Genomic DNA, 57,671 nt, shown 5'->3' with positions numbered 1-57,671 from the left:
TGACGATATCGTTGGCAGCCATGGTGCTGATACTCTTCGCCTTTATGAAATGTTCATGGGACCGCTTGATGCATCCATTGCTTGGTCGACAAATGGGCTGGATGGTTCCCGCCGCTTCTTAGATCGGATTTGGCGTTTATTGGTTGAAGAAAACGGGGAATTAAATCCAAAGATACAAGCAAATGAAGAAGCCTCTAATTTAGAAAAAGTGTATCATCAAACGGTGAAGAAAGTGACAGAGGATTATGAGGGCTTAAGATTTAACACAGCGATTTCACAAATGATGGTATTTATTAATGAAGCCTATAAAGCTACGGTTTTACCAAAAGAGTATATCGAAGGATTCGTTAAATTGATTGCTCCTGTTTGCCCGCATATCGCTGAGGAGCTTTGGGAAAAGTTAGGTCACAGTGAAACCATTTCTTACGAAGCATGGCCTGCCTATGATGAGGCAAAACTAGTGGATGATGAAGTTGAAATTGTCGTCCAGGTTAATGGGAAAGTAAAAGCAAAACTAATGGTACCTACAGATGCAAGTAAAGAGTCACTTGAAGGAATCGCAATGGAAGATGCCCAAATTAAGGAACAAATTGAAGGAAAAACAATTCGCAAAGTTATTACCGTTCCTGGGAAACTTGTAAATATCGTCGCAAATTAATTAAAAGAGCTGCCCCTTTTCTGGGGCTGTTTTTCCTAAAGGGGATGGATTTGATGGAAGAAATTCAAACGATTACACCAGAAGAATTACAAAAAAAGCTTGAGGCAGGGGAAAAACTTGAGCTGGTTGATGTAAGGGAAGATCATGAGGTTGTATTTGGGATGGTCCCAGGGGCAAAGCATATCCGTATGGGTGACATTCCTGATCAACTCGACTATTTTGACAAGGAAAAAGAGTATATCTTTATCTGCCGCTCCAGTGCACGAAGCGGAAATGTCTGCCATTATTTGCAGGATCAGGGATATAAGGTCCGTAATATGGTTGGCGGAATGCTGGCATGGACTGGAGAGACGGAATACACAGAATAACTGATTCCTCGGGTTCCAAACAAAAATAAAGGGGAGGAAGACCACTGGAAAAGCCGGTAGAGTCTGTCCTCCCTTCTTTTATTAACGGATTAAGCGAAAACACGCTTGTACAAGGTGATGCAAAATCTACCTCTATCTTCTGCACCTGAAACAACTCCAAAGACAGCTGGGTTATTAAACGACAATGAAACAGTGTTTCCTGCTGGCACGGTTTGGACAGTGGCATTAACCGAAAAATCAAATGGTGAATTTCCAGTGTTAGTCACTGTGAAAGTACCTTGAAAATAGTCGCTTGGTGTAGGTGCTGTCCACAATGCCTGGCTAAGCGCTCATTCAATGATACCACAAATTTCTTCAGTAAATATCTGTGCTTCTGGACAGCAGAATGATGTTTTATTTTTATGTGTTCCACACATGTAAATCACTCCTTCCTTTTTAAATAATTGACTTAACTCTACTAATAAAGGAAGCTTGTCCTGTGTGCTACACACCAAATACGGATTTTTGTAATATATTCATATGGAAAATAGAATAGCCCTAGTAGTGTACTACTAGGGATACTTCAATTATTATCGTATGTTCAGATAGTATGATGGATTAAGCGAAAACACGCTTGTACAAAGTGATGCAAAATCTGCCTCTATCTTCTGGCCCTAAAGTAACTATCAAGCTAACTGGATTATTCGCCGATAATGATACAGTGCTCCCTGGTGGTACAGTTAAGACAACGCCATTTACCGAAAAAATAAATGGTGAATTTCCAGTGTTAGTCACTGTGAAAGTACCTTGGAAATAGTCGCTTGGTGTAGGTGCTGTCCACACAGCCTGGTCAATCGGTCCCTCAAGGTTGCCACAAATTTCTTCTGTAAAAATCTCTGCCTCCGGGCAGCAAAATGATGTTTTATTATGAGATCCACACATATAAATCCTTCCTTTCGTTCTTTTAAATTATTTTTAACTTCTGTATATTAAATGCTGCTTGTCCGGAAGGTGCTATATTACAAATGCGGATTTTTGTCATTTATTCAACGGGAAAATAGAGTCACCCCAGAAGCGGTAGCCTCAGGGGAATGCTGTATTACAACCTAAAGAAAGTCTCATCTCATAAAAAAAACCGATTCCCTGTAAGTTAAGGAATCGACTTTAGATGGTATATGGTTATTTAAAGGTATACATCAGGTACCACCAGTAGTTGTATCAAAGCCGCCGTGTTGTCCCATTCCAGGACCGCCATCATTTGAGAATTGCCCTTGTTGATTGCTAATTCCATAGAGTGGATCAGTAGTTGTTGAAGACTGATCATTGTTATTAAAATTATTGGTCGATCCATCAGTTTGCGATGAGCCTCCACTCGTGGATTGATCAAAACCATGCCCGTGCCCATAGCGTTCTTGTGGAGAAAAGCCATCCTGCGATTGCTGCGGCGGCTGAATGGAATTATTATTTGCTGTTTGCCCTTGATTAAGCGCTATTTGATTGTTATTAGGTATTCCAAAATATGAGACCAATCCGGCTGCTAGAGCTAAACTTCCAAAACTAACGCCCCATGAGATTCGTTGTTTTTTATCCATGTATATACTCCTTTCAAAATAAAACCGTCTTTCTAAAAGGAAGTTTACAAGCTCAAACTTAAAATAAACTTAACTTTTATTAAAGATTGAATTTTTAAAATTCAGAAAAGTGGTAAGAATAGTAGTAAAAAAGAGAGGGAGAGAACATTGATACAGGTGAAGTTGTTTGATCGGGAGCATGAGAAGGATTTGGAAAAGGAAATGAATCGTTTTTTAAAAGGGCTGGACGAAACAAGTCTGCTTGATATTAAATATAATGTGGCCGCAATGGCAGAGGAAGAAGAAGAGGAGCAGATTTATTGTTTTTCAGCGATGATTATTTACAAGGCCTGACAATTTGTCAGACCTTTTTATTTTTCGCATATAAGGCCGCATTGGTTCCAGCTAATCTTCCAGTTACAAGTGCAGAGGTAATATTATAACCCCCGGTGTACCCATGGATATCTATGATTTCACCGCAAAAATATAAGCCATTCATTAGTTTCGAGCTCATCGTTTGAGGCTCAATTTCTTTAACTGACACACCACCGCCCGTGACAAATGCTTTTTCAAGAGGCAGGGTGCCATTGACTTTAATAGGAAAGTGCTTGCAGCTTTTTGTAAAACTACGAATTTTTTCATTTGAAATAGTGCTGCCTTGTTCAGATGGGTCCATCCCGTTATGCTCTAATAGAAATAGGAGATAACGTTCAGGGACGAGCCCTTTGAGCGTATTTTTAATGCTTTTCTTAGGCTCACTTTTTACAAGTGATAGAATTTCTTGAAAAACTTCTTCTTCTTTCTTATCAGGTAAGACATCAAGGCTCATAGTTACTTCTGTTAACTTCCACTTTTTCAATGCTTTCACCACGAACTGGCTGCAGCGGAGGACGGCTGGACCGCTTAGCCCAAAATGGGTAAAAATCATATCCATTCGGTGCGAGATGAGGGGCTTCCCTTTTGGGTTCAAGACACTTAAGTCGATATCTCTTAACGACAACCCTTGAAGGACTTTGTTTTTTATAAATGGTTCATTTGAGGTCACTGGAACCTCGGTTGGAAAAAGTTCAGTAATGGTATGGCCCGCTTTTTCAGCCCAAGCATAGCCATCACCTGTAGAACCTGTGTGAGGGACAGACTTTCCCCCGACAGCAATCACGACGGATTGAGCGGATATGGTTTGTCCGTCTTTAAGCACCACAGCCGAAACCCGCTCATCCTCATAAATGAGTTCGCGGACAGGGCTATTTTTAAAGACTCGTACATTAAGTTTTTCTAATTGATTAAGTAATGCGTCCACAACGGACTGTGCTTTATTAGAGACTGGAAACATCCGGCCGTGATCTTCTTCCTTTAAGGCGATTCCTAATTTCTCAAAGAATTTAATAATATCTTCATTACTAAAGATAGAAAAGGCACTATATAAAAATTTTCCGTTTCCCGGCAAGTGCTTGATAATTTCCTCAATCGGCAGGCGATTGGTCACGTTACAACGTCCGCCGCCAGATATAGCTAGTTTTCTGCCTAGTTTGTCACCTTTATCTATTAAAAGAACTTTTGCGCCTTTTTCACCAGCAGCAATGGCAGCCATTAACCCTGATGGGCCGCCGCCGATGACAATTACATCATATTCCATATATACACCAACTTTTTATTAATCCATCACTCCATTATAAACATTTATCATTAAAATAAAACGAATGTGCCTATATTTTCATAAATTTCACTTGGTTGTTAGTAGCGTCCGGGGGCAAGAAGTTGTAAACTACTATAGTGTGCAAAAAAAGTAGTTTTCATATTTGTGAAAAGGCGCACGTATTTCTTCGGGTAGGAAGGGATTTTATGCAGTCTAAGCTATTAAGAGGAACATTTATATTAACGCTAGGAACGATACTTTCAAAGGTTATCGGCTTAATTTATGTTATACCTTTCTTTCAAATTGTCGGTCGGGAAGGGACTACACTTTATCAGTTTTCCTATGTGCCGTATACGATTTTTATTAGCATTGCAACAGCTGGTGTGCCCCTCGCTGTATCGAAATTTATTTCAAAGTATAATGCTCTTGAGGAATATGCAGTTGGCAGGAAGCTTTTTAAATCGGGTTTGGTCATTATGTTGTTAACTGGGGGAATGGCTTTTTTAGTGATGTATCTTGCGGCACCAACGTTAGCTGAAATGAGTGTTGGTGATAAAAAGGCAAATTTAGATAATGTCACAACGGTCATGCGAGCTGTAAGTTTTGCGTTGATAGTTGTCCCATTTATGAGCCTCATTAGAGGATTCTTTCAAGGACACCAATCGATGGGCCCCTCTGCACTTTCGCAAGTTGTGGAGCAAATTGTCAGGATTGCGTTTACCCTTCTAGGGGCCTTCGCCGTCTTGCATATTTTTAATGGCACAATGGTAACAGCCGTAAGTGTGGCGACATTTGCTGCCTTTATTGGCGCAATTGGCGGTTTATTCGTTTTATTTTGGTATTGGTATAAACGAAAACCGCATTTAGACGAACTTCTTTCACATGATAAGGGCACAATTGATATCTCTCTTAAGGATATCTATAAGGAAATTCTTATTTATGCTTTTCCGTTCGTATTAGTGGGGATTGCCAACCCTTTATTTCAGGCGATTGATCAATTCACCTTTAGTCAGGCAATGGCAGAAATCGGGAAAGCGAAATTTGCAGAATCCTTTTTCTCTATTTTGAACTTTGAATCCCATAAAATTGTCATTATTCCAGTTTCTCTGGCAACGGGATTTTCGTTAACACTTGTCCCAAGTATAACGAGGGCCTTCGTTGAAGGGGAAGGAGCAAGCCTAAACCAACAGTTAAATCAGACCTTTCAGGTCCTGTTATTTTTAACGTTACCTGCAGCGATCGGTCTTTCGTTATTGGCAGAACCAGTATATACAGCGTTTTATCAGCATGATGTAATTGGTACGGAAGTATTAAGGGCATACGCACCTGTGGCCATTCTATTTTCCTTATATTCTGTTACTGCTGCCATATTACAAGGGATCAACGAACAAAGATTTACGGTGTTAAGTTTACTTGTAGGATTATTAATTAAACTGTCGCTAAATATCCCGCTAATAAAAATGATGGAAACAAGAGGGGCAGTATTGGCAACAACACTTGGATATGTTGCTGCCATCCTGATCAATTTGATTGTTATTAAGGCATATGCGCGTTATCCATTCCGGCTTGTTTGGAGAAGAAGCTTGTTAATTGTCATCTTTGCTGGATTTATGTGGGTGGGCACAGAATTAATGTACAAACTATTATTGTTATTTCTTTCTCCGGCATCAAAAATTCAATCTGTTATAATGATCGTTATTTGTGCGGCAGTGGGAGCTGGAATTTATTTTTATCTTGGCTTAAAATCAGGACTTGCCAGCCGTTTATTTGGAGATAAACTTGATCGGATCATGAACAAATTAAAATTACCTGGGAGGAAGAGAAGCGTTGAGAATTGATAAAATGCTTGCAAACCTCGGCTATGGAAGCAGAAAAGAAGTTAAGCAGCTGTTAAAAAGCAGTGCGGTTAAAGTGGATGATGTGGTTGTAAAAGATGCAAAACAGCATGTGGATCCATCCACCCAAACCGTGACACTAAACGGAGAAATTATCGAATACAGAGAATTTATATATTTGATGATGAATAAGCCCCAAGGAGTGCTATCAGCCACAGAAGATAGTTCTACCGAAACAGTCATCGATTTACTAGAACTCGAGGACCAAGTCTATGAACCGTTTCCCGTTGGTAGATTGGATAAGGATACAGAAGGGTTGCTGCTAATCACCAATGATGGTCAATTAGCACACCGCTTGCTTTCACCGAAAAAGCATGTTCCGAAGACGTATTTTGCGGTCATTGATAGTGAAGTGACTAACGACGATATTGAGGCGTTTGCTAATGGCGTTATCTTGGATGATGGTTATGAAACCAAGCCAGGTGAATTGAAAATTTTAAAATCTGGCATCCGGTCCGACATAGAATTAACGATCACGGAAGGGAAATTTCATCAGGTCAAAAGAATGTTTGAATCCGTTGGGAAAAGAGTTGTCTATCTCCAACGGATTTCGATGGGCCCGTTGCCGCTAGATGAGACACTCGAATTAGGTGAATATCGAGAACTAACGGATGAAGAAGTGGAGTTACTCCGAAATTATCAAGTAAAATAGCCTTATATATGAAAAGCAGCCTAATTGGAGCTGCTTTTTCTCATTTTAGAGTACCAGGTATGGCTTTTTTCTTGAGTATTTATTCTTATTGTTGAATTTTAAGGTTCAATCAGCGAATTTTTTGCATTCAATCGACGAATTTCAAGGTTCAATCAGCGAATTTTTGCATTCAATCAGCGAATTTCAAGGTCCAATAAGCGAATTTCCTAATTCCATCAGCGAATCTCGAATTTCTACATAGAAAAAATGATCATCATCATGATCGTGAATATCTTCATTATGTTCCTCCCCTCATGTGTTAATAATAGCAAAGTCATTCATGGATGGAAAAAAATCAATTTACCACACGAAAAAAGGACAAGGTATAAGCCTTGTCCTCAATATTAAGCTTGTAAAAAAGATTGTAACATCCAGTTATGTTTCTTAAGTTTTCCAATTAAGCCTAAAAACATATCGCTAGTGACTTCGTCATTATTTTGCTCGGCGACTTCCATCCCAACTTTTAACTCATCAATGATTAAAGAAAAGTCATGGACGATTGCTTGTACCATTTCCTCGGCTGTTAGTGTTTCGTTCGTTTCTTCAATTGTTGCATGTTGAAGATACTCTTTAAGAGTAGAAACAGGACGGCCTCCAATTGTTAATAATTGTTCTGCAAATTCATCAATTGTAGCGGCTGCTTCTTCATATAATACTTCAAATTTTCCGTGCAAGGTAAAGAAGTGAGGACCTTTCACATACCAGTGAAAACGATGTAATTTAGTATAAAGTACATTCCAGTTTGCAATTTGTTGGTTGATCATTTGTTCGATTGTCATTTAGCATTCCTCCTAATTTCTTATCTGAATTAATTATAACACATATTAGTTAAAAGTAAATATTAAATTATAATTATTATAAATAAGATAAAAAACAATTAAATAAGTAACAAGCTTCATCTCTGGGTATCTTAATAATATTTACTTGAAAAGGATACCTTAATATTAAGGGGGAACTGTCATGAAACTTACACACGAGCAGGCAATTGAGTTACACGGCTTTAATAACTTGACGAAATCGTTAAGTTTTAATATGTATGACATCTGTTTTACGAGAACAAGGGAAGAGCGTGAAGCTTATTTAAAGTATATTGATGAACAATACAGTGCGGACAGGCTCCAAAAAATATTAAAGCATGTTTCAGATATCATTGGTGCCCATGTATTAAATGTTGCGAGTCAGGACTTTGAACCGGCTGGGGCGAGTGTGACCCTGTTGGTTTCTGAAGGACCGGTTGCGAATGCGCCAGATGAATCATTTGAAGAATCACCAGGCCCATTGCCAGAATCTGTAGTTATGCAGTTAGACAAAAGCCATATCACGGTTCATACATACCCTGAATTTCACCCGGATGAAGGAATCAGTACATTTAGAGCGGATATTGATGTATCCACATGTGGAGAAATTTCACCGCTAAAGGCGCTTCATTATTTGATTCGCTCGTTTGAAACGGATGTTATGACGATTGATTACCGCGTGCGCGGGTTTACAAGGGATAAATCGGGGCACAAGCTCTTTATTGATCATGAAATCAATTCCATACAGAATTATATCCCTGAGGATGTTAGTGAATTATTCGATATGATTGACGTAAATGTTTATCAGGAGCATATTTTTCACACGAAATGCAAACTGCGTGAATTCGATTTAAATAATTATTTATTTGGATATACCAAAGACACTTTAACCCCTGATGAACATATTGAAATCACTGAGCGGTTAAAGATTGAGATGGATGAAATCTTTTATGGGAAAAATATTGTTCAGTAACACAGAATTAGAATCAAGAATAGGGTCACGTAGAAGGGGTCTACGTGACTTAAACAATGTCAAAATCAAGATCTTAAAGTCATGTAGATGCAAAGCCTAAAAAAAAATCCGCTTGACGTGCAACCATATGGTGTTATATAGTTTTTATATGAAACCAAATGGTTTCGTAATTTTAAAAATATCGCAGCAAAATTCGAGGAGGCAATTATTTTGAGTAACGCGTCACAGGCAACATTAGAGGATATAAAGTATACCTTAGTTTATAATGCTCCGATTGCAAAAGTATGGGATGCAGTGGCTACAGCAGAGGGTCTAAGTGCTTGGTTCATGCCGAATGATCTTCAGGCAGTTGAAGGTCATGAGTTTCATTTAAATGCAGCACAATTTGGTATGTCGCCATGTAAGGTAACACATGTTGATCCTCCAAACCGTCTATCTTTTAATTGGGGGAAAGATTGGACACTCACATTCGAACTAAAAGAACTAGATGATAAAACGGAGTTAACATTAATTCATGGAGGTTGGGATGCGAATAAAGTCACTGAATTTGGTCAACCGCATACTCCAATCCGTGAACATATGAATCAGGGCTGGGCAGGTCTTGTGAAAAAATTACAGGGATATGTTGAGGCATAAATGGCAGCTTCCTCGGCAAAGCATGATGTCTTTCAAGCCATCGCTGATCCAACAAGAAGAAAGCTGTTAAAACTACTTAGCAAAGAAGAGATGCCTGTAACGGCAATAAGTGAGCATTTCCCGATAAGCCGTACTGCTGTCTCAAAGCATCTCCGTGTATTAGCGGAGGCGGGGCTGGTTAATGAACGGAAAGCAGGCAGGGAAACAAGGTACAAACTTGAGCCGGAACCTTTATTTGAATTAAAAGATTGGCTCCAATATTTTGAACTATTTTGGGAAAATAAATTGTCGGCACTTAGGCTATTTGTCGAGACAGATGTAACCGAAGTCGAACATCTTCATCCAGCGAAGGAAAAGCCTGAGGACAAATAGCATAAAAAAAGTGATACCCATGTAATGTTTGGTATCACTTTTTTAGTCCCTAATGAGAAGCCTCCACAGAAGGTTTGGAATGTTGAAGGTGACTTGTCACCCATCCAATTCCTCCAGCTATTACTAGATATAAAAGTAAGATTAGTATTTGCTGTTGAAGCCTTGCCCAATCTCCTAGCGAGATCACCTCTTGGAAGCTCCGTAATGAATGAGCCATTGGTAAAATGCTGCCGATTTTGCTAAGGGCAGGGTTACTCAATTCACCTGGGAATGTTCCGCCACATGTTGCTAATTGTAAAACTAACAGTGTGACAGCCATAAATTTCCCTGCAACTCCAAACACGGTCACTAACATAAGGATGAACGTCATGAAGGTTAGGGATACAATGACGCTTGATAAAATAAACATTGGAATACTTGCCACATGTACTTTAAATCCAAAAAGTACGACCAAATCTACAAATAAGACCTGAATTAATGCAATCAAGTACTTCAACCCGAGTTTATTTATAAAATGCTGCGTTCCATTAACCATTAAGTCTTGTCTGCGTCCTAATGGAAGGATGTTCGCAGCCATAATTCCCCCTACATAAAATGCCAAGGACAGAAAATAGGGTGTAATTCCCGTACCATAATTCGGAACCTCAGATAAATCTGATTCTACTAATTTAACCGGTTCTGAAAACATGGAAGTTATTTGATCATTATTATGGATACTCGACGTTTGGTTCGCTGCATCATTTAATTTAGTGGCTAACTCATCTGAACCAACTGTCAATTGATCTAAACCATCTACTAACTGATTGGTGCCGTTGTCCAGTTTACTTCCGCCATTTGCTAAAGAAAATATTCCATCGTTTAATGAAGCAAAACCATTTTTCCATTGAGAGAAACCATTGGAAAATTGTACAGTTCCCTCAGACAATTTTTTTGCCCCTTTCGAAGCATCCTCCATTTTATTACCAAACTGCTTCATTCCATCTTGGACTTTTGCTTGTCCTTGAACTAATTGCTTTGCACCTTGCGCAAGTTGGGCTTGACCACTGCTCAATGAATCAGCTGCTTTTGATAGACCAGTTGACATGGCAGTAATTCGTTGGAAGGTCGGATCATTTCTCATCTCAGGGTGATTTTGCAAAAATTGCTCCACGGCTTTCGTTAAATCATCTGTCGTGTTTTTCATCCTTGCTTGCCCTTGGGATAACTTTTCACCACTCTGAGCTAGAGATTGCATACCTTCCGTTAATTGTTCCATCCCAGTTTCTAAATTTGCGTGACCGTCAGAAAGCTTTTCCATGCCAGTTGAAAGTGATTGTGAGCCCTCTTTTAAGCCATCAAGCCCCTGAGTTAATTTTTGTTGACCTTTTGAAAGCAGTTGACTTCCATCCTCTAGTTTTTCTGCACCATCATTTAAGCGGTGGACACCATCTGAAAGCTGAACCATTCCCGTTTTGACATGGATTGTACCTTGATTAATTTTTGACGCCCCGTCACCGGCAGCACGTAACCCGTCTGCTAATTCAACAAAATTTGAAAATACACCATCTGCGTAGGATTTTGTAATGCTCGCTGCTATTTTTGCTCTCATTTTTTCCGTTGCAGTAGTACTAATTTGTGAAGCAACGAAGTTTTTCCCTGGATTTATTTTATACTTCAGTTTTGCCTGTTCTGGATGCTCATCCATTAATGTACTGACTTTTTGTGAAAAATCTTTTGGAATTGTCAGCACCATATAAAATTTCCCGTCTTTTAACCCTTGATTTGCGGTCTTTTCAGAGAGGAAAGAGAAATCGAGATCCTTGTTTTCTTTTAAGTTTTTGACAAATTCTTTACCTGCATCAATCGACTTGTTATCCATCTTCGATCCTTGATCTAGATTAACAACAGCGACAGGTAGTTGATCTAACCGTCCATAGGGATTCCAATAGCCCGCAAGAAAGAAACCGGAATATATTAACGGAACGATCAATAGAAACACTAAGGCAATCCTTCCATGTTTATGATGCCACATCATCTTTAAATCTCTAAATATCAAATTAATACCCTTCATAGTTACCCCTTTAAATGTGAATTTTGAACATAAACACTATGATAAATAATTTTTTATATATTGTATAATATATAATTAGTTATCAATTAGTAGCTTTTAAGCTATTGAAGGGGGCGTAATCCATGGAGCTTTTACAATTAAAATACTTTCAGACCGTTGCCAGACTTGAGCATATGACCAAAGCAGCAGAAGAACTTCAAATTGCCCAACCCTCCTTAAGTAAAACCATAGCCAGACTAGAGGATGATTTGGGGGTTCCTTTATTTGATCGAAAAAATCGTCAGCTTCGGCTAAACGACTACGGAATGCTGTTTTTAGATCGAGTTAATAGGATATTTTTAGAATTAAATGAAGGGAAAAGAGAACTTGTGGAAAGGGCTCATCAGGGGCAAACGCAAATTACTTTAGCTGTTAGTATTCCAAGAGTCCTTCCTGAGTTATTAAGTTCTTTTTTAAAGTATTATCCCGATGTGAAATTTCAACAAGTCCTAGAGTCAACTTCCTCCATGAAAAGCCAACTTGAAAAGGCTGAGATAGACTTTTGTATATCATCCGTACCAATTGAAGGGGAAGATATTGTCTGGGAACCTCTAATGACAGAAGAGATTTACTTAATTGTTCCCCCGGAACACAAGCTTGCGTGGAAAGAGCAAATATTTCTCCAGGAAGTAAAGAACGAGCCTTTTATCGGTATGAATTCAGGTTTCGGGTTTAGAAATCTAACAGATGAATTTTGTCGACAGGCAGGATTTGTTCCAAATATTGCTTTTGAAGGGGATGAACCGGGGGTAATAGGGGATTTGGTTAAACAAGGATTAGGGATTGCTTTCATTCCCGAAATTTCTTGGATTCATCGTTTGAACCCCTTTCCAAATAAACTGAGAATTATTGAACCCAAATGCAAACGAACCATTGGGTTGGGCTGGTCAAAGAGGCGTTATTTATCTGAGGCAAGTCAACAATTTCGTCAATATGTGATCGAATACTTTTCGAAGATAACTGTGTGAAACAGGAAAAGGCTAGCAAATAAAAATTGCTGGCCTTTTCTGTATCTATTAAACGGGAATTTTATTCTGCCCATTTTTTCTAACAAGAAAGGAGAGAATGATCAGCAAGCCAATTGTCGCTAAGCTTACCGCTGTACCAATAATATTATTTTCATTAAACACAAATCCAATAAAGATAATACTTAAAGATAAAATCGCAAAAATCGTCGTATAGGGGAACCAATTTACTTTGAAAGCCGGTTTATTCCTGTAAAGTGGTCTTAGTTTTAATTGTGCAGCACAAATACTTATCCAGAGTACCATTACTGTAAATCCTGGAATAGTCATGAGATAGCCGATTACCTGACTAGGTGTTAAATAGGCTAAATAGACACCTGCTAGTATGCATACACTTGTTAGCATGATACCTGTTAATGGGATTCCCTTTGCAGAGAGTTTTGCTAACATTTTAGGTGCAACACCACTTTGTGCCATTGAAAATAGTGTTCTTGAAGTCGCATAAATTCCTGAATTTGCAGCAGATAGTACAGCTGTTAAAAGGACAAAGTTCATAATATGTGCAGCTCCAGGTAACCCGGTTGCGCTAAAAACTTGAACGAAGGGACTGTCTGCACCAGTAACTTTATCCCAAGGCATGAGTCCGCAAATAATAATAATTGGTAAGATATAAAAAATAATTACACGCCATACCGCGCCTTTAATAATTTTAGGCATTACTCGCCCGGCATCTTTTGTTTCGGTAACAGCAACCCCGATTAATTCCGCACCACCATAAGAAAACATGACGACTAAAAAAGCACTGAACGTTCCGCCTATTCCGTGCGGGAAGAATCCGCCATGTGCTGTATAGTTTGAGAGTGGATCCTGAACCGAGCTAGGAATGATACCAAAGAGGAGTGAAAAGCCTAAGATAATAAAGGCCACTAGTGCAATGATTTTAATTCCTGCAAACCAAAATTCAAACTCCCCATAGTATTTTACTTGAGTTAAATTGATTCCTACGATTACAACTGCACAAAGGAAACTTAACAGCCATAAAGGTATCGTAGGAAACCAAAATTGTAGAAAACTTCCCGCTGCTAATAATTCAACAACAGTTACAAGAGTCCAATTAATCCAGTACAGCCATCCCACGATATAAGAAACTTGGAATCCAAATGCTTTGTTTACTAAGTGCTGTACATTTAAATTTGGAAAAGCAAGCGTCATTTCCCCTAGGGCAGCCATTATGATAAATAGTAATAGACCGCCGATTAAATAGGCAACTACAACACTAGGTCCAGCAATGGCTAATGTATCGGAACTGCCTTTGAATATCCCCGTCCCAATCATACCAGCCAAAGCAATAAACTGGACATGCCTTGGTAATAATCCTTTTTGTAAGTTCTGATGATTTTTTTTCATATCTTCTCCCACTATTCTTTTTTACTTAGACGCTTTTAAGCGCTAAAGTATTTTTTTATAATAATATATTAGCATACTATTAAAAACTGTCAAATGGAGTCATAGACTGAGCAGATAAGTGATTCATTTAGAACTTTGTCACAGGTTAAAAAATTAACCAAAAGAATTTTTTTTGGTTAAAGGAAACTTTGTTTGAAGTGGCGAATATAAATAAAGTAAATTAGGAGGATGATTCATATGTTCTTAACCCCTCGATTGCAGCGGAGAATTTTCATGTATTCATATGTTTTTAGAAAGCTCGGCATCTTAAGTGAACAAGAATATAATAAAATCACTAATTATGTACATGGCCAGCCTGATCAATAGACAAACAAAAAGCACCGAGAGAATCTCGTGTGCTTTTTTATGCTATCATGTTAAGTTACTTTTCGTGTTAAGAAGACATTTTAACTCTCTTTTGTGTAGTCGTCCATTTTCCGCGGCTTGGACTTATTACCAAGTCATTATAGGCTAAGACATTTAAATCTCGTTGTATGGTGCGAGGAGTGATACCAAATTCCTCTACAAGTTCCTGCGTTGTGACAGTTCCATTATTGCGAATAAACATGTAGATACATTTGATGCGGTTTAACATCCGGTTAGTCGAAGGTTTCAAAGAACCACTCCCTATCCTTTTTTCAAACCTATGGCTTAATCCCTCTACCGACAGCCTGTTTGAAGATTCCTCTTCAATAATATGTAGTTTTCTTTTCCGCGCAGACAACTCCTTTTTATGGATAATTACTGTGGATACGTAGATGTTGTCCATCTATCCTTATTGTACCCACAAAATCTGAAAATTTCCACCAATATACTTTATTTTACAAAATAATCTTCAAAAATTAACAAAAATTGTTCGGTTATTCGCCCTCCCTTGCAGTACTCTTACTATAGGTTATGGGCTATAATGTATGGATTATGACAAATTATTTGAATTTTTAGTTAAATTATTATTCTTGATTTTTCATAATAAAAAATCAAAGCTAAATTGATAATAGATTTAGAATAATGATATGGTTATTTTAGTACTGAATAAATAAAAAATAGAGGGGAAATGGGAGAATGAAATTTGCAATCTTGGATGGAAAAATAATTGAGCGAAAAGAGGCAAAGGTGGATGTAGAAGACCGTGGCTATCAATTTGGGGATGGAGTGTACGAGGTGATCCGTGTCTACAACGGAAAAATGTTCACAGTAACCGAACATTTAAATCGTTTAGTGAAAAGTTTAGATAGTATCGGAATCAAACTCCCATATACGATGGATCAATTAACAAATTTGCTGGAAGAATTGATTGAAAAAAATAACCTTCAATTAGGAACGATTTATATGCAAATTTCGAGAGGAGTCGCCCCTCGCAATCACGCCTTTCCAACAGAAAATGTGAGGCCAAGTCTTGTAGCTTATACGAAGGAAGTATCTAGGCCTTTAGAGAGTTTGAAGATAGGCGTAAGAACAATCGTTACAGATGATATACGCTGGCTGCGCTGTGATATAAAAAGTTTGAATTTGCTTGGCAATTTATTAGCAAAACAAAAAGCTGCCGAAGTGGAATGCTTTGAGGCAATTCAACATCGCAGCGGAGATGTGACCGAAGGAAGTTCATCAAATATCTATATAATTAAAAATGGCAAGGTAATCACTCATCAGTCGGATAACTTAATTTTAAAAGGAATTACAAAAGATGTAATTTTGCAAGTCTGCGAAAGAAATAACATTGTAGTTGAAGAACGAACATTTACACTTGATGAACTTATTAATGCTGAGGAAGTGTTCCTTTCAAGTACGACGGCAGAGGTAATGCCGATTATTGAAGTGGACGGGAAGCGTGTAAGGGATGGTTTGCCTGGTCCTGTCACCAAAAGACTGCAGGAATTCTTTGAGCAAGAAATTGAAAAACAATGCGGAGCCCTTAAGGACAAGATTCTTTTTTAGAAATGAAGACGTGAACACAGAAAGTGTCCACGTCTTTTTACTTAGAATTGGAATAGGTCACTGGATAAATACCTCTCCCCTGTATCGCAAGCAATACAAACAACGACATCATTAGGGGTTAAACGTTTGGCAACTTCTATCGCAGCAAAGCATGCCCCACCCGAGGATGGCCCGACAAGAAGACCTTCTTCTACAGCCAACCTGCGTGCAATATCATAGGCATCTTCATCATTGATTTGATGGATTTCATCATAGACATCCTGATTAAGAATATCTGGAATAAATCCTGGGCTTGTCCCAACAAGTTTGTGCTTGCCAGGTTTTCCGCCTGACAAAACAGGCGAGCCTTTTGGTTCCACGACGTGAACTGTTATATTTTCAAAATGTGCTTTTAATGTTTCTCCTGTACCCGTAATCGTTCCCCCTGTTCCGGCGGTGGCAACAAAGGCAGCAAGCGGTTTGCCGAGTTCGTTCATTGCTTCAATGATTTCTACAGCGGTAGTATGACGGTGTGCATCTGAGTTCGCATGATTTTCAAATTGCATAGGAACAAAGCTATTGGGAATCTCATTAGCTAATTCAAGGGCTTTTTTTATGGCCCCTGGCATTTTTTCATCCCCAGGTGTAAGGATAACTTCTGCACCGTATGCCCTTAAAATACTGATTCTTTCTTGTGTCATCGTATCAGGCATGACGATAATCGATTTATATCCACGTGCAGCGGCATTCATGGCAAGGCCAATGCCTGTATTTCCACTTGTCGGCTCGATAATAGTGGAACCTGTTATTAATTTTCCAGCCTTTTCAGCTTCTACAATCATATTATATGCTGCACGGTCTTTTACGCTCTTACTAGGATTAAAGTATTCCAACTTTAAATAAACCGATGCCCCATCCTTGGGTGCTAATCGATTTAGTTTAACGAGTGGTGTATCTCCGATTAGTTCAGCTATATTATTGACTACTTTCAAGAAGCCCGCGTCCCTTCTATCCTTTGAAGTTAATACCAAATAATTAGTTTCCTATCTAATAATAAATAAATATTAAGTCTTTGTAAAAAAATCCGCTAATTGTCTGTCTGCTAATAGATACATTTAGGACAAAATAGACTAGAATTATTTATAGAAGGGAACATAACTATGGAAAAACGATCCCATTATTTCTTTGCCGTAAGAATACCAGAGCATACGAAACAAGTAATGAGAAATCACATGGAAAAAATCAGGGAAATGATCCCATTTAGCCGATGGGTGCATTATCAGGATTTACATATTACCCTAGCGTTTCTTGGCGGTGCCCCACCTGATAAATTAACAGAAGCAGATAAAGACGTTAGAATTGCCCTTAGCGATGAGACTGCACTTACATTGAACATCAACAGACTTGGTTTTTTCGGTAGTGTTACTTCACCCCGTGTTTTCTGGGCCGATACAGAGGAAAGCACGCATTTACAAACCATCAGAAAAAAAGTATTTTCCGCCTGTGAACAGGTAGGGTTTCAACTGGAAACAAGACCATTTCGTCCCCATATTACTCTTGCGAGAAAATGGATGGGGGAACATCCTTTTCAAAACGAGATGCTTAAACTGTGGGAGGAACTCCAGCCTATGCCCCTTTCATTTGATGCTGTTGATGTGGTTCTATATCAAACACTCCTGAACAAAACACCAAAGTATGAAGCCATAAAAATATATCCTTTAACCATTACAAACACATAAAATAAATAAAGGTTGGTATTATGAAGCAAATTTACTTTATTATAAATCCTAAAGCGGGCAACGGTCATTGCTTTAAGATATGGGAAAGAGTGGAGCACCAACTAAAAGTTAATCATATAAAGTACCTTGCATTTTTTACTGAATCCCCTGGACATGCCAAGATTCTTGCAACACAAATCGCGGAAAAGAATTCTGAGCAAAAGATTGTTATTGCCGTGGGTGGAGATGGAACGATGCACGAGGTGATGAATGGGGCGGTCAATAATAATAACATTACACTTGGATTTGTTCCTGGTGGATCCGGAAATGACTTTTCTAGAGGCTTTCAAATTCCAGGAGATCCTGTTGAAGCTTTAGCCGTGATACTCCGTCTAGCAAAACATAAGGGTTTGCCAATCGATATTGGGAGAATAACATTGGCTGAATCAAATCAGTACTTTTTTATTAATAACATGGGTGCTGGATTTGATGCCATCATTTCCTATGAAGTGAATCAATCCCGGATGAAAGCCATATTAAATAAACTTTTGTTGGGCAGAATGGTTTATGTTTATTTTTTGCTAAAAAAATTATTTACTTATAAAACCTCAACAATTGATTTATCAATTGACGGAAAAAAGCATATATTTGAACAGACATGGTTTGTAACTGCTTCCAATCAACCCTATTATGGCGGTGGGATGAAAATTGCCCCTGCCGCTGAACCAGATGATGGCCTTTTTGACATTACCGTAGTCCATCAATTATCAAGATGGAAACTGCTGCTTGTTTTTATAAGTGTATTTTGGGGAAAGCACATCCATTTTAAAGAAGTGAAAACTTATACGGGCAGGAGTGTTTCCATCCATTCTCCAACAAACCTTTTTGTTCATGCCGATGGGGAGCATATTGGATTTACACCATTGAAGATAGACCTTCAAGCAAGCGCTCTGGAAGTGTTAACAAGAAGAAAACGTCCAAAAGAAGTGGAGATGAAAGAGAGGGACTCGAATGATTGCTACTGACCGAAATTTCTTTGCCTATCTAGATGAGATGAAGATCATTACGATTCTTCTTCCTCTTTCCTATCATCACGGATTATCATCCTCCTTTTCGATTACAAGTGATTTTCAAGAGCATCCATTGAAAATAATCGAGAAGGTGCAAATAGATAATAAAATGAAATATATTTGCGAATTTTCAAAGGATTATTCCTTTGAAAAACAATATGTGATTATCGATGAGCATGGAGGAAAAACAGACCTCCAAATTGGTGCCGTAATTCGAACAGAAGAATTTGACGAGAAATTTTATTATAACGGAAATGATCTCGGTATTACCTTTCAACCGGGGCTAACCCGGTTTAAGCTTTGGGCACCCACCGCTACCCAGGTTAAATTAAAGTTACGTCCGCCTAATAGCAGTTTTTCAGAAATCGTAAAAATGAGACGAGAAGATCGTGGTATATGGTCTGTTGCTATAAGCCGTGATATAGAGCTCTATCAATATAGCTTTCTTATCTTAGTCAATCAAGAATGGCGTGAGGCAGTGGATCCTTATGCAAAATCCGTGACTGTTAATGGTGAACTTGGTGTGATTGTAAGACTTGATAAAACCCAGCGACCGCGTCCTAACTTACCTGCCATTGAAAATTCAGTGGATGCCATCATATATGAGACCCACATAAGGGACTTAACGATTCATCCAAAAAGTGGTGTGAAGAATAAAGGTCTTTATCTTGGTGCTGGCGAGCAAAATACAAAAGGAATGGATGGGGAACCTACGGGGTTAGCGTATATTAAAGACTTGGGTGTTACCCATATTGAATTCCTGCCTTTTCATGATTTTGCTGGTGTGGATGAACTGCATCGAAATAAGGAATATAATTGGGGATACAATCCTCTTCATTTCAATGCCCCTGAAGGAAGCTATTCAACGAATCCTGCCAATCCATATTCAAGAATTATCGAATTAAAGCAGTTAATTGATCAAGTTCATAGTCTTGGCCTCAGAGTAATCATGGACGTGGTATATAATCATGTATATGTTCGTGAGACTTCCTCTTTTGAAAAGGTGGTTCCTGGTTATTATTTTCGTCATAACGAGATTGGACTTCCGTCAAATGGTACGGGGGTTGGAAATGATATTGCCTCGGAACGCAAGATGGTCAGAAAATATATCGTGGATTCAATTCAATATTGGTTGGAGGAATATCATATTGACGGATTTCGTTTTGATTTAATGGGGATCTTGGATGTGGAGACGATGAAAGAGGTAAGGAAAGTTTGCGATAGTCTTTCAAAAGGGACAATAATCATTGGCGAAGGCTGGAACCTCAACACACCACTTTCAACAGAGCAGAAAGCAACAATTGGAAACCAGGCAAAAATGCCACATATCGCTCAATTCAATGATAAATTTCGTGATTCTATCAAGGGAAGCTCATTCAACTTATTTGATAAAGGCTATGCCTTAGGTAATGATCATTACCTCGAGGCAGCTAATGAAGTCATGACTGGCAGCATCGGTTATACGAAACAGGGGCCGGGTACTTTTAATGAACCTTTTCAGTCATTAAATTATGTAGAATGTCATGATAATCACACGATGTGGGATAAACTTCTAGCATGTCTCCCCGATGCGGATGATTCTTTACGAATAAAGTATCATCGACTCGCCACAGCAATTGTTTTATTGTCTCAAGGAATCCCCTTTTTACACAGTGGCCAAGAGTTTTTTCGAACAAAAAAGGGGGAGGGGAATAGTTACCGTTCCTCTGATGAAATCAATCAACTGGACTGGGAAAGAAAAATTATTTATAAAGATAACGTAGAATATGTAAAAAGACTTATTCAAGTCCGTAAGAAATTTGCTTGTTTCCGAATGAGAACTTCTGCAGAAATCAGGTCAAATATTCAACAAATTCCATTAGCCTCACCCTTGTTGGGATATTGGTTTAAAGGTGATAATGAACTAATTTTATTAATCAATTCCACGACAAAAAAGCATAATATTACGTTACCAAAAGGGGATTGGTCAGTCTTAGTTGATCATAAAAATGCAGGGATTACTTCCAAGGGGATTTTTTATAGGGAAGAAATAAGTATCGAACCAGTATCCATAAATGTTTTGCTAAAAAAATAGTTTCTGCAGATATACTTGACGAAAAAAGGTAATCCGAGATAAAATTTAATAAGATGGCTATTGTGTGCAATGGTTTCAATAGCTTTTTTTTTATTTTAAAAAAATAAAAGCTGTTGATGAAACTGTGGTAATATAAGACCTTCCGGCAACGCAGGTTATACCTCTGATATAGGGGAATAAGCCCATAAGAACGGCATAAATTGAAGGTGAGCAATTTTGGATCATATACTAGGACAAGAGTGGGAAATTACCCCTGCTGGAGGCAAAACAGGTGAAGCCTTTTATGCAAAATATAAAGACCAAAGGCTTTTTTTGAAACGGAATTCGTCTCCGTTCCTTGCTGTACTCTCAGCAGAAGGCATTGTCCCAAAGCTTGTTTGGACAAAAAGGTTGGAAAGTGGAGATGTAATTACTGCACAGCAGTGGCTTCCCGGCAGAGAACTAAAGCCGTCAGAAATGAATCAAAAACTCGTTGCTAGACTGCTAAAGAAGATTCATTGCTCAGAGCCAATGTTGGGTATGTTAAGCCGGATAGAGACATCTCCTTTACATCCAGAGCCTATATTGCAATCGGTGGTAAACGAGTTAGATGAACAGGTACTTTCCTTGCCTGAAGTGCAAAATGCAATGAGCTTTTTAAAAAAGGAAGCATTAAATGTCTATTGCGATGAGAAAGTGGTTTGTCATGGAGATGTTAACCATAACAACTGGCTGCTTGCTGAAGACAACCAGTTGTATTTGATTGATTGGGATGGGGCAATGATCGCTGACCCCGCCATTGATCTAGGATTGCTCCTTTATTGGTATATTCCAAAAGAAAATTGGCAGGATTGGTTAAGCATGTACGGCAAAGAGCTGACCGATAACCTAAAGTTACGAATGAAATGGTATGTTACCATTCAGACGCTTTCTTCAATTCAATGGTATAAGAATAAAAATCGCTTGGAAGAAATGAACAAGTGGATAAAGTTCTTAGATGAAATTCGCTAATCAGGAAAATTGGTCAATATTACTTACCCAACTTGATAAGTTTGCTTGGTTAGATAAAATATGTTGATCCAAATCAGCTGTACCAACTCCATGGTGGCTGTACTGATATACTTCCTGTAAGATATTCTTAACATTTTGATCAACCTCTGTGTTTACCATTAGAGATTTCACTAATCGCTCTAATTGTTCACATTCTGCAACAGACCCGCAGCAATCGGTTTGATGATTGTTTAATATATCTTTTAATAAAGTGACTTGGTCATCATGACTTAATGGCATGAATGTACACCCTCTCAAGTGTTTTTTAAAAACAAGAATTCACACTGTTAGGTTGTGAATTCTTTTTTTGTTTATGCATGACCTTATTTTCCATTAAGTTAAACTTGTACTGAAAAATGGTGCATGATATATGTAACGAACAATATTATTTTTAGGAGTGTCATAAATGAGAGTTAGACATAAACCTTGGGCAAAGGAAAAAATCGAGCAGCATCCTCAATATATTGTTGCCAATCCTGAAGAATATAAAGGAAAATGGCATGAAGTTTTTAATAACGATCAACCGCTTCATATTGAAGTTGGTACAGGCAAAGGTCAATTTATTACGGAAATGGCAAGAGCTAATCCGACGATAAATTATATTGGTATTGAATTATACGATAGTGTTATCATTACTGCTTTAGAACGATTAATTGAAGCCGATTTACCAAACCTCAGGCTCCTTAATGTAAATGCGGTGGATTTGCCGAAATATTTTGCCAAAAATGATGTGGACCAGGTCTATTTGAACTTTTCTGATCCATGGCCAAAATACCGTCATAGAAAAAGAAGATTAACATATAAGGACTTCCTAAAGCTTTATGAGGATATTATGGTTGATGGTGGAGAAATCCATTTTAAAACAGACAACCAAGGGTTATTTGAACATTCTCTAATTAGCTTTTCGGAGTACGGATTATTATTAAAGTACATTAGTCTAGATCTTCATAAAAGTGATTATGAAGGAAACATCATGACAGAGTATGAAGAGAAATTTTCAGAAAAAGGAAGCCGTATTTATCGCTGCGAAGTAAAATATCAAAACTAACTTTTTCAGGACAGTTCATTATTGAGCTGTTCTTTTTATTTCTTCAAATATATACAAAATGTTAATATATAGAAAAGGAGCAAAGGGGGAAGTAGGGTTGCAAACAGTAAAAATTGGCGGTGTCACCATAACATGGTTATCTGGAGGTGTAACAAATTTAGATGGCGGTGCTATGTTTGGGGTTGTTCCGAAAGGAATGTGGTCGAAGAAATATCCCTCCAATGAAAGAAACCAAATTGAATTACCAACGGATCCGATGTTCATTCAAATGGATGGGAAAAATTTCTTAGTCGAAACGGGAATTGGTAAAGGGAAATTATCAGAAAAACAATTAAGAAATTTTGGTGTAACGAAAGAATCAGAGCTGGTTGAATCTTTAGCTAAGTTAGGTTTACACGCAGAAGATATCGATTACGTCTTGATGACTCATTTGCATTTTGACCATGCAGGGGGCCTGACAAAGCTAGAGAATGGACATTACGTTTCAGCCTTTCCTAATGCAAAAATCATTACCTCACAAGTAGAATGGGATGAAATGCGGAACCCTAATATACGCTCGAAAAATACATATTGGAAAGAAAATTGGGAAGCGATTGAAGCGCAGGTAGTTCCTTTTGAAGAAAAATGGAATTTAGGAGCGCTAACCATGGTTCATACCGGCGGTCATAGTAACGGACATTCAATCCTTATTATAGAGGACCGTGGAGAATTGTTGATTCATATGGCTGATCTGATGGCAACTCATGCTCACCAACCTGTATTATGGGTGATGGCTTATGATGACTATCCAATGACTTCGATTGCAGCCAAGGAAAAATGGCTTCCATACGGATTACATAACAACGCATGGTTTAGTTTTTATCATGATGCTTTTTACCGGGCAGTGAAATGGGATTCGGACGGCAAGCAAATTGTTGAAAGTATTAAAAGAGAAAATTAAGCAAAAAAATAGCCGTAACCTGTCAGGTACGGCTATTCTTACTATGAAACTAGATCGCTGGACAAAGAACGAACATCCAAAAGTGTACCTGTTTGGGCATCGGCAATGAATTCGAATTGCTCAGTTGTACCATCATTGTTTTTAGAAATGCCGCCTTTGTAGACGAGGTAATTGATGTGCTGCTTTTCATACGGCTCTGCTTCCATATGTATCCATGAACCATTGATTGGACCATTCTTGGTAAATTGCTTTTTTACTTGTTCTAATACTTTTTCTGCCGATACCTTAGTTTTACTATCGATGAATTCTTTGGCAGCATAACCGCTAATCATACCGACCGCTGCACCGAGGAGAAATGACTTCCAATTCATAAAGGACCTCCCAAAGATAAAAATTTGGAAAAGATAGGATTCTCTTCTCAGTATATCGTATTAATGGATAGGAACATACTATTACATGTATTAAATTCAAATGATGGAAAGAGAAACCAAAGTTCTGTAAAATTAAATATATACATAAATTAACCCGAGAAACCTAAAGGAGCTCAAAAAATGAACGATCAAACCTTAAAGCTTTTTCAAACATTAACAGAACTTCCCGGTGCTCCCGGAAATGAACATTTAGTCAGAAAATTTATGAGGGAACAATTATCTCAATTCTCAGATGAACTTGTTCAAGATAATCTTGGCAGTATTTTTGGGGTGAAAAGGGGAGCTGAAACGGGCCCTACTGTAATGGTAGCAGGTCATATGGATGAAGTAGGCTTCATGGTAACCGCGATTACAGAAAACGGAATGCTTCGCTTTCAGCCGCTTGGCGGCTGGTGGAGTCAAGTAATTCTTGCCCAGCGTGTTCAAGTGATGACCAATAACGGCCCAGTGATTGGGGTTGTTGGTTCGATACCGCCACATCTATTAGACGATGCAAAGCGGAATAAACCAATGGAAATTAAAAATATGCTGATCGATATCGGTGCAGACGACCGTGAGGATGCGAAACGGATAGGGATTAAGCCAGGGCAGGCAATTCTGCCAATTTGTCCATTTACACCAATGGCCAATCCGAAAAAAATATTAGCAAAAGCATGGGATAACCGCTACGGTTGTGGCTTAGCTATTGAGTTACTCCAGGAATTAAAAGACGAAACATTACCAAATACACTTTATTCAGGGGCAACGGTCCAAGAAGAAGTCGGGTTACGTGGTGCTCAAACTGCGGCTAATATGATTAATCCAGATATCTTTTTTGCACTCGACGCAAGTCCCGCTAATGATATGACGGGTGATAAGAATGAATTTGGCCAATTAGGGAAAGGGGCATTACTTCGAATCCTTGACCGGACAATGGTCACACATCGCGGGATGAGAGAGTTCGTCCTCGATACTGCTGAAACACATAAAATTCCGTACCAATATTTTGTTTCACAGGGCGGAACAGATGCCGGCCGGGTCCATCAATCAAATGAGGGTATTCCAAGTGCGGTTATTGGTATTTGTTCGCGTTATATTCATACCCATGCCTCGATTGTTCATGTAGATGATTATGCAGCTGCGAAAGAACTGATTGTTAAACTAGTCAAGGCTTGTGACAAAACAACGGTTGATACAATAAAAGCGAACAGTTAAGTTAATTTTTTAGGGGGCATTTTATGCTCCCTTTACTTTTTTGCTGTGTAAAACTAGTCTGTTGATTTCCGCTCCAGGCACTTCGCTTTCCGCGGGCGTTGCGGGGAGTCTCCTCGGCGCTCTTAGCGCCTGTGGGGTCTCCCCTGCCCCGTACTCCCGCAGGAGTCTTCGTGCCTTCCACTCCAATCAACAGAGTGCTAAAATCAACAGTTAACTTTAACACAGCCTACTTATTCAAAAGGAGTTATCATCATGAAAATTATTATTGGGTCAAAGAACCCTGCTAAAATTAATGCAGTGAAAAATTGTTTTACTGAGAACCATGAATTTGTTGACTTAGATATTCCATCAGGAGTTAACGAACAGCCGTTTTCTGATGATGAAACAATAAAAGGGGCCATAAACCGAGCAATTGGTGCCCTCCAACATGGAAATGGAGACATTGGAATTGGACTTGAGGGCGGTGTTCAAGAAACGAGTTACGGATTATTCATTTGTAACTGGGGGGCACTTGTATCCAATGATAGGGAACCGATTATTGCCGGAGGAGCAAGGATCCCTCTTCCGGAAGAAGTAGCAGTCAGATTAAGGGCAGGTGAAGAGCTCGGACCGGTTATGGAAGATTATGCGAAAAGTAAAAATGTAAGGAAACAAGAGGGAGCAGTTGGTATTTTTACTAACGGAATGGTGAATCGCTCTGAAATGTTTACTCATGTTATGAACCTATTAGTGGGACAATACAAAAGGAGCAGATGATTGGACTGAAAAGCAGTCTAACTGCTATGATTTCAGAAGAAAGCATTGAAAAGTGCAAAAGATTCTTACGGAGGCGTTGATTTTGAAGAATTTAGAGTCAGCAGAGCAATTTGAACAGCTTCGCGATCATGGAAAAACAATTTTCATGTTTTCAGCAGGCTGGTGTCCAGATTGTCGAGTTATTGAACCGATTTTACCAGAAATAGAATCCAAATTTAATGAGTATACATTTATTCATGTTGATCGAGATGAGTATATTGATATATGCCAGCAATTAGATGTCTTCGGAATTCCAAGCTTTATCGCATTCGAAAACGGAAACGAACTAGGCCGATTCGTAAGCAAAGACCGAAAAACACAAGAAGAAATAGAAAATTTTATCTCAGGTTTAAAATAATTTTTAATCACTGTTGATTGGAGCAGAAGGCACGCCCGCGGAAAGCGAGTGCCTGGAGCGGAAATCAACAGACTTGTTTCCAGAACCAAAAAATTATGAAGAACTCTCCATCACTTTGAGATGGAGGGTTTTTCATGTAAAATAGAAAAGCAGCTCCAAAAATGGAGGAATTCAAAATGAAAATGGATAGCAGAAAAATGAAAACCGAATTAGAGAGACGCCTGTCTCGTGAAAATCGGGTGATTTCTTATGATCGAGAGAAGGATCAACTGCGCTTTGAAAGTAAAGAGTCAGGAAAAGGAATAACAGTCGCTATACCTGGAATTATTGCGAAATGGCATATTCAAAAGGAAAAAGCCATCGATGAAGTCGTTTATTATATTGAAGAAGGTCTTCGTGCGATGGAGGACGCAATTCAGTTAACCGATCATGAGAAAAAAATCTTCCCCGTAATTCGCTCCTCATCCTTCCCAAAGGAAGCAGAAGAGGGAGTGCCATTTTTAATTGATGAGCACACAGCGGAAACAAAAATTTATTATGCCTATGATCAAGGCAATACCTATCGGTTAATCGACTCTCGTATCATGGCGAAAGAGGGTTGGGAAGCAACAAGAATTAAGGAAATTGCTTTATTTAATGCCAGATCCCTATCTACTCCATTAAAAGAGGATCAAGTCGCCGGCAACAGCTTTTACTTTTTAAACACAAATGATGGATACGATGCAAGCCGGATCTTAAATAAGGTGTTCTTAAATGAATTCGAAAAGAAGATAACGGGGACGATGGTGCTTGCTGTTCCACACCAGGATGTGTTAATTATTGCTGATATTCGTAATGATCGAGGATATGATGTAATGGCGCAGATGGCCATGAGTTTTTTTGCAAACGGTCATGTACCAATTACAGCTCTATCATTTTTATATGAAAATGGTGAATTAGAACCTATTTTTATTTTAGGAAAAAATAAATAATTAAAAATAGAAAAAGGATCACAGTCACAGTGATCTTTTTTCATTGATTGATTATTCAGAGTGTATTTTGCCTCATTTGAAAGAATTATGTCGAAAAAATCTAAAAAACTGATAAAATAAAGTGATAGATTTAAAGTAGTTAGTAGAAAGAGTGATAGTTTTGAGCTGGTTCCAAAACCTATTTCAAAAATTAAGAAAAGAAGATGATGATGATGATGAATTTGAAGGTTACATAATACATAAACAAGAAGGTCTGCCGTTTCTAAACAAAAATGAAAGTGTAAAGGATTTAGAGACAAAGGTGTCCTATCAATACCCAAAAGGCAGTAATCATCCTTTTCATCCGCCAAAACTTAAGGAAAAACCCAAGCCAAAAGAACAAACATTACGACAAAAAAGAAAAAATTCGCTGCCAGAACCGGATCAGAGAATCATTAGGGAAAAACCAGAAGTTAAAATGGTTAAACAGGAACCGCCTAAACTTAAAACAGAACCAACTAGTAAGAAGAGCGGTCCCTTCCAACCGACAGAAATTCCTTCTCCCGTTTTTGGGTTTAATCGGCCGAAGAATACGAAGAATGTTATCGAGCATGAATTAAGCCACTTTCTAGAAGAGGATGAAAAAAATCTGATTGAAAGTTTAACTCCTCCAGAAAGGGTGGCAACTGAAGTAGAAATCACTAAACAATCAGAAATTGAAATGGAAATCCTCAATGTGGAAACAACTCATGGAGAAATCGTTCAGAAAGAATTCATAGAACCACAGGATGGAGACTCATTTGAAGAGGTAAAAGAATTAATAGCAGCAACAAATGATGTGGAAGAGGATTTACCAGAATTCGAGGTTACATTAGAACCAGAGACCATTTTAGAACCAGATTCCGTTTCAGAACCAGAGTTCGTTTCAGAACTAGAGTCTTTCTCAGAACCTGAGATCATTCCAGAACCAGAAACTATATCTGAACCCACAGTACCAAAGCGTTCTCATTTGCCATTTAATGTGATGATGTTAAAACAAGATAAACAAAAATGGGAAGAGCGGAAGAGAAATAGGGTAGTGGAAGCACAAGTTATGCAGACACAAGAATATGTTCAGTCGGAAAAGAATAACCAAGTGATCGACCTAATCCCAAGAATAGAAGAGATCACCCAGGCTGAACCAGATGATAGTCATTATGTGTTCCCAACATCTAGTTTGCTAAACCCTCCTGTGACAGTGGGGAATGATACGAAATGGTTATTAGAGCAAGAAGAAATTTTAAACGAAACCTTACAAAACTTTAATGTCGGCGCCAGTGTTGTTAATGTAACACAAGGTCCTGCGGTTACTCGTTTTGAAGTTCAGCCGGAGCCAGGGGTTAAGGTAAACAAAATTACCAACCTAACTGATGATATAAAGCTAAGCCTTGCCGCAAGAGACATCAGGATGGAAGCTCCAATACCAGGAAAGCATACGATTGGGATTGAAGTACCAAACCAAAAGTCACGTCCTGTATTTATTAACGAAATTATTCAAAGCAGTACTTTCAAAGAATCTACCTCTCCCTTAACAGCCGTCCTTGGCCTGGATATTGCCGGAAAGCCGATTGTCACAGACTTGAAGAAAATGCCGCACGGTTTGATTGCTGGTGCGACAGGATCAGGGAAGAGTGTCTGCATTAACACTATTTTAGTTAGCTTACTTTTTAAAGCCAGCCCTGAAGACTTAAAGCTATTATTAATTGACCCAAAAATGGTCGAACTCGCACCATATAACCGTATTCCACATCTTGTCAGTCCTGTTATAACGGATGTTAAGGCAGCAACAGCTGCATTAAAATGGGCGGTTGAAGAAATGGAAAGACGTTACGAATTGTTTGCCCATACCGGTGTTCGTGACATTAATCGCTTTAATGAGCTGGCAATAAAGCATAAACAATATGCGGACAAACTTCCGTTTATTGTTATTATTATCGATGAGTTAGCCGATTTAATGATGATGTCCCCAGCAGATGTGGAAGAAGCTATTTGTAGAATAGCTCAAAAGGCAAGAGCATGTGGGATTCATTTAATTGTTGCCACACAAAGGCCATCTGTTGATGTAATCACGGGCTTAATTAAAGCCAATATTCCTACGCGAATTGCCTTTTCTGTTTCTTCTCAGGTGGATTCACGTACAATCATTGATATTAGTGGGGCAGAAAAGTTACTTGGCCGTGGTGATATGTTATTTTTAGAAAATGGTTCATCTAAACCTGTCCGTTTGCAAGGAACGTTTGTCTCGGATGAAGAAATTGATCTGGTTGTAGGTCATGTTAGGGAACAGCGCGAACCGGATTACTTGTTTGAGCAAGAAGAATTATTAAAAAAAGCTCAAGTAACGGAAACGGAAGATGAACTTTTTTATGAGGCCTGTGAGTTTATCATTGACCAGGGCGGAGCATCAACATCAAGTCTGCAAAGGCGTTTTAAAATAGGCTATAATCGTGCGGCTAGATTGATGGATATGCTTGAGACTAGTGGCTATATTACTAGTGCAAATGGAAGCAAAGCGCGTGAAGTATTAATTACCCATGCAGATTTAGAATCCATTTTAGAGGCTAATGCAAATAATTAATTGAGAGTATTCTTTCATTACAAGGATAAATAATATATAGTGAATAACTAGTCAGAATCTAAAGAATTTGTTTGCAAATAGTTTTTCGAGCTGATTAATGATATAATAATTAAATATGTTTTTTAGAGGTTATTGAAGTTATAGTGTACAATAGCCCTCTGTTTTCTTGTTAGCAAATACAGACAGATGTCATATACTGTTTTACAGATAGACGTTGTTGGAGGTTCTTCTATGACTATTTACCATTTTGTCGGTATAAAGGGGTCTGGAATGAGTGCACTCGCACAAGTTCTGCATGATATGAAATTTAAGGTGCAAGGCTCCGATGTCGAAAAGCGCTTTTTTACACAACTGGCCCTTGAGCAATCAGGGATTACCATTCTTCCTTTCCAAAAGGAGAATATCAAGCCAGGAATGACGATTATTGCAGGAAATGCTTTTCCAGATACACATGAGGAAATTCAAGAAGCGATGAAACTTGGGCTTCCTATTGTTCGTTACCATCGGTTTTTAGGTGACTTTATGCAAAACTTTACTAGTGTAGCAGTTACTGGTGCGCACGGAAAGACTTCTACAACAGGCTTACTTGCCCATGTAATTGAAGGAGCTAAGCCAACATCATTTTTAATTGGTGATGGGACAGGTAAAGGAAAAGAAGGCTCAGAATATTTCGTATTTGAAGCTTGTGAATACAGAAGGCACTTCTTGTCTTACTTTCCTGACTATGCGATTATGACGAATATTGATTTTGATCATCCTGATTATTTTGCAAATATTGATGATGTCTTTTCAGCGTTTCAAGAAATGGCAATTCAAGTGAAAAAAGGAATATTTGCCTATGGTGATGATGAACAGCTTCAGAAAATTCAGGCAAAAGTTCCCGTCTTGTTTTATGGTTTTGGCGAGGAAAATGACTATCAAGCAAAAAACCTTGTGAAGACAACTACTGGAACGACTTTTGATGTCTTCATTCGAAATACATTCTATGACACATTCACCATTCCAACCTTTGGCGATCATAGCGTATTAAACGCACTTGCCGTTATCGGTCTGTGTCATTATGAAGAAATTAGTGTAGAAGTAGTCAAGGACCAATTAATCACCTTCCAAGGTGTTAAGAGAAGATTTTCGGAAAAGAGAATCGGTTCCCAAATATTAATCGATGATTATGCCCATCATCCGACTGAAATTAAAGCAACGATTGATGCGGCAAAGCAAAAATATCCCGAGCGTAAAATTGTGGCTGTTTTCCAACCACATACCTTTTCACGCACTCAAGCGTTCCTTGAAGACTTTGCCAAAAGTTTAAGAGAAGCAGATAAAGCCTATTTATGTGAGATTTTTGGGTCTGCTCGTGAAAATCATGGAAAACTAACAATCAAGGATCTTCAGGCAAGAATTGAAGGTTCCGAAGTCATTACAGAAGAACATACTTCAGTATTAAATGACTATGACAATAGCGTCATTATTTTTATGGGTGCTGGAGATATTCAAAAATTCCAGGAATCCTACGAAAAACAGTTAGCGAATTAATAAAGAAAGGATGCCAGCAAGTAATTGGCATCCTTTCTTTTTATTTTAAGTTTTCGGGATTTAAAACATCTAACTCTGGAAGAACAAATAGGCCATCTTTTCGAATTAGAACATCGTCAAAATAGATTTCTCCACCGCCATACTCCGGCCGCTGAATGTTAACCATATCCCAGTGGATATTGGAATGGTTGCCATTAAAGGCATCATCATAACATTGCCCAGGTGTAAAATGGAAGCTGCCAGCAATTTTTTCATCGAACAAGATATCTTGCATTGGATTAAGGATGAACGGATTAACGCCAATGGCAAATTCTCCAATATAACGTGCACCCTCATCGGTATCGAAGATTTTATTAATCCGACTAGAATCATTTGAATCCGCTTCAACAATCTTCCCTTCTTTGAAGGTTAACTTCACATTTTCAAACGTAAACCCTTGGTATGGTGAAGGAGTGTTATACGTAATTACGCCATTGACTGAGTCACGTACAGGAGCCGTATAAACCTCACCGTCAGGAATATTTAATCGTCCCGCACATTTTATGGCTGGTATATCCTTAATGGAAAAGCTAAGGTCTGTTCCTGGACCTGTGATTCGAACTTTGTCTGTTCGATCCATTAGCTCTTTCAGACTGTCCATTGCTTTATCCATTTTTCCGTAATCGAGGTTACAAACATCAAAATAAAAGTCTTCGAATGCCTCGGTACTCATTTTAGCTAATTGAGCCATGGAAGAAGTTGGGTAGCGAAGGACAACCCATTTTGTCTTTGGAACACGAATGTCGCGATGAACTTTTTTACCTATCGTATTGCCATGGATTTTCATTTTATCGTCCGGGACATCGGATTGTTCACTGATGTTATCACCGGAACGAAGACCTATGTATGCATCCATTTTACTCATTACATTTGCTTCGAATTCGGCCATCATATTAAATTGCTCTTCTTGTGCTCCGAATAAGAGTGAGCGGTCTACCTGATGGTCCTTTAACAGCACAAAAGGGTACCCCCCGGCTAAGTAGGCTTCCTTTACGAGTGCGGTCACAAGCTCACGCTGCAGCCCAAAGTTCTCGATTAAAACCTTTTCTCCATTTTGAAGCTGGACCGAATAATTAATTAAGTTTTTTGCTAGTTTCTCAATACGTGGATCTTTCATTACTATACGCCTCCAACCAAAAATATATCCTTACTCACATATTGTAACCGAATCAAGCCTTAAAGTTGAAAAATAAAACATTTGTGAACATGTCGTTGAAAATTTTTTAGAAGAAAAGGCAGGAAAAGAGGACAAAAATATGGAAGTAGTATAAGATAATTAGCGAGGTTTATATCTATCCGTGATGGGATATACATATTGATAGGATTAAGGATTAAGGCGGAGGTGCACGATGCAAATAATTTTATACTTAAGCGTAGCCTTGATAGCAATCGCATTTTTTGTGCTTGTCATCTTTTTATCGACAACGCTCAAATCATTTCAAGTTACACTTACTAGTGTTTCAAAAACATTAACTGGATTAGAAAAACAGTTAGATGGTGTAACAGCTGAAACGACCCTACTTTTACAAAAAACAAACGCATTAGCAGATGATCTCAAAGAGAAAACGGAAAGTTTAACAAGTGTTGTTGATGCCGTCAAAGACGTGGGCACAACAGTCACTAAATTTAATGGAACACTAAAAAATATTACAAAATCAGTTGATAACCAGGTTGAGGAAAGCAAAGAGAAAATTTCGCAAATTGTGCAATGGAGTAATGTCTTTCTGGAATTAAAGGATAAATGGCAGGCAAGAAAGCATGAAAAAAATGAGATTAGCTTAAACCAGGGTAAGAAGATTAGATCACACTAGAAAATAGAGGAGGAATTTGAAGATGTCAAATAGGGATTTTGATTCAAGAGAGACGAATCAAGCTCGAAATGAAGAGTCATCCAATAGTTTTCTACTTGGTGCAATTATCGGAGGAGTAGTTGGTGCTGCTGCAGCACTCTTTCTGGCTCCCAAATCGGGAAAAGATCTTCGGAATAGGTTTAGTAACCAAGCTGGTTCCATTATTGATAAGACATCGACAATAAGAGAAAATGTAATAAGCAAAAGTAATGAATTAGTCTCTAAAAGTTCCTCCCTGTCCCAAGGGATTGTCCTGCAATCTACCGGACTATTGGATAAGGTAAAAGGAAAAATAACAAGTCAGAACGAACAGGTAAACGAATCAGAATCGAACTATATTCCGATTCAGCCCTTAAAAGAAAAAAGTAAAGCAAAGAAATCCATCGAAATTGGGACCGTAGACAGCAATGAAATAAGAAGAAAAATTGAAGAAGCAGAAAAGGCATTAGAAGAGGAAGAAAATAAGGTTAAACTTTAAAAATTGATGAGTTGAATCAGTTTATTTGTGATAGAAACGGTGGAGTGATAAAATTACTTCACCGTTTATTTCATTTTTGGAGGAATGTACACATGTTAGAGAAAATTGATACCGTAGAACAATTTGATGAAGTATTAAAAAAGGAGAGTAAGTTCTTTCTTTTAAAGCACAGTTTAACGTGTCCAATTAGCCATGCGGCTTACAAGGAATATGAAAAATTTGCAAATGAAAATCAGTCTGTACCTACTTATTTCCTAGCCGTCCAGGATTCTCGTCCATTATCTACTGAAGTGGCAGAAAAATTCCAAATCAAACATGAATCGCCGCAAACGATCCTATTTTCAAATGGGGAGCCATTATGGAATGCTTCTCACTGGAAAATTACAAGCCGTTCCTTAACAGGGGCCGTAGGTGAAAATCAATAAATCTATATTGGTTTCTTTAATGGACAAGCTGATTTCGTTCTATTATCACACAAAGTGCTTTAGTGCTTAAAAGCGTTTAACCATTAAAGAAAAAATTAGTGACAAATAAAAACATATCCGATATAATAAGCCTAATTATAAAAATGTAAATATTTGATTGTACACGTTTAGCTTTTCACAGAAGAACATATATGCATTCAGAACTTCTTCAAAAGGTGATCTGTTTAGCAAAAGAAAAGGCGGGGACGAAGGATGGGCAAAAAAATCGAATTAGAACAATTGAGGGCACGGGTTGATGAGCTAAACTTAGAATTGTTAAGGTTAATTAATGAGAGAGCACAGCTAGTTCAGGATATTGGCCGGGTGAAAGAAAACCAAGGTGTATACCGTTACGACCCAGTGCGTGAAAGAAAGATGCTAGATAAAATAAAAGAGCATAATGATGGTCCTTTTGAAAATTCGACCATTGATCATATTTTTAAAGAGATTTTTAAAGCAGGTCTTGACCTCCAACAGGATGACCATAGTAAGGCGTTGCTTGTCTCTAGAAAAAGACAGCCAGAAGATACCATTGTTACATTAAAAGGTGAAAATATTGGCGATGGGAAGCCACACTTCGTATTCGGTCCGTGTGCAGTTGAATCCTATGAACAAGTGGCAACTGTAGCGAAATCCATGCAAGAAAAAGGCTTAAAGCTTCTTCGTGGCGGAGCTTATAAACCAAGAACTTCTCCTTATGATTTCCAAGGGTTAGGGGTAGAAGGCTTAAAAATCCTGAAACGTGTTGCTAAGGAATTCGATATGGCAGTAATCAGTGAAATTGTCAACCCTGTTGATATTGAAATGGCGATTGATTATATTGATGTCATTCAAATTGGGGCACGTAATATGCAGAACTTTGAATTGTTAAAAGCGGCAGGTTCCGTAAATAAACCTGTTTTGTTAAAAAGAGGGATTGCAGCAACAATCGAAGAATTTATTAATGCTGCCGAATACATTGCATCACAAGGGAATAGCCAAATTATTCTTTGTGAGCGTGGCATAAGAACTTACGAACGTGCCACAAGAAACACTCTTGATATTTCAGCGGTACCGATTTTAAAGCAAGAAACACATTTACCTGTCATGGTTGACGTAACCCATTCTACAGGTAGAAGAGACCTGTTATTGCCATGTGCGAAAGCTGCTATTGCAATTGGTGCAGATGGTGTGATGGCTGAGGTACATCCAGATCCGGCCGTAGCACTTTCCGATCAAAAGCAGCAAATGGATCTCAATCAGTTTGATAAATTCTATAACGAACTGCTTGCTTCCAACTATGTTCGGCTTTAATTGGAAGTAAATGTATAAAAAACCTTCTGCATTTTCTTTGCAGGAGGTTTTTTTGATAATATTTAATAATTTTGCAAAAAATGTTGACAAATGCAATTGCGGCTTTTCCCTTCTTATCGTATCATTAAATACATATTAAAGATTGTTTACGTTCTCACAAACAAAAACAAAAAACTAATGATTAAGTTTATACAACCTGTTGTAAAATAATGAAAACGATGATCGTTTTAGGAGAGTGTGTATTAGGTGAATATTACAATTTATGATGTCGCAAGAGAAGCAAATGTTTCGATGGCTACGGTTTCCCGTGTAGTAAACGGAAATCCGAACGTTAAACCAGTAACAAGGAAAAAAGTGTTAGAAGTAATTGAAAGACTAGGCTATCGTCCGAACGCTGTAGCGAGAGGATTGGCTAGTAAAAAAACAACAACTGTCGGGGTAATTATTCCTGATATCTCAAATATCTTCTTTGCAGAGTTGGCTCGCGGGATTGAAGATATTGCAACGATGTATAAGTACAACATCATTTTAAGCAATTCAGATCAAAACAAAGACAAGGAATTACATTTGCTCAATACAATGCTTGGCAAACAAGTGGACGGGCTAGTATTCATGGGTGGCAATATTACAGCAGACCATGTTGAGGAATTTGAAAAATCACCTGTACCAATTGTACTTGCGGGTTCGATTGAAGAATCGAACACGATCCCTTCCGTGAACATTGATTATGAGGAAGCGGTATATGATTCCATCAAGGAATTTATCGAAAAAGGTCATAAGAATATTGCCTTTGTCGTGGGTCCACTTCATGAACCTAAGAATACAATCAAGAAATTGAGAGGGTATCAAAGGGCATTACAGGAATCTGGTATTGCTTATAATGAGGAACTTATTGTGGAAGGAGATTATACCTACGACTCTGGGATTGAAGCAATTGAAAGACTTCTGGAAGTCTCTGCTAGACCTACGGCGATCTTGGTTGGTTCTGATGAAATGGCTCTTGGAGTTGTGCACGGTGCAGAGGACAAAGGATATAAAGTTCCTGAGGATTTTGAGGTCATCACATCTGATAATACAAGGCTGTCATTAATGGTGCGTCCGCAATTAACAACCATTGTTCAGCCGTTATATGATATTGGTGCGGTTGCGATGCGACTATTAACCAAATTGATGAACAAAGAAAAGGTGTCAGACCAAATTGTGGTTCTTCCCCATCGAATTGAACACCGTCGTTCCACAAAATAATTGGAAAAATGGGTTGACCAAATGTGGTCAACCCATCTTTTTTATATAGATTCACTTTTTTGCTGGCTTCGAATCGGGTAGAGTGCTTTTTCAAGGGTTAATAAATTTTTTTCGGTAATCTCTGCTTTTCTTGGGATGGGGGTATATAAATTTTCTGGATCGTCCCATTCTTTTGGTAGTCCGACCGGAGATTCTTTTTGCCAAGCATCCAGCCATTCTTGTGGCAAGCTGCCATAACAGTTTGAGTTTTCAGTCATCTCAAGCCAAATGAGGGCCCAAGCTCTCGGCACCACCCGCCAGATATCATAACCGCCGCCGCCAACCGCAATCCACTTTCCGTTACAATATTGATGGGCAATTTCATGGGCTATTCTAGGTATTACGCGATAAGTTTTCATGGTTGTAGAAAGATGTGTTAATGGATCTAAATAATGGGAATCTGCACCGTTTTGGGTAAGAATCACATCGGGTCTAAAAAAATCTGCTACTTCTCTAAAGGCATGTGTATAGGCGTAAAGCCATGATTCATCTTCGGTAAAAGCATCAACGGGTATGTTAAATGAATAACCATAGCCCACTCCTTGTCCGCGTTCATTCACATTGCCTGTGCCAGGGAATAAATATCTTCCTGTCTCATGAATGGACAGTGTGCATACCTTTGGATCATCGTAGAAGGACCATTGAACGCCGTCTCCATGATGAGCATCTGTGTCCACGTATAAAACACGAGCATTATATTTTTCCTGTAAATATTTGATGGCGACCGAACTGTCATTATATACGCAAAATCCTGACGCTTTTCCCCTGAATCCGTGATGTAGTCCACCGCCTAAATGGAGAGCATGCTGAGCCTTACCAGTCATAACTTGATCGACAGCTGTTAGTGTCCCTCCAACAAGTAGGGCGCTCGCTTCATGCATGTTAGGGAATATAGGGGTATCTTCTGTACCGAGACCATAGTTTTCTGCTATATCTTGAGACAATTGACCATTGCCTGCCTTTTTGACTGCTTCTATGTAACTCCGGTCGTGAATTAAGGCTAACTCTTCATCAGAGGCTATTCTTGGCGGGATGACACTTTCTGAATGAAGCGCATTCATCTTTTCTAATAAGTCCACTGTTAATCTAAGCCGGAATTGGTCAAAAGGATGGTGTTTACTGAATTTATATTTCAGCAGCTCATCTGAAAATACGAAGGAACACTTATCACTCATATTGAAATCCCCGGAAGATTAGGCCAAAGCACATGAAAACCTGCCTGTTTGAGATCTTGAATCAATACAGTAGGATTCATTGTCTGTAATCTAATCACAAGTATTTTGTACTGATCATCCATCTTATCAGGATAGACGAGGACACTCAGAATATTTGCATTCCGATTCTTAATCACAGTGGTTATTTCACTAAGTTTACCGGTAAGATTTGGGACTTTTATCTCAATTTGAGAACCAGGCTGATGGGCACCCGTTAATTCCACCATTGTCCGAAGTAAATCTGTTTCAGTCACGATACCAACCAATTCTCGGTTATTTATGATGGGAAGACAACTGATTTTATGCTCATAAAAAAGGCCAGCTACTTCTTCTACAAAATCGAGGGGATGACCAGTAATAACGTTTGGCTCCATAATTGCGTTAAGTGGTTTTTTCATATCTTCTGGATGCTCATTCACATGGAAAATAGATGGAGTTGCTTCATGGATTTTTGCCACTGTGACAAGGCCCACTAAATGTTTTTCATTGTTGATAATTGGGATATGGCGTATTTTTCTTGACTCCATTAATTGAATGGCATCCGCAATTGTATCTGTCGGAAGAAGTGTGGCGACATCTGTTTTCATGATTTGTTCTATTATCATTGGAACATCCTCCTTAGCTTAAGCATTTATCATGAACAAAGATTAAGTTAGTACATAAACCGGTTCATAAATCTGAGACGGTCAAATTTTTGAATGGTTTCTCGATCGATTCTTTTTCCCATCCGAGCCATGAGACAGTTGGCAGGGTGCGAGCAAATTTCGGGATCATCGGTTGCATACCATTCAAGACCGCCCGCATTCATCATCTTTTCCATGATCTTTCTGTACTCCCACACATTCAGTTTGGTACCTTTTAAATCCCAGTGCCAATAGTACTCAGTTGTGATGATGAGGTAATCTTCCATTGCATCATCCATCATGCCGACAATAAGAAGATTTTTACCAACAGAACAGCCTCTATATTTTGGAATGACTTCGATTGCACCTAATTCGATTAAATTTTCAATTTTGCCCTCTGACCACCGTTCAAGTGGATCAGGGTATAGAAAGGTTACATAACCCACAATAGTATTTAGATGTCTGGCAATAATAATTCTGCCTTCTGGAAGGTTTGCTATTCCAATTAGGGCCTGATGCTGCTGCGTGGGCTGGCGAAAGGCAATAAGATCTTCATGGAAATCGAAGCTTGCTAGTTTATCTGCAGTAATAGGTCCTTCAACAATAATAGAACCATGAGGTGTTTTTAATTGTTTGGCATTGTATGTCTTTTTGTGTTCCATACGGTCACCTACCTTGGGAAAATCACTCCATATTAATTCTATTATACATAAAATCTATCAATGATAAGTAACTTCACAAAATTTTCTGTAAGATAAAATAATGTTTTCTAGGCATTTAGTCGATAAAAATAAAAAATGCATATAATTTACTTTTTAAAAAATTGCGAATAGTATATATTTGTACTATAGTAATTTTAAAATAAGGTCAAAGGGGGAGATTGAATGAAAGTGGAAGCGTTACCAGTCGTACAAGGGGATCATAATCTAGTAAATTATCAAGAAAAGTACAGAGATTTTGATTGGAAGGAAACGGAAAAGGAATTTTCATGGAGTGAAACGGGTCTTGTCAACATGGCTCACGAGGCCATCGACCGTCACGCGAAAACCTTCCGGAAAAATAAAGTAGCCCTATATTATCGAGATGGTTCTAGAAATGAAAAGTATACTTTTAAGGAAATGAAAGAACTATCAAATAAAGCGGGCAACGTGTTAAAAACATTCGGTGATGTCGATAAAGGCGACCGTGTCTTTATTTTTATGCCGCGCTCTCCTGAACTTTATTTTACTGTATTGGGTGCCATCAAACTTGGTGCGATTGTTGGTCCTTTATTTGAGGCATTCATGGAAGGGGCTGTCAGGGACCGCTTGCAAGACAGTGAGGCGAAAGTTTTAGTTACCACGCCTGAACTGTTGGAACGTGTACCTGTTCAAGAGCTGCCAGCGCTTAAATCTATTTTCCTTATTGGCAGCAATGTAGATGAACAAGGACCATATATTGACTTTCTGAAAAAATTTGAATCTGCAAGTAAAGAGCTTCAAATTGAATGGGTAGACAGGAATGATGGTCTCATTTTGCATTATACATCTGGGTCTACTGGGAAACCAAAGGGCGTACTGCATGTACATAATGCCATGCTTCAGCATTATCAAACAGCAAAATGGGTGCTCGATTTAAAAGAAGATGACGTTTACTGGTGTACGGCAGACCCAGGCTGGGTTACAGGTACCTCTTACGGAATCTTCGGGCCATGGTTAACAGGAACATCGAATGTGATTGTAGGAGGGCGCTTTAGTCCGGAATCTTGGTATCAAATGATTGAAGATTTCGGGGTAACAGTCTGGTATAGTGCACCAACGGCATTCCGGATGTTAATGGGTGCAGGTGATGAGTTAGTTAAGAAATTCAACCTAAGCAGCCTCCGTCACGTCCTAAGTGTTGGGGAGCCTTTAAACCCCGAGGTAGTTAAATGGGGGTCAAAGGTATTCAACAAGCGCATTCATGATAACTGGTGGATGACAGAAACTGGTGCTCAGCTGATTAGTAATTATCCTTGTATGGAAATTAAGCCTGGTTCAATGGGTAAACCAATTCCAGGTGTAGAGGCAGCGATTGTTGATAATCAAGGAAATGAGCTGCCTCCATATCGAATGGGGAACCTTGCGATTAAAAAGGGATGGCCATCGATGATGCATAGGATTTGGAATAATCCTGAAAAGTATGAATCTTACTTTATGCCAGGTGACTGGTATGTCTCAGGCGATTCAGCATACATGGACGAAGATGGCTATTTCTGGTTCCAAGGACGTGTGGATGATGTCATTATGACTTCAGGAGAGCGCGTGGGACCGTTTGAAGTAGAAAGCAAGCTTGTCGAACATCCTGCCGTTGCTGAAGCAGGTGTCATCGGTAAACCAGACCCAGTTCGCGGGGAAATCATTAAGGCGTTCATTGCACTGAGGGACGGGTACTCGGCAACGGATGAACTAAAAGAAGAAATCCGCCAATTTGTCAAAAAAGGATTGGCCGCCCACGCAGCTCCACGTGAAATCGATTTCCGTGATAAACTGCCGAAAACAAGAAGCGGTAAGATTATGAGACGGGTACTAAAGGCATGGGAACTAAACCTTCCAACTGGTGACCTTTCTACGATGGAAGATTAAAAAGAAACCAATCAATAGCTAAATAAAAAACGCACCGACACATTTGCTGTCGGTGCGTTTTAATTATTTATGGTGTTGCCGGATCAGTCGGTTTCGGCTGAGTTGGAACGTTAGGGTCATTCGGTACGACAGGATTAGTTGGATCAGTTGGTATGATCACACCTGCATCGACTAAATTTGATGGAGCAGACTCCTTACCGGCTATATCAACTGCTGTTACATAGAAAGATCCGGTCCCAACTTTAAATGAACGCTTAGAACTATTGACTACACTTCCTACTTTTTTAGCGCTTACCCCACCTTGATAGATGCGGTAACCAACAACATCCTTATCCCCTGAGGATGACCATGATAAGGTATTTCCATTTGCTTTTACGTTAACACTAGCAGGGTTCTTTCCGTTATCGGACATTCTTGCGGTTGAAACAAGAATTTTTCCCCAACGATCCTTCTGTGGAATCAATTGACTATAATTGTGGAAGTTACTTCCAACAATCCGTTTAATAAAATCAGGATTTAAGACGAGACCAAATTGGGAAAACTCTTTTGGTGTAGAGTCTAAGGCTAAATATTTTTTGTCACCTACCGTGACATAGTTTGCTTCAATCAAGCTATCGTCTACTTTAGTTGGTACATTATTGACATTAAAGTAATCACTTTCAATTAAGCCTGCTTTTGAACAAGCTTCAGAAGGAAGCATTCCTGAAACAGCACAATAGGAGCGTTTCACGATTCCTTTTGGCATTTTAAATGACTTGTCTGGATCAATTAAATCCGGCCTAATTTTATAGGCAGCGTTCATTAACTTTGCCCATAAGTTATTGGTCCGTGCACTATAAGACATTCCAGATGTCTGGAGCGATTTTGGTGTATCATATCCTCTCCAAAGACCAAAGGTGACATTAGGGTTTGAAGCAACAAACCAGGAGTCGATATATTGATTTCCTGTCCCTGTTTTCCCTGCCCAGTCGCTGCTAAAGTTTAATTGGTTTCTAACACCTGCAGCCGTCCCCATTTTAACAACGTCTCGCATCATATCAATGGTTAAATAAGCTGTTTGCGGTTTAAAGACTTTAACAGGAGTTACTTTATGCTGATAGATGACCTTGCCGTTTTTATCAACAATTTTATCAATCATATAGGCATCAACAAATTTTCCATCGTTAGCAAAGGTGCTGAATGCATTTGTATTTTCTTCAATCGTTACCCCATTTGTCATTGAGCCAATCGAAGTAGCTAGATTTGTATAATCGTCTTTTCTTAAAGAGGTAAATCCCATTTTTTCAAGATACTTGGCAGGTCGCTGATCAACGATACTCTTGTAAAGTTTAACAGCTGGAACATTATAGGATTTCGCCAGGGCATATCTTGCTGAAACCAGTCCACTGTAGCGATAGTCATAGTTTTGCGGCCATGGATCACTTCTGCCGGGCGCTAAAGCTAACGCTACGTTTGGAAGCGGTGTGCCTGGAGCAGCTTTTCCTAACTCAATCGCCGGAGCGTAGACTAGAAGTGGTTTCATAGTCGAACCGTTTTGTCTAATTGCACTGGTTGCGTGATTAAGCTGTTGATCATCATAATTCCTTCCAGCCACAAAACTGATAATCTTTCCAGTTTTGTTTTCAATCAATTCTGCCCCAACCTCGGCGGGTTCCATAACCGTTTTAACTTCACCAGTTTCAGGATCCTTTTTTTCCTGAGGTTTATCAGGTCCGTAATATTTATAATTATCTTTTACCTTCTGCATGGCATCATAGATTTTTTTGTCAATTGTCGAATGAATCTGGTATCCATTCTGACGCAGTGCATTTCTAGCCAAGATTTGATATTTATAAGCTAGGTTATCATCGTTCTTTAACTGTTTTTCTGAAATCCCATCATCTTTTGCTAAAACAGTAGTCAAAACTTCAATCGAACGCTTTTCAATTTCGACTGTTAGCCAAGGGTATTTTTCGAGTGGGTTAGCAACTGGTTTAATAAAATCCTTTTTAATATCGTAGGCAGAAGCCTCAGCATATTGCTTTTGGGTAATATAACCACCGTCAAACATTCTCTTTAAGACTGTTTTCATCCGTGTAAGACCTGGTTCAAGATATTTTGGTTCTTTTATCGTACCTTCTCTTGTGAAAGGGGTATATCCGAATGGACTTTGAGGCAATCCGGCAATGAAGGCCGCTTGTGGTAGTGTTAAATCACTTGCCTTTTTACCAAAAATTCCTTTTGCTGCCGCTTGAACACCAGCAATATTTCGTCCAGACGAATTTCTCCCTAACGTAGAAACGTTCAGATAGGCTTCCAAAATTTCTTTTTTATCAAAAAATTTCTCTAAACGAAGGGCAAGTAAAATTTCACTCGCTTTTCTTTGAAATGAAACTTCATTAGTTAGAATTTGATTTTTTATTAATTGCTGTGTTAGCGTACTGCCGCCGGATTGAACCGCGGAATTTGTCACTTCTTGGAAGACAGCCCGGAATACGGCTTTTGGTACGACACCTTTATGTTTGTAGAAGTATTCGTCTTCGGTTGCAACAACTGCGTTTACCAAATAATCGGAAACATCTTCTAATTTTACTTCCTCCCGTTCTAAATCTGTACGGAGTTTTCCAAGATATTTATTATCGGCAAAATATAACTCAGAGGTTTCTGTGTAGTTATAAATATCCTTTTTCATGCTATCATAGGAGCGGACAGGTTCATCTTTAACAAGTGAGGCAAAATAACCAGCACCGACACCTGCAGCAAATGATCCACCTAGAATTACCACTGTTAGTACAAGGAGAAACAGATTCCAAACGACTTGATATGTGATTCGTGCACTTTTAACCGTTTTTCTATGGGTAAATATGTTCAGTACGGATTTTGCTTTATCGATCCATGCTTGTAATTTTTCAACCATCTATAGTATCACCTCATCTAAAATCACATACATTATAGCATATCAATGGTATAAAAACTGACAAAGTTCTACATTTATCTGAAATTTCCAGTTATGTTTGACAAGGTACTATAATTATGGTAAAAAAAGCTATACATTAATTTAATAAGTATGCTGTGAAGGGAACCAACTGTAGTTCTTCTATCCCTGTTTGAAGAGAGTCAGCGGTGGTGCAAGCTGATACATATAGAAGAATGAATTACGTCCTGGAGCTTTCTCTGTGAAAATTGATTGATAGTAGCGGAGAACGGTCTTAACCGTTAATTTTTTGAGTTGGAGGAAAATTTCCTCAAGCTGGGTGGTACCGCGTAATTTTTACGTCCCTGCATTTATGCAGGGGCGTTTTTATTTTTTACAAATTTGGAGGTAATATTTATGGAATTGTTACAAGATTTAGCATGGAGAGGGATTATCTACCAGCAAACCGATGAAGAAGGTTTGAAGGATACATTAAGTAAGGAGCCAATTTCCTTATATTGCGGTGTCGATCCAACCGCAGATAGTATGCACATCGGCCATTTACTGCCTTTTTTAACACTAAGAAGATTTCAACAGCACGGACACCGTCCGATTGTATTAGTTGGCGGAGCAACAGGATTAATTGGTGACCCAAGTGGAAAAAGCGAAGAACGAAAGCTGCAAACTCTTGAAACTGTTCAAGATAACGTAGCGGGTATTAAGAAACAGCTTGAATCTATTTTCCAATTTGAAGGCGAAAATGGGGCGATCATGGTTAATAACTATGATTGGGCAGGCTCTATGGATGTTGTTACCTTCTTGCGTGATATTGGTAAACATATCGGTGTGAATTATATGCTTGCAAAAGACACCATTGCCAACCGCCTTGAGACAGGTATTTCATTCACAGAATTCACGTACACCATTTTACAAGCGATGGATTTCCTTCATTTATATGAGCATCACAATTGTAGATTGCAAATCGGAGGAAGTGACCAGTGGGGGAATATCACTTCAGGGTTGGAATTAATCCGTAAAGTTCAGCCAGAAGGCTCGAAGGCATATGGGTTAACGATTCCACTTGTGACAAAAGCAGACGGAACAAAGTTTGGGAAAACGGAAAGCGGTGCGATTTGGTTAGATCCTGAAAAAACAACACCTTATGAGTTCTACCAGTTCTGGATTAATACAGCTGATGCCGATGTTGTTAAATACTTAAAGATTTTCACATTCCTTTCGCACGATGAAATTGAACAATTAGAAAAAGCTGTTCAGGAAGAGCCTCATCTGCGTAAGGCCCAAAAGGTGTTGGCAGAGGAAATGACTCGTTTGATCCACGGAGAAGATTCCTTACAACAGGCAATCAAAATTTCTCAGGCATTATTCAGCGGGGATGTAAGCAGTCTTTCTGCTGCAGAAATTGCGCAGGGCTTTAAAGATGTACCAGCATATACTTCACAAAATGAGGAGAATTTGGTCGATCTTTTAGTTGCGGCAAAAATTTCCCCATCCAAGCGTCAAGCACGGGAAGACATCGCAAATGGTGCCGTTACAGTAAATGGCGAAAAAATCACGGACACAACTTATGCTTTAACAGAAAATGATCGAATCGAAGGACAGTTTACAATTATTAGACGAGGTAAAAAGAAATACACCTTAATCAAATTTTAATAGAAGAAGGGCTTTGGAGATCAAAGCCCTTCTTTGGGTTAAAACACTTAATTTTTGTAACAACGTGTTAAATCCATTCGTCTAATATACAGAGGAAATTGCTGTCTGGGGGTGAATCAAGTGAAATTTTTACTACACTTCATATTTATCATTCTCATCGCATTAGTGACATTTTTCGGATTAGGTCCTGTGTTATTTGCAGACGGTGTTTTACAAGAAAGACTTTGGACTGCCGCTATTGTTATCGTTATCTATATCATACTAGCGTATTTATATCGGAAATCAATCCAATGGGTCAATCGACGATAGAAAAAGCCCCGGTACCAACATGTTAAGATAACTTTATGGATAAAAACCAAAAAGGCACAACTAGCTATTATTCACTAGTTGTGCCTTTTCCAATATGACAGCTTATGCAGCTTGTTCTTCGATGTGTTCTTTGACTTTATGACCTTCCCATTTTGTGATAACAATAGCAGCTAGTGAGTTACCAACAATGTTTACACATGTACGGGCCATGTCCAGCAGCCTGTCTACGCCTAATATAAACGCCAAGCCCTCAACTGGAATACCGACACTTCCTAAGGTTGAAAGCAGGACGACAATTGAAACACCAGGGACACCTGCAATTCCTTTTGAGGTAATCATTAAAATAAGGACTAATGTAATCTGTTGTCCAATGCTCATATGAATGCCATACATTTGAGCGATGAACATTGCTGCAATCGCCTGGTACAAGGTTGAACCATCGAGATTAAAGGAATAGCCAGTCGGAATCACGAATGAAGTAATCCCTTTCGGACAGCCGATACGCTCCATTTTTTCCATAATTTTCGGAAGGACAGTTTCCGAACTTGCTGTGGAATACCCTAAAATTAATTCGTCTTTCAGATAAGCTAATAGCTTAAAAATATTATAACCCGCTATTTTCGCAACAATGCCAAGGACCACAATAATAAAGAATATCATTGCGCCATAAACGGTCATAACCAATTTTCCTAACGGTATTAATGATTCCAACCCAAATTTCGAAACCGTAACCCCAATTAAGGCAAACACCCCAAATGGAGCAATCTTCATAATCTGATTGGTTACATAGAACATCGCATCAGCAGTACCCCTAAAAAACGCGATAATCGGCTTGCCTTTTTCACCGATTGCGGCAACGCCAAGTCCAAACATTACGGAGAAGAAAATAATTGCCAACATGTCCCCATTTGCGAACGCCTGCACCACATTAGTCGGTACGATATTCACAATTGTATCAATATGGGAGTGTGACTCCGTTGCTTTTTCAGTCGTTACATAGGAGCTGATGTCCGATTTAACGAGTTGTGAACGGTCCACGCCTGTACCTGGATGGAAAACATTGGCGATTAACAATCCAACAACGATTGCGATCGTTGTAATAATTTCAAAATATAGTAGCGTTTTACCGCCGAGCTTCCCTAATGATTTCATATCTCCCGTACCGGCCACACCGACAACAAGGCATGAAATAACAATCGGCACGACAATCATTTTAATTAATCGTAAAAAGATGTTTCCAATCGGCTGTAAGAATTGCTCAATATGAGGATTTCCGTAAAAAATGGCACCCACAATAATCCCAAGAATTAAACCAATAAAAATTTGCCATGCTAAACTAATTTTTTTCACTCGCTTCTCTCCCATCGATAAGTTTTTTGATATCATTAAAGTAGAATATAACCTGTAAACGTTTTCAACATTTACATCATACCTGTAGTACTACGATAAACTACAAAAAACTACAAAATGGATTAAAAATATTTTTACAATTAACAAAATTTTTTTTACGATAGAAAGGGAGTGATTCTATTCGCGATAAATTATTAGCGTATTTATTTATGATAATTGCTGTGCCCATTACCGGCGAATTAAAGTTTTACCCCTTAAGCGGTGCTGATTTAAGATTTAGCATGAGTACAACTGTATTCTTCTTCATTTTGTTATGGTCACGAAAAATCCATCCCGTTTTAGCAGGCTTTTTAACGGGAAGTGCAGTTGTTTGTTTTCGGATGATTCTGGACAAGGTACAGGTTGGCTCATTCGAATTCCCTATCCATTTTCCCGTGTTTTTTTATTACATGGTCTTCGGCATGTTTTTCCATATTTTCAAGGTAAAGAAATTGTATCATCGGCCGCTTCTCATTGGTCTGCTTGGCATGGTGCTCGAAATCATGGGGAATGTTACCGAAATGGCCATTCGCCATTTTACAACCGATATGAAAATGACAACTTCGAGCTTCTTGATTATTATAGGGGTAGCGATCATCCGCAGCTTCTTTGTCCTCGGTTTTTTCAATACAATCTTAGTACGGGAAACTAGGTTGGCTGAAGAGCAGCAAAAAAAGCGGACTGAAGAGGTTTTACTATTAGTCTCAAATTTGTATGTAGAAATGTTTCAATTGGAAAAATCAGCGAAAGATGCGGAGAAGTTAACCAGCGCCTGCTATGCAATTTATCGTGATTTGAAAGCTCTAAACAATCAGAAACAAGCGCAAGCGATGCTGAAAATCGCCGGGGAATTACACGAGATTAAAAAAGATAATCAACGTATATATGCCGGTTTGTCCAAATTAATGGCCAAAGAAAAATTAGATGATTTTATGAACATTCAGGAAATCATTTTTGTTGCAGCCATCTCGAATAAAAATTATAGTGAGTTGCTCGGGAAAACGATTGATTTCCAAGTAAGAATTTCCGGTGAACATCCGGAGTACCGTACTTTTATCCTCCTTTCCCTAATCAATAATCTTGTCGCCAATGCTGTGGAAGCTATCAATCAGGAGGGGCAGATTGTGGTAACGGTTGAAAAGGTTCAAGACCTAGTCAAAATAACTATAAAGGATAATGGAAACGGGATTTCTAACAAAAACAAAGTGTATATTTTTGAACCAGGCTTTACGACGAAATTTGACCAAGCCGGAATCGCTTCTAATGGAATTGGTTTATCCTACACAAAAAATGTAATTGAAGATCTTGATGGAAAAATTAACCTGATTGAGTCTTCAAAAGAAAAAGGAACCACCTTTGAAGTTCAGCTTCCGGTTGTGAATTTAACGAAAAAGGGGTGATTTACAGTGAAATTTTTTATTGTCGATGATACCCCAACTATCAGAGGGATGTTATCCAATATTATTGAAGAAGAGGGATTGGGTTCGGTTGTGGGGGAGGCAGCTGACGGGTCTGAAGTAGATGCACATACCCTCGATATACAGGAAGTTGATATTCTAATGATTGACCTGCTCATGCCCATCAGGGACGGGATTGAGACAGTCAGAGAAATTGCTCCCTCCTTTCGGGGAAAAATCATCATGATCTCCCAAGTCGAAACGAAGGATATGATTAGTGAAGCGTATTCCCTAGGTGTCGAGCATTATATCACAAAGCCGATTAACCGGCTTGAGGTGGTAAGTGTCATTAAGAAAGTAAGTGACTATCTGTTACTGGAAAAATCACTTCATAACATTCAAAAGTCATTAAGCTTTTTAAATACACATAATACAAAAAACCGGCTGTTTGAGAACACTCTCCCAAGTAAACAACCTTTGTTTCCGTCCTCTGCTAAAAGCATCTTGCTTGAACTTGGAATTGTTGGCAAAAACGGTGAAAAGGATTTGCTGGATCTTCTAGAAATTTTGCATCAATGGGACATGGAGGGAAATCGGGAGCTCCCGCCTATGAAGGATCTTTATGAGCAGGCTGCGAAAAAACGGCTTGGTTCGTCCGCCTCTCCGGAGGAAATAAGAAAAGAAGGCAAGGCTGTGGAACAACGGATCCGCCGCATCCTCCAACAGGTGCTCGAGCATCTTGCTTCACTGGGATTAACCGATTATGCCAACCCAACATTTGAGTACTACTCATCCAAATTGTTCGACTACACCCAAGTAAGAATGAAGATGCTCGAACTGGAAGGAAAAAACCACACCACAACTACCCGAATCGACATTAAAAAATTCCTCTATGCTTTGCAAATGGAGACAAAAGGCAGACTCTTCCCTAGGTAGATTGCATCTCGTTCAAACAAGTATCCTCTTTGAAAAAACAAAAAAGGGCCAGGGCTGCCCTTTTAGATGTTTGCAGTAATAGATTTTTTAATAGAATTTTTTCTTAACCATGAATGTCATGAAGAAAATAATCACAAGCAATCCGATTTCGTTAAGGGCGTTTCCTCTATTTAAAATAAAGTGGTTAAAACAACAGTTATGATATTCCATTAAAGGGCGCTTTTCCGGAATAGGTAAAGCGTCTTTTTGTAATGAGTTAGGTTCTAGAACTTATGTTAACATGTATAAGAGATTGTGAAGGTTTCTACTTAAACTATAGGGTGCTTGAGGTTAAGATCTTCTGAGCTTTCATCGTGGCAGCTCTTTCTTGTTGAACGAAAGGGGTAGTTTAGTACAAGAAGGTATTTAGCAAAACTATATTGAATTATAATTAGAATTACGTTATCGAAGCGGGGTTAAAAAGTATGGAGGATTTTAAAATTCTAATATCAAGATGGGAGCAAATACTTCAAAAATTAGAGAACAATAACGGCAAAATCCACCCAATCGAAATTGGAAAGAAAGCAACGATACAGGAGATAGAAGCTAAAGAAAAAGAGTTAGGTTATCATTTACCTTCTTCGTATAAATACATATTACATAACTTGGGAAAATCACTTTCGTTTTATTACTCATTTTCTGAAGATACAATAATTCCTAGTGAATTTACGGAAATATTCTCTGGAGAGATAAATTGGAATATTGACTTCCTTCAGAATTTAAATATGTTAGCTAACGAACTAATGGAAGATGGGGAAGATTATGGAAGGTCACTGAGGGGGAAATTAGAGTTTTCTCAAGCTGGAAATGGAGATATTTATGCGTTTGATATGTCTGTTGAGAGTGATGAGAAACCAGTTATTTATTGGGATCATGAAGAAGACACAGTTACTTATGTTGCGGATTCGTTTATCGATTATTTATTTAGGATTACTGAACTAGGGTGTATTGGTAGTGAAAAATGGCAGCTTGAATATTTTCTAAGTGATACGGGGTTGAATACTACAAGTCCAGTAGCAGTTAAGTGGAAGCATTGGTTTGAGTCATTTTCAGAGACAACCTTAGATGATGTGAAAAATAACATGGAACAGCTAATAGCTTATGTTGTTTATCGAAAGAAATTAGATGAAGAAACAATCGACTTTCTCCAGAAATTTAATAGAAATGAGTTATTTGACTTCCTTATAGAAGAATTACATAAGAAAGAGGCATTTAATGACCAAAAGATAATATGTGAGATTATCGGAAGAGTTTTAGGAATTTACGCAGAGACCTGGGTTAGAAGCTTATGGGAAACTAAACAAAATAATATGGATACTAGATTACGTTCCTATCTAACTTCAATGTGTATAAGTAAGGATAAGGGACTATCTTTAGTATTTAATTTTCTTGAACAAGAATCTAATATAAAGATAACTGGGTATGAAGCACTTTCCCATCTTGGTGATTTTCATTCGAGGGATGTTATTTCGTGGATGGAGAATCATGTTAAATTTCCTGTGACAGAAGGTTGGGACGACCTCTTCGTAAGGTCAAACTTTTCATGGGATGACTTAGAAAGGTGGACCTCTTTAGAAGAGAAGCATGAAGTAACTGTAATTCACGCATTAGAAATGTATGTTCATGAGAAGGTCGCAAAAAATAAATTTACTCATGTTATATCAGATCTTCCAACAAAGTCGGAATTTATTGATTTTCTTGTTCAATTCCGTGCTAAGCAAGTGATAAAAAAGAGGATAATACCCATAGAGAATGTCATACAAAACATAAAAATATTTTATTAAGTTTGTGAAACAATGTACTTAAGCTAAAGGTCAACCAGAAAAATCTGGCTAACCTTATATTACGAACGGGTGCAAAACTTGAAGTTCAAGCTGCCAATTTGGTGGCTATTTTTTATCGTACTAACGAAGCAGGTTAAGTCAACAATGTCCCTTAGTTCAAATGCCTCCCTAAAATTTAAGTAAGTAATATTTTAATTCTGAATGGAGAAAATACATTAGAAAAATGATTTTAACCGAAAAGGGAGGAAAGGAAAAAATGACAAAAGTACATGATATAATGTCAAAAGATGTAAAGGTATGTACACCCCATGAGCCAGTGACAGCCGCAGCAAAAATTATGCGTGATATTAATTGTGGTTCCGTACCGGTTTGTGAGGGTAAAAAAGTGGTGGGATTAATAACTGACCGCGATATTGTCCTTAATTGTGTTGCTGATGGAAAAGACTGTAGCTCAATCCATTGCCATGATGTTATGACTTCAGATGTAATTACCTGTTCTCCGGATACAGATGCACATGATTGTGCTCGTTTGATGTCTGATAATCAAATCCGCCGTATCCCTGTGGTCCAAAATGGAGAATTGGTTGGCATTTGTGCTATTGGTGACCTGGCAACAGTTGACATTCATATTAATGAAGCAGGGGATGCGTTAAGTGATATTTCTCGACCGCTTCAATAAGAAATTTTCAGAATAAAAAAAAGGAATAAACCCAGGGAAGCGGGTTTATTCCTTTTTTAATTCAGGCTTATTTTATTCTCATTATTTTTGTAAGTCGATTTTAAAACTACATTAACCTGACGAGTTAAAGATTGTGAGGAATTGTACTTAAAGTAACGGGTGCATTTCTTAAATATCCTACTGCTAATTTTGGCAGATTGAAAGCAATTCTCTATAAGGAGAATTGCTTTATTTTGGTATTATTCTATCCATTTCATTTTCTCTAAGATTCTTATCACAATTCATCCCAATATAAAAAGACATACTCTGGTTCATGCTCTTTTTTCAACTCATCAATACTTGCTATTTTATCTAAAGTTTTCTGTTTATTCGTATGTAAAGTATTACTAGCGTTTTGTTTTAAGCCCTTTTCATCCATGATATACACTCTCCTTTTTAGGATAGTTTGTGCCTTGCCCCTTTTCTTATTCTTGTTTTTTCAAGGTAAATGGGTTCCTGTTTTAACCACAACAGGCCATATTGGTAAATATGGATTTGCCTCTGCAACAAATATGCATGAAGGCGGTAAAAAGTCTCCAATTGGAACAGCATTTGGACGTTATGGAAATCCGGGTACCAAAATGCCTTACCGAAAAATCACAATCGATGATGTTTGGGTAGATGATCCAACATCAAAACTTTACAACACTTGGCAATCAAGAAGTAAAACTCGAGGTCAATGGAAGAGTGCTGAAAACTTGAATATCTCAGCTTATACCTACGGTTTCGTTATCAACTACAATACACAACGAACTCCATATAAAGGCAGTGCTATCTTCTTAGGAATGATTTTGTTAGAACCTTCCCCAAAAAGCCCCCATTTTCTTTGGGGGGAGAATACAATATTAGCAGAGTAAAAATAAAAAACCCTAGAAACGTTGATAAAACGCAGTTTCTAGGGTTTTTGTGATTGTTATTTAATAAGCAAATCAATTAACGAGAGTAGAATTCAACGATAAGAGCTTCGTTAATTTCAGCAGGTAATTCAGAACGCTCAGGTAAACGAGTGAAAGTACCTTCTAATTTGTCAGCATCGAAAGTTAAGAAGTCAGGAACAAAGTTGTTCACTTCGATCGCTTCTTTGATCACATCAAGGTTGCGTGATTTTTCACGAACACTGATTGTTTGACCAGGAGTTACGCGGAATGATGGAATATCAACGCGTGAACCATTAACTAAGATGTGGCCGTGGTTAACTAATTGACGTGCTCCACGACGAGTACGAGCTAAACCTAAACGGTATACAACGTTGTCAAGACGTGATTCAAGAAGAACCATGAAGTTTTCACCGTGGATACCAGCTAATTTGCCAGCTTTATCAAAAAGATTACGGAATTGACGCTCAGTTACGCCATACATATGACGAAGCTTTTGCTTCTCTTGTAATTGTAATCCGTATTCAGAAAGCTTTTTGCGTTGGTTTGGACCATGTTGTCCAGGAGCGTAAGGACGCTTTTCTAATTCTTTACCTGTGCCGCTTAGAGAGATTCCAAGACGACGGGAAATTTTCCAGCTAGAGCCAGTATAACGAGCCATGAATGACTCCTCCTTCGTGTTTTTATTTTGGTAAAATAAAAACCGTTATGAGACTCTTTGACAGCCATTTTATTTTCATGCACCTTCGCCCTTGCAGCTAAGGGTTACGAGATACACCATCATTTAAATATGAGGAATAAAATGAGACTATTCAAAGTGAACACAATAGGCTGCAATATTTTACACAAAAAGTATTATATAATTTTTATTCCCTTAAAGTCAAGAATATTTTTTAAAGAGTGCGTTCAGAAGAATTTTGTCGAAAATATTATTTTAATAAAAGTTAATAATTTATACAAATAAATATCGCCAAAGTGTCTGAAAATTAACTATAATTAAGGAACGATGTATATATCTGGAATTAGATCGGGTGAAACCTAAATGGATATTCTCGAGTGTGATTTACAGTGGCAAATAAAAAGGTACAAACAATTAATAGAGATTACAGAAACACTTCATTCATCGTTGGATGTAGAGAACCTTTTGGCTGAATTATGTGTTACTTTGAAAGAATTATATCCTGACACCTCCTTTTCCCTATTGCTTTCACAGGATACATATAGTCATAATGAACTTCCAATTATTGAACTTGAATATGATAGTGAAAATATTGCAGCTATCAAAGCTTATGGATCAGGAGAACTTCAATTTGAGTATTCCACTACTGGTGACCATGCCATTATTTATGCCCCCCTAAAAGGGAGACAAGTAACCTATGGTGTTTTGCAGGTTGTGACAGCAACAGCGGCTGAATTCCATGAGTTTGAGGTAGAGTTTATTAGTTTACTGGCGAGCGCTGCGGGTAGTTCTTTAGAAAATGCTTCTCTCCATCAACAATCAAAGCAGGAAATCTTCAATTTACAATTAATCAACGAAACTTCGCATTGCTTAAATTCCAACCTGCGATTAGTTGATACGATGACATATATGTCAGAACAAATCATCTCTTCCATTGATGCACAAGAAGTTGGATTTTTCTTATTCACCAACGAACATGCTAAGGTAAAAATACTCCCAGGCTCAACACCCTACTTTTACACACCACAAGCCAAATTTTATATTGATTATTTAAAGGGAAAAATTGAACGTGAAAAAAATCCTTTATTTATTGGAGATTTCACCCTCCATAACATAAAAAATACACCAAGATTTCATTCGATACTCGCAGTTCCAATGATTCATAGCGAAAAATTAAAAGGTTTTTCCATTGTAATGCATCAAAAGCCCTATTTCTTTTCTTTTGATACATTTAAACTCCTTCAGTCACTTATTCATCATTCATCGCTTGCACTAACCAATTCTATGCTCAGAGAAGAGTTGGAGCATATGATTATTACCGATCACCTAACAAAGCTCTATTCACGTAAATTTTTGGATGAGAGAATTCAGAGGTCAATGAAAGAGTCCGGAGAGGGTACTTTTATCCTTCTCGATATTGACAATTTTAAAGAAATAAATGATTCATATGGACACCAGGTGGGAGATCAAGTTCTTGTACAGGTGGCTAACCTGATAAAGAACAATATCCGCGGAGAAGATATTGGTGCCCGTTGGGGCGGGGAAGAGTTGGCCCTTTATCTTCCAGGAGTCCCATTAGACAAAGGAACTGCTGTGGCTGAAAGATTAGTGAAAAAGATAGCTGAATCCTCTGATCCGCATATTACAGTTTCTTGTGGTGTTTCTTATTGGAATAAGGAACAGGTCGATGCTTACAACTACTTATTTAAACGGGCAGATGAAGCACTGTATATTGCAAAGGGGACTGGAAAGAACAAGGTCGTCATACAAGAGCAAAATATAAGAGTTAGTTAGGTAGGCACTCATGTTTAAGAGTGCCCTAACGATATTTACCTAACTGACATATTATAAAATAATTATATGTAAACGTTTTCAAACAGGAGGAATCCAAAATGGGGAAAAAGAAATCACGGTTTGAAACGGAAGTTATTCATTCAGGCTACAAGGCGGATGAACATCAAGACAGTTTAGTTCCTCCGTTATATCAAACATCTACCTTCACTTTTGCCAACGCCGAACAAGGGGAAAGAAGGTTTGCTGGTCAGGAAGAGGGCTTTATTTATTCTCGCTTAGGAAATCCAACTGTGAAAATATTAGAAGACAGGATCGCAGTTCTTGAACAAGGGGAAGCGGGCTTAGCGTTTTCGTCTGGAATGGCGGCCGTCAGTGCAGTGTTAGTGGCCTTAACAAAGACTGGGGATCATATTCTTTGTTCACAAGGAGTTTATGGTTGTACATTTGGATTGTTAGAGTTATTAAAAGAGAAATATGGAATTGACCACGACTTTTCTTTAATGAACTCGGCGGAATTATTAGAACAAGAAATCCGTCCAAACACCGCTTGTATCTATATTGAAACGCCGATAAATCCTACAATGAAATTGGTAGATTTAGGATTAGTGGCGAGGGTAGCGAATGAAAAAGGGATTCCTGTTGTGGTTGATAATACATTTTGTTCCCCTTATATTCAAACCCCTCTAACACTAGGTTGCGATGTTGTCATTCATAGTGCAACCAAATATATCTGCGGACATGGAGATGTCATTGCGGGGCTTGCCATAGGGAGGAAGGAGTTTATTAAACAGGTCTCAAAGACGACCCAAAAAGACATCGGTGGGATTATCTCACCTTTTGATGCTTGGCTACTATTAAGAGGGATGAAAACACTGCCACTTCGCATGGACCGCCACTGTGAAAATGCCAGTAAATTGTTTCTTTTTTTGAAAGACCATCCGAAAATCGAAATGGTTTATTTTCCTGGAGATCCGGAACATCAAGATTTTTCGATCGCTAAAAAACAAATGAAACAACCTGGCGGGCTTATATCTTTTACGATCAGAGGAACAAAGGGGACGGCGCAACAGTTGATGAATCAGCTGCAATTAATAAAAATTGCTGTTAGTCTCGGTGATGCCGAGACATTAATCCAACATCCTGCAACAATGACCCATGCCGTAGTACCAGAAGAGGAACGAAGAAAAATGGGCTTTGATGACACCTTGCTTCGGCTATCCGTTGGTCTAGAAGCATGGGAGGATCTTCAAGAAGACCTCGAACAGGCACTGGAAAAGATTTAATAGAAAAGAGCATAAAGGAAAATTTTAAGAGGTGCTTTTCTTAAAATAAGTTGTCTTGTCCTTAGTCGAGTTACAGACAAGAGTAAATAAGCGGAGATTTTCCGGTTAAATGCATAACGAAGCTTGTTTCGGGGTAAATAAGGGAAGTTTTTCCGCTTATGCACAGCAAAATCTCCCATTTTCACGTTTTTCATGTCAATAGGCGGAATCTCTCCTTCTATTTTGGTTATTTTTAGTCAAGCCCATTATTATGTGTAAATTCATTCCTGATGAAAAACAATGTTAAGCAGCTGATTTATTTTTTGTGTA

General features: G+C 38.5%; 57 protein-coding genes, 1 pseudogene and 1 other annotated feature (1 of these 59 running past the window's edge). Of the genes and pseudogenes, 38 read left to right on the top strand and 20 right to left on the bottom strand.

Features of this window, described 5'->3' with window-relative positions:
* Positions 1–658, top strand: partial view of a leucine--tRNA ligase gene (gene leuS, locus FS608_RS24585; RefSeq protein WP_144555205.1) — the final stretch only. Its footprint begins 1,760 nt before the window's first position; 658 of the gene's 2,418 nt are visible here — the last part of the coding sequence; its start codon lies off the left edge, out of view; the stop codon is at positions 656–658.
* A 53-nt stretch (positions 659–711) separates the two neighbouring features.
* Positions 712–1,026 (top strand): rhodanese-like domain-containing protein, encoded by a 315-nt coding sequence (locus FS608_RS24580; protein ID WP_144555204.1) that lies wholly within the window; start codon positions 712–714, stop codon positions 1,024–1,026.
* A gap of 89 nt (positions 1,027–1,115) precedes the next feature.
* Here the strand turns inward: FS608_RS24580 and FS608_RS31845 are convergent, their stop codons facing one another.
* The 3 genes from FS608_RS31845 to FS608_RS24570 all read right to left on the bottom strand — a co-directional run bounded on the left by FS608_RS31845 (position 1,116) and on the right by FS608_RS24570 (position 2,597).
* On the bottom strand, positions 1,116–1,292 hold the full coding sequence (locus FS608_RS31845) for a hypothetical protein (RefSeq protein WP_395947823.1): 177 nt from the start codon (positions 1,290–1,292) through the stop codon (positions 1,116–1,118).
* 331 nt (positions 1,293–1,623) lie between these two features.
* Positions 1,624–1,947, bottom strand: a complete 324-nt coding sequence (locus tag FS608_RS24575; protein ID WP_144555203.1) for an S-Ena type endospore appendage — start codon at positions 1,945–1,947, stop codon at positions 1,624–1,626.
* Positions 1,948–2,201: 254 nt separating this feature from the next.
* The gene (locus FS608_RS24570) at positions 2,202–2,597 is read right to left on the bottom strand and encodes a hypothetical protein (RefSeq protein WP_144555202.1); all 396 of its coding nucleotides are present in this window, start codon (positions 2,595–2,597) and stop codon (positions 2,202–2,204) included.
* Positions 2,598–2,744: 147 nt separating this feature from the next.
* On the opposite strand from FS608_RS24570, the gene FS608_RS24565 reads away from it, so the two are divergent.
* Positions 2,745–2,930 carry a sporulation protein Cse60 gene (locus tag FS608_RS24565; RefSeq protein ID WP_026563254.1) on the top strand — a complete coding sequence of 62 codons (186 nt, stop codon included), beginning with the start codon at positions 2,745–2,747 and terminating at the stop codon, positions 2,928–2,930.
* A gap of 7 nt (positions 2,931–2,937) precedes the next feature.
* Here the strand turns inward: FS608_RS24565 and FS608_RS24560 are convergent, their stop codons facing one another.
* Positions 2,938–4,212 carry a BaiN/RdsA family NAD(P)/FAD-dependent oxidoreductase gene (locus tag FS608_RS24560; RefSeq protein WP_144555201.1) on the bottom strand — a complete coding sequence of 425 codons (1,275 nt, stop codon included), beginning with the start codon at positions 4,210–4,212 and terminating at the stop codon, positions 2,938–2,940.
* 206 nt (positions 4,213–4,418) lie between these two features.
* On the opposite strand from FS608_RS24560, the gene FS608_RS24555 reads away from it, so the two are divergent.
* Together FS608_RS24555 and FS608_RS24550 are read left to right on the top strand one after the other, a co-directional pair.
* Entirely contained in the window at positions 4,419–6,050 is a 1,632-nt protein-coding gene (locus tag FS608_RS24555; RefSeq protein ID WP_144555200.1) for a putative polysaccharide biosynthesis protein, read from the top strand.
* A complete protein-coding gene (locus FS608_RS24550; protein WP_144555198.1) occupies positions 6,040–6,759 on the top strand; it encodes a 16S rRNA pseudouridine(516) synthase in 720 nt (239 codons plus the stop codon). The genes FS608_RS24555 and FS608_RS24550 overlap by 11 nt, the downstream gene beginning before the upstream one ends.
* Positions 6,760–7,142: 383 nt before the next feature.
* Here the strand turns inward: FS608_RS24550 and FS608_RS24545 are convergent, their stop codons facing one another.
* On the bottom strand, positions 7,143–7,577 hold the full coding sequence (locus FS608_RS24545) for a Dps family protein (RefSeq protein WP_144555196.1): 435 nt from the start codon (positions 7,575–7,577) through the stop codon (positions 7,143–7,145).
* A 181-nt stretch (positions 7,578–7,758) separates the two neighbouring features.
* On the opposite strand from FS608_RS24545, the gene speD reads away from it, so the two are divergent.
* The 3 genes from speD (at position 7,759) to FS608_RS24530 (ending at position 9,576) form a co-directional block, all read left to right on the top strand.
* Positions 7,759–8,568: an adenosylmethionine decarboxylase gene (gene speD / locus FS608_RS24540; protein WP_144555194.1), complete on the top strand. Its 810-nt coding sequence runs from the start codon at positions 7,759–7,761 to the stop codon at positions 8,566–8,568.
* A gap of 210 nt (positions 8,569–8,778) precedes the next feature.
* On the top strand, positions 8,779–9,204 hold the full coding sequence (locus tag FS608_RS24535; RefSeq protein ID WP_144555192.1) for an SRPBCC family protein: 426 nt from the start codon (positions 8,779–8,781) through the stop codon (positions 9,202–9,204).
* Positions 9,205–9,576, top strand: coding sequence for an ArsR/SmtB family transcription factor (locus FS608_RS24530; RefSeq protein WP_144555190.1), 372 nt, complete (start codon positions 9,205–9,207; stop codon positions 9,574–9,576). It begins immediately after the preceding gene.
* A 49-nt stretch (positions 9,577–9,625) separates the two neighbouring features.
* Here the strand turns inward: FS608_RS24530 and FS608_RS24525 are convergent, their stop codons facing one another.
* The gene (locus tag FS608_RS24525) at positions 9,626–11,626 is read right to left on the bottom strand and encodes a YhgE/Pip domain-containing protein (RefSeq protein WP_144555188.1); all 2,001 of its coding nucleotides are present in this window, start codon (positions 11,624–11,626) and stop codon (positions 9,626–9,628) included.
* A 122-nt stretch (positions 11,627–11,748) separates the two neighbouring features.
* Between FS608_RS24525 and FS608_RS24520 the strand changes: the two genes are divergently transcribed.
* The gene (locus FS608_RS24520; RefSeq protein WP_144555186.1) at positions 11,749–12,633 is read left to right on the top strand and encodes a LysR family transcriptional regulator; all 885 of its coding nucleotides are present in this window, start codon (positions 11,749–11,751) and stop codon (positions 12,631–12,633) included.
* Between the two features lie 48 nt (positions 12,634–12,681).
* Here the strand turns inward: FS608_RS24520 and FS608_RS24515 are convergent, their stop codons facing one another.
* Entirely contained in the window at positions 12,682–14,037 is a 1,356-nt protein-coding gene (locus FS608_RS24515) for an amino acid permease (RefSeq protein ID WP_144555183.1), read from the bottom strand.
* A gap of 237 nt (positions 14,038–14,274) precedes the next feature.
* On the opposite strand from FS608_RS24515, the gene FS608_RS31475 reads away from it, so the two are divergent.
* The gene (locus FS608_RS31475; protein WP_260871808.1) at positions 14,275–14,403 is read left to right on the top strand and encodes a hypothetical protein; all 129 of its coding nucleotides are present in this window, start codon (positions 14,275–14,277) and stop codon (positions 14,401–14,403) included.
* A 67-nt stretch (positions 14,404–14,470) separates the two neighbouring features.
* Here FS608_RS31475 and FS608_RS24510 read toward each other — a convergent pair whose 3' ends face one another.
* Positions 14,471–14,692: a DeoR family transcriptional regulator gene (locus FS608_RS24510; RefSeq protein WP_081825309.1), complete on the bottom strand. Its 222-nt coding sequence runs from the start codon at positions 14,690–14,692 to the stop codon at positions 14,471–14,473.
* A 446-nt stretch (positions 14,693–15,138) separates the two neighbouring features.
* On the opposite strand from FS608_RS24510, the gene dat reads away from it, so the two are divergent.
* Entirely contained in the window at positions 15,139–16,011 is an 873-nt protein-coding gene (gene dat / locus FS608_RS24505; RefSeq protein WP_144555181.1) for a D-amino-acid transaminase, read from the top strand.
* A 41-nt stretch (positions 16,012–16,052) separates the two neighbouring features.
* On the opposite strand, the gene cysK is transcribed toward dat, so the two are convergent.
* Positions 16,053–16,982: a cysteine synthase A gene (gene cysK / locus FS608_RS24500; RefSeq protein ID WP_144555180.1), complete on the bottom strand. Its 930-nt coding sequence runs from the start codon at positions 16,980–16,982 to the stop codon at positions 16,053–16,055.
* Between the two features lie 168 nt (positions 16,983–17,150).
* Here cysK and thpR point away from each other — a divergent pair, with 168 nt between their 5' ends.
* The 4 genes from thpR (at position 17,151) to FS608_RS24480 (ending at position 21,842) form a co-directional block, all read left to right on the top strand.
* Complete coding sequence (gene thpR, locus FS608_RS24495) at positions 17,151–17,729, top strand: RNA 2',3'-cyclic phosphodiesterase (RefSeq protein ID WP_144555178.1); 579 nt, start codon at positions 17,151–17,153, stop codon at positions 17,727–17,729.
* A gap of 20 nt (positions 17,730–17,749) precedes the next feature.
* The gene (locus FS608_RS24490) at positions 17,750–18,733 is read left to right on the top strand and encodes a diacylglycerol/lipid kinase family protein (RefSeq protein ID WP_144555176.1); all 984 of its coding nucleotides are present in this window, start codon (positions 17,750–17,752) and stop codon (positions 18,731–18,733) included.
* Positions 18,720–20,852: a type I pullulanase gene (gene pulA, locus FS608_RS24485; protein WP_144555174.1), complete on the top strand. Its 2,133-nt coding sequence runs from the start codon at positions 18,720–18,722 to the stop codon at positions 20,850–20,852. Before FS608_RS24490 ends, pulA begins: the two co-directional genes overlap by 14 nt.
* A 216-nt stretch (positions 20,853–21,068) precedes the next feature.
* Positions 21,069–21,842, top strand: coding sequence for a phosphotransferase family protein (locus FS608_RS24480; RefSeq protein ID WP_144555171.1), 774 nt, complete (start codon positions 21,069–21,071; stop codon positions 21,840–21,842).
* Here the strand turns inward: FS608_RS24480 and FS608_RS24475 are convergent, their stop codons facing one another.
* Positions 21,843–22,121, bottom strand: coding sequence for a YtzH-like family protein (locus FS608_RS24475; RefSeq protein WP_098574557.1), 279 nt, complete (start codon positions 22,119–22,121; stop codon positions 21,843–21,845). It abuts the gene before it with no gap.
* 166 nt (positions 22,122–22,287) lie between these two features.
* Between FS608_RS24475 and trmB the strand changes: the two genes are divergently transcribed.
* Both trmB and FS608_RS24465 read left to right on the top strand, forming a co-directional pair.
* Positions 22,288–22,929, top strand: a complete 642-nt coding sequence (gene trmB / locus FS608_RS24470; protein WP_144555169.1) for a tRNA (guanosine(46)-N7)-methyltransferase TrmB — start codon at positions 22,288–22,290, stop codon at positions 22,927–22,929.
* A gap of 97 nt (positions 22,930–23,026) precedes the next feature.
* Positions 23,027–23,869 (top strand): YtnP family quorum-quenching lactonase, encoded by an 843-nt coding sequence (locus FS608_RS24465; protein WP_144555167.1) that lies wholly within the window; start codon positions 23,027–23,029, stop codon positions 23,867–23,869.
* A gap of 41 nt (positions 23,870–23,910) precedes the next feature.
* On the opposite strand, the gene FS608_RS24460 is transcribed toward FS608_RS24465, so the two are convergent.
* The gene (locus tag FS608_RS24460; protein WP_144555165.1) at positions 23,911–24,240 is read right to left on the bottom strand and encodes a PepSY domain-containing protein; all 330 of its coding nucleotides are present in this window, start codon (positions 24,238–24,240) and stop codon (positions 23,911–23,913) included.
* Positions 24,241–24,420: 180 nt separating this feature from the next.
* Between FS608_RS24460 and FS608_RS24455 the strand changes: the two genes are divergently transcribed.
* Positions 24,421–25,494, top strand: coding sequence for a M42 family metallopeptidase (locus tag FS608_RS24455; RefSeq protein WP_144555163.1), 1,074 nt, complete (start codon positions 24,421–24,423; stop codon positions 25,492–25,494).
* A 1-nt stretch (position 25,495) separates the two neighbouring features.
* Here the strand turns inward: FS608_RS24455 and FS608_RS30930 are convergent, their stop codons facing one another.
* On the bottom strand, positions 25,496–25,717 hold the full coding sequence (locus FS608_RS30930; protein ID WP_222127402.1) for a hypothetical protein: 222 nt from the start codon (positions 25,715–25,717) through the stop codon (positions 25,496–25,498).
* Positions 25,718–25,746: 29 nt separating this feature from the next.
* Here FS608_RS30930 and FS608_RS24445 point away from each other — a divergent pair, with 29 nt between their 5' ends.
* The 5 genes from FS608_RS24445 (at position 25,747) to murC (ending at position 31,747) form a co-directional block, all read left to right on the top strand.
* Positions 25,747–26,250 (top strand): DUF84 family protein, encoded by a 504-nt coding sequence (locus FS608_RS24445; RefSeq protein WP_144555162.1) that lies wholly within the window; start codon positions 25,747–25,749, stop codon positions 26,248–26,250.
* 82 nt (positions 26,251–26,332) lie between these two features.
* On the top strand, positions 26,333–26,647 hold the full coding sequence (locus FS608_RS24440) for a thioredoxin family protein (RefSeq protein WP_144555160.1): 315 nt from the start codon (positions 26,333–26,335) through the stop codon (positions 26,645–26,647).
* Positions 26,648–26,829: 182 nt separating this feature from the next.
* Positions 26,830–27,618: a DUF1444 domain-containing protein gene (locus FS608_RS24435; RefSeq protein ID WP_144555243.1), complete on the top strand. Its 789-nt coding sequence runs from the start codon at positions 26,830–26,832 to the stop codon at positions 27,616–27,618.
* Positions 27,619–27,778: 160 nt separating this feature from the next.
* Positions 27,779–30,214, top strand: a complete 2,436-nt coding sequence (locus FS608_RS24430) for a DNA translocase FtsK (protein ID WP_144555159.1) — start codon at positions 27,779–27,781, stop codon at positions 30,212–30,214.
* Between the two features lie 231 nt (positions 30,215–30,445).
* The gene (gene murC, locus FS608_RS24425) at positions 30,446–31,747 is read left to right on the top strand and encodes a UDP-N-acetylmuramate--L-alanine ligase (RefSeq protein ID WP_144555157.1); all 1,302 of its coding nucleotides are present in this window, start codon (positions 30,446–30,448) and stop codon (positions 31,745–31,747) included.
* A gap of 40 nt (positions 31,748–31,787) precedes the next feature.
* On the opposite strand, the gene FS608_RS24420 is transcribed toward murC, so the two are convergent.
* A complete protein-coding gene (locus FS608_RS24420) occupies positions 31,788–32,903 on the bottom strand; it encodes an aminopeptidase (protein WP_144555156.1) in 1,116 nt (371 codons plus the stop codon).
* Positions 32,904–33,135: 232 nt separating this feature from the next.
* On the opposite strand from FS608_RS24420, the gene FS608_RS24415 reads away from it, so the two are divergent.
* The 5 genes from FS608_RS24415 (at position 33,136) to ccpA (ending at position 37,116) form a co-directional block, all read left to right on the top strand.
* Positions 33,136–33,597, top strand: a complete 462-nt coding sequence (locus FS608_RS24415; RefSeq protein ID WP_144555155.1) for a DUF948 domain-containing protein — start codon at positions 33,136–33,138, stop codon at positions 33,595–33,597.
* Between the two features lie 22 nt (positions 33,598–33,619).
* Positions 33,620–34,114 carry a YtxH domain-containing protein gene (locus FS608_RS24410; RefSeq protein WP_144555154.1) on the top strand — a complete coding sequence of 165 codons (495 nt, stop codon included), beginning with the start codon at positions 33,620–33,622 and terminating at the stop codon, positions 34,112–34,114.
* Positions 34,115–34,206: 92 nt separating this feature from the next.
* A complete protein-coding gene (gene ytxJ, locus FS608_RS24405) occupies positions 34,207–34,539 on the top strand; it encodes a bacillithiol system redox-active protein YtxJ (protein ID WP_144555153.1) in 333 nt (110 codons plus the stop codon).
* A 252-nt stretch (positions 34,540–34,791) separates the two neighbouring features.
* Positions 34,792–35,871: a bifunctional 3-deoxy-7-phosphoheptulonate synthase/chorismate mutase gene (locus tag FS608_RS24400; protein ID WP_144555151.1), complete on the top strand. Its 1,080-nt coding sequence runs from the start codon at positions 34,792–34,794 to the stop codon at positions 35,869–35,871.
* A gap of 246 nt (positions 35,872–36,117) precedes the next feature.
* Positions 36,118–37,116 carry a catabolite control protein A gene (gene ccpA, locus FS608_RS24395; RefSeq protein ID WP_144555150.1) on the top strand — a complete coding sequence of 333 codons (999 nt, stop codon included), beginning with the start codon at positions 36,118–36,120 and terminating at the stop codon, positions 37,114–37,116.
* 41 nt (positions 37,117–37,157) lie between these two features.
* On the opposite strand, the gene FS608_RS24390 is transcribed toward ccpA, so the two are convergent.
* From FS608_RS24390 to FS608_RS24380, 3 genes are read right to left on the bottom strand one after another with little or no spacing between them, the layout of a single operon-like run.
* Positions 37,158–38,330 carry an acetoin utilization protein AcuC gene (locus FS608_RS24390; protein WP_144555149.1) on the bottom strand — a complete coding sequence of 391 codons (1,173 nt, stop codon included), beginning with the start codon at positions 38,328–38,330 and terminating at the stop codon, positions 37,158–37,160.
* On the bottom strand, positions 38,327–38,974 hold the full coding sequence (locus FS608_RS24385) for an acetoin utilization AcuB family protein (RefSeq protein ID WP_144555148.1): 648 nt from the start codon (positions 38,972–38,974) through the stop codon (positions 38,327–38,329). Before FS608_RS24385 ends, FS608_RS24390 begins: the two co-directional genes overlap by 4 nt.
* Before the next feature lie 47 nt (positions 38,975–39,021).
* The gene (locus tag FS608_RS24380; RefSeq protein ID WP_144555147.1) at positions 39,022–39,654 is read right to left on the bottom strand and encodes a GNAT family N-acetyltransferase; all 633 of its coding nucleotides are present in this window, start codon (positions 39,652–39,654) and stop codon (positions 39,022–39,024) included.
* A 222-nt stretch (positions 39,655–39,876) separates the two neighbouring features.
* Here FS608_RS24380 and acsA point away from each other — a divergent pair, with 222 nt between their 5' ends.
* Complete coding sequence (acsA, locus tag FS608_RS24375; protein WP_144555146.1) at positions 39,877–41,595, top strand: acetate--CoA ligase; 1,719 nt, start codon at positions 39,877–39,879, stop codon at positions 41,593–41,595.
* 67 nt (positions 41,596–41,662) lie between these two features.
* On the opposite strand, the gene FS608_RS24370 is transcribed toward acsA, so the two are convergent.
* Positions 41,663–44,491, bottom strand: coding sequence for a transglycosylase domain-containing protein (locus FS608_RS24370; RefSeq protein ID WP_144555145.1), 2,829 nt, complete (start codon positions 44,489–44,491; stop codon positions 41,663–41,665).
* Positions 44,492–44,637: 146 nt separating this feature from the next.
* Positions 44,638–44,858, top strand: a binding site (T-box leader).
* 47 nt (positions 44,859–44,905) lie between these two features.
* Between FS608_RS24370 and tyrS the strand changes: the two genes are divergently transcribed.
* Positions 44,906–46,159 carry a tyrosine--tRNA ligase gene (gene tyrS / locus FS608_RS24365; protein WP_144555144.1) on the top strand — a complete coding sequence of 418 codons (1,254 nt, stop codon included), beginning with the start codon at positions 44,906–44,908 and terminating at the stop codon, positions 46,157–46,159.
* A 120-nt stretch (positions 46,160–46,279) separates the two neighbouring features.
* Complete coding sequence (locus FS608_RS24360; RefSeq protein WP_026563289.1) at positions 46,280–46,468, top strand: DUF6954 family protein; 189 nt, start codon at positions 46,280–46,282, stop codon at positions 46,466–46,468.
* Positions 46,469–46,570: 102 nt separating this feature from the next.
* Here the strand turns inward: FS608_RS24360 and FS608_RS24355 are convergent, their stop codons facing one another.
* Positions 46,571–47,818 carry a cation:dicarboxylate symporter family transporter gene (locus FS608_RS24355; protein ID WP_144555143.1) on the bottom strand — a complete coding sequence of 416 codons (1,248 nt, stop codon included), beginning with the start codon at positions 47,816–47,818 and terminating at the stop codon, positions 46,571–46,573.
* 209 nt (positions 47,819–48,027) lie between these two features.
* Here FS608_RS24355 and FS608_RS24350 point away from each other — a divergent pair, with 209 nt between their 5' ends.
* The 4 genes from FS608_RS24350 to FS608_RS24335 all read left to right on the top strand — a co-directional run bounded on the left by FS608_RS24350 (position 48,028) and on the right by FS608_RS24335 (position 52,692).
* Positions 48,028–49,257, top strand: a complete 1,230-nt coding sequence (locus FS608_RS24350; protein WP_260871807.1) for a sensor histidine kinase — start codon at positions 48,028–48,030, stop codon at positions 49,255–49,257.
* 6 nt (positions 49,258–49,263) lie between these two features.
* On the top strand, positions 49,264–50,190 hold the full coding sequence (locus FS608_RS24345) for a response regulator (protein ID WP_144555141.1): 927 nt from the start codon (positions 49,264–49,266) through the stop codon (positions 50,188–50,190).
* Positions 50,191–50,654: 464 nt separating this feature from the next.
* The gene (locus tag FS608_RS24340; RefSeq protein ID WP_144555140.1) at positions 50,655–52,013 is read left to right on the top strand and encodes an SMI1/KNR4 family protein; all 1,359 of its coding nucleotides are present in this window, start codon (positions 50,655–50,657) and stop codon (positions 52,011–52,013) included.
* Between the two features lie 256 nt (positions 52,014–52,269).
* Positions 52,270–52,692 (top strand): CBS domain-containing protein, encoded by a 423-nt coding sequence (locus tag FS608_RS24335; protein ID WP_144555139.1) that lies wholly within the window; start codon positions 52,270–52,272, stop codon positions 52,690–52,692.
* Positions 52,693–52,966: 274 nt separating this feature from the next.
* On the opposite strand, the gene FS608_RS30555 is transcribed toward FS608_RS24335, so the two are convergent.
* On the bottom strand, positions 52,967–53,110 hold the full coding sequence (locus FS608_RS30555) for a hypothetical protein (RefSeq protein ID WP_186328886.1): 144 nt from the start codon (positions 53,108–53,110) through the stop codon (positions 52,967–52,969).
* Between the two features lie 64 nt (positions 53,111–53,174).
* Between FS608_RS30555 and FS608_RS24330 the strand changes: the two are divergent.
* Positions 53,175–53,510 (top strand): annotated as a pseudogene (locus FS608_RS24330) (SH3 domain-containing protein); the annotation flags it as partial.
* 154 nt (positions 53,511–53,664) lie between these two features.
* Here FS608_RS24330 and rpsD read toward each other — a convergent pair.
* A complete protein-coding gene (gene rpsD / locus FS608_RS24325; RefSeq protein WP_026563299.1) occupies positions 53,665–54,267 on the bottom strand; it encodes a 30S ribosomal protein S4 in 603 nt (200 codons plus the stop codon).
* A 381-nt stretch (positions 54,268–54,648) separates the two neighbouring features.
* Here rpsD and FS608_RS24320 point away from each other — a divergent pair, with 381 nt between their 5' ends.
* Both FS608_RS24320 and megL read left to right on the top strand, forming a co-directional pair.
* Positions 54,649–56,079 carry a sensor domain-containing diguanylate cyclase gene (locus FS608_RS24320; protein WP_144555138.1) on the top strand — a complete coding sequence of 477 codons (1,431 nt, stop codon included), beginning with the start codon at positions 54,649–54,651 and terminating at the stop codon, positions 56,077–56,079.
* A 98-nt stretch (positions 56,080–56,177) separates the two neighbouring features.
* On the top strand, positions 56,178–57,362 hold the full coding sequence (megL, locus tag FS608_RS24315) for a methionine gamma-lyase (protein ID WP_144555137.1): 1,185 nt from the start codon (positions 56,178–56,180) through the stop codon (positions 57,360–57,362).
* Positions 57,363–57,671 lie beyond the last annotated feature (309 nt).

Source organism: Bacillus sp. X1(2014), assembly GCF_007678255.1.
Note: the sequence above shows the minus strand (reverse complement) of the source record. Positions and strands in the feature narration are given on the sequence as shown.

Bases quoted from the DNA above. Each gene is read 5' to 3' on its own strand.
- FS608_RS24490 (WP_144555176.1), top strand. From the start codon at position 17,750: ATGAAGCAAATTTACTTTATTATAAATCCTAAAGCGGGCAACGGTCAT.
- tyrS (WP_144555144.1), top strand. From the start codon at position 44,906: ATGGAATTGTTACAAGATTTAGCATGGAGAGGGATTATCTACCAGCAA.
- FS608_RS24335 (WP_144555139.1), top strand. From the start codon at position 52,270: ATGACAAAAGTACATGATATAATGTCAAAAGATGTAAAGGTATGTACA.
- FS608_RS24560 (WP_144555201.1), bottom strand. From the start codon at position 4,212: ATGGAATATGATGTAATTGTCATCGGCGGCGGCCCATCAGGGTTAATG.
- FS608_RS24385 (WP_144555148.1), bottom strand. From the start codon at position 38,974: ATGATAATAGAACAAATCATGAAAACAGATGTCGCCACACTTCTTCCG.
- FS608_RS24390 (WP_144555149.1), bottom strand. From the start codon at position 38,330: ATGAGTGATAAGTGTTCCTTCGTATTTTCAGATGAGCTGCTGAAATAT.
- FS608_RS24545 (WP_144555196.1), bottom strand. From the start codon at position 7,577: ATGACAATCGAACAAATGATCAACCAACAAATTGCAAACTGGAATGTA.
- FS608_RS24415 (WP_144555155.1), top strand. From the start codon at position 33,136: ATGCAAATAATTTTATACTTAAGCGTAGCCTTGATAGCAATCGCATTT.
- rpsD (WP_026563299.1), bottom strand. From the start codon at position 54,267: ATGGCTCGTTATACTGGCTCTAGCTGGAAAATTTCCCGTCGTCTTGGA.
- FS608_RS24445 (WP_144555162.1), top strand. From the start codon at position 25,747: ATGAAAATTATTATTGGGTCAAAGAACCCTGCTAAAATTAATGCAGTG.
- pulA (WP_144555174.1), top strand. From the start codon at position 18,720: ATGATTGCTACTGACCGAAATTTCTTTGCCTATCTAGATGAGATGAAG.
- FS608_RS24530 (WP_144555190.1), top strand. From the start codon at position 9,205: ATGGCAGCTTCCTCGGCAAAGCATGATGTCTTTCAAGCCATCGCTGAT.
- megL (WP_144555137.1), top strand. From the start codon at position 56,178: ATGGGGAAAAAGAAATCACGGTTTGAAACGGAAGTTATTCATTCAGGC.
- FS608_RS24520 (WP_144555186.1), top strand. From the start codon at position 11,749: ATGGAGCTTTTACAATTAAAATACTTTCAGACCGTTGCCAGACTTGAG.
- FS608_RS24575 (WP_144555203.1), bottom strand. From the start codon at position 1,947: ATGTGTGGATCTCATAATAAAACATCATTTTGCTGCCCGGAGGCAGAG.
- FS608_RS24460 (WP_144555165.1), bottom strand. From the start codon at position 24,240: ATGAATTGGAAGTCATTTCTCCTCGGTGCAGCGGTCGGTATGATTAGC.
- FS608_RS24410 (WP_144555154.1), top strand. From the start codon at position 33,620: ATGTCAAATAGGGATTTTGATTCAAGAGAGACGAATCAAGCTCGAAAT.
- FS608_RS24420 (WP_144555156.1), bottom strand. From the start codon at position 32,903: ATGAAAGATCCACGTATTGAGAAACTAGCAAAAAACTTAATTAATTAT.
- speD (WP_144555194.1), top strand. From the start codon at position 7,759: ATGAAACTTACACACGAGCAGGCAATTGAGTTACACGGCTTTAATAAC.
- ytxJ (WP_144555153.1), top strand. From the start codon at position 34,207: ATGTTAGAGAAAATTGATACCGTAGAACAATTTGATGAAGTATTAAAA.
- trmB (WP_144555169.1), top strand. From the start codon at position 22,288: ATGAGAGTTAGACATAAACCTTGGGCAAAGGAAAAAATCGAGCAGCAT.
- dat (WP_144555181.1), top strand. From the start codon at position 15,139: ATGAAATTTGCAATCTTGGATGGAAAAATAATTGAGCGAAAAGAGGCA.
- FS608_RS24515 (WP_144555183.1), bottom strand. From the start codon at position 14,037: ATGAAAAAAAATCATCAGAACTTACAAAAAGGATTATTACCAAGGCAT.
- FS608_RS24370 (WP_144555145.1), bottom strand. From the start codon at position 44,491: ATGGTTGAAAAATTACAAGCATGGATCGATAAAGCAAAATCCGTACTG.
- FS608_RS24455 (WP_144555163.1), top strand. From the start codon at position 24,421: ATGAACGATCAAACCTTAAAGCTTTTTCAAACATTAACAGAACTTCCC.
- FS608_RS24525 (WP_144555188.1), bottom strand. From the start codon at position 11,626: ATGAAGGGTATTAATTTGATATTTAGAGATTTAAAGATGATGTGGCAT.
- FS608_RS24570 (WP_144555202.1), bottom strand. From the start codon at position 2,597: ATGGATAAAAAACAACGAATCTCATGGGGCGTTAGTTTTGGAAGTTTA.
- FS608_RS24340 (WP_144555140.1), top strand. From the start codon at position 50,655: ATGGAGGATTTTAAAATTCTAATATCAAGATGGGAGCAAATACTTCAA.
- FS608_RS24435 (WP_144555243.1), top strand. From the start codon at position 26,830: ATGGATAGCAGAAAAATGAAAACCGAATTAGAGAGACGCCTGTCTCGT.
- thpR (WP_144555178.1), top strand. From the start codon at position 17,151: ATGGAAAAACGATCCCATTATTTCTTTGCCGTAAGAATACCAGAGCAT.
- FS608_RS30555 (WP_186328886.1), bottom strand. From the start codon at position 53,110: ATGGATGAAAAGGGCTTAAAACAAAACGCTAGTAATACTTTACATACG.
- FS608_RS24320 (WP_144555138.1), top strand. From the start codon at position 54,649: ATGGATATTCTCGAGTGTGATTTACAGTGGCAAATAAAAAGGTACAAA.
- FS608_RS24475 (WP_098574557.1), bottom strand. From the start codon at position 22,121: ATGCCATTAAGTCATGATGACCAAGTCACTTTATTAAAAGATATATTA.
- FS608_RS31475 (WP_260871808.1), top strand. From the start codon at position 14,275: ATGTTCTTAACCCCTCGATTGCAGCGGAGAATTTTCATGTATTCATAT.
- murC (WP_144555157.1), top strand. From the start codon at position 30,446: ATGACTATTTACCATTTTGTCGGTATAAAGGGGTCTGGAATGAGTGCA.
- FS608_RS24350 (WP_260871807.1), top strand. From the start codon at position 48,028: ATGATAATTGCTGTGCCCATTACCGGCGAATTAAAGTTTTACCCCTTA.
- FS608_RS24555 (WP_144555200.1), top strand. From the start codon at position 4,419: ATGCAGTCTAAGCTATTAAGAGGAACATTTATATTAACGCTAGGAACG.
- FS608_RS24400 (WP_144555151.1), top strand. From the start codon at position 34,792: ATGGGCAAAAAAATCGAATTAGAACAATTGAGGGCACGGGTTGATGAG.
- FS608_RS24380 (WP_144555147.1), bottom strand. From the start codon at position 39,654: ATGGAACACAAAAAGACATACAATGCCAAACAATTAAAAACACCTCAT.
- acsA (WP_144555146.1), top strand. From the start codon at position 39,877: ATGAAAGTGGAAGCGTTACCAGTCGTACAAGGGGATCATAATCTAGTA.
- FS608_RS24580 (WP_144555204.1), top strand. From the start codon at position 712: ATGGAAGAAATTCAAACGATTACACCAGAAGAATTACAAAAAAAGCTT.